The organism is Pseudomonas sp. NPDC087817, from assembly GCF_044742875.1.
GTDB lineage: Bacteria > Pseudomonadota > Gammaproteobacteria > Pseudomonadales > Pseudomonadaceae > Aquipseudomonas.
Genome location: NZ_JBIUVJ010000013.1, coordinates 38,348 through 96,018, shown reverse-complemented (window position 1 = coordinate 96,018; position 57,671 = coordinate 38,348). Strand labels below are relative to the sequence as shown.

At 59.4% G+C, this 57,671-nt stretch carries 41 protein-coding genes and 1 pseudogene (1 of these 42 cut by a window edge); 22 read left to right on the top strand and 20 right to left on the bottom strand.

What is annotated here, in order from left to right:
* A protein-coding gene (locus ACIONG_RS12735; RefSeq protein WP_401299788.1) for an OprD family porin crosses the window boundary here: on the top strand, positions 1-469 show its 3' portion. The gene continues 830 nt to the left of window position 1, outside the view; the window shows 469 of its 1,299 coding nt (coding positions 831-1,299); the start codon falls outside the window, past its left edge; it ends in the stop codon at positions 467-469.
* 233 nt (positions 470-702) lie between these two features.
* Here ACIONG_RS12735 and ACIONG_RS12730 read toward each other — a convergent pair whose 3' ends face one another.
* Both ACIONG_RS12730 and ACIONG_RS12725 read right to left on the bottom strand, forming a co-directional pair.
* Positions 703-1,542 carry a mechanosensitive ion channel family protein gene (locus ACIONG_RS12730; RefSeq protein WP_103303947.1) on the bottom strand — a complete coding sequence of 280 codons (840 nt, stop codon included), beginning with the start codon at positions 1,540-1,542 and terminating at the stop codon, positions 703-705.
* A 120-nt stretch (positions 1,543-1,662) separates the two neighbouring features.
* Complete coding sequence (locus ACIONG_RS12725; RefSeq protein ID WP_008080210.1) at positions 1,663-2,148, bottom strand: YajQ family cyclic di-GMP-binding protein; 486 nt, start codon at positions 2,146-2,148, stop codon at positions 1,663-1,665.
* A 141-nt stretch (positions 2,149-2,289) separates the two neighbouring features.
* Between ACIONG_RS12725 and ACIONG_RS12720 the strand changes: the two genes are divergently transcribed.
* Genes ACIONG_RS12720 through ACIONG_RS12710 form a run of 3 tightly spaced genes read left to right on the top strand, consistent with a single transcriptional unit; the run spans position 2,290 to position 5,877 of the window.
* Entirely contained in the window at positions 2,290-3,207 is a 918-nt protein-coding gene (locus ACIONG_RS12720; RefSeq protein ID WP_401299785.1) for a putative 2-dehydropantoate 2-reductase, read from the top strand.
* A gap of 45 nt (positions 3,208-3,252) precedes the next feature.
* Positions 3,253-5,289, top strand: a complete 2,037-nt coding sequence (locus ACIONG_RS12715) for a HAMP domain-containing sensor histidine kinase (protein ID WP_213026406.1) — start codon at positions 3,253-3,255, stop codon at positions 5,287-5,289.
* A 3-nt stretch (positions 5,290-5,292) separates the two neighbouring features.
* Complete coding sequence (locus tag ACIONG_RS12710) at positions 5,293-5,877, top strand: cob(I)yrinic acid a,c-diamide adenosyltransferase (RefSeq protein WP_401299783.1); 585 nt, start codon at positions 5,293-5,295, stop codon at positions 5,875-5,877.
* A 120-nt stretch (positions 5,878-5,997) separates the two neighbouring features.
* On the opposite strand, the gene ACIONG_RS12705 is transcribed toward ACIONG_RS12710, so the two are convergent.
* The 4 genes from ACIONG_RS12705 to secA form a co-directional block, all read right to left on the bottom strand.
* Positions 5,998-6,945 carry a Nudix family hydrolase gene (locus ACIONG_RS12705; RefSeq protein ID WP_401299781.1) on the bottom strand — a complete coding sequence of 316 codons (948 nt, stop codon included), beginning with the start codon at positions 6,943-6,945 and terminating at the stop codon, positions 5,998-6,000.
* The gene (locus ACIONG_RS12700; protein ID WP_401299779.1) at positions 6,942-7,574 is read right to left on the bottom strand and encodes a glutathione S-transferase family protein; all 633 of its coding nucleotides are present in this window, start codon (positions 7,572-7,574) and stop codon (positions 6,942-6,944) included. The genes ACIONG_RS12705 and ACIONG_RS12700 overlap by 4 nt, the downstream gene beginning before the upstream one ends.
* A 178-nt stretch (positions 7,575-7,752) precedes the next feature.
* Positions 7,753-8,970, bottom strand: a complete 1,218-nt coding sequence (gene argJ, locus ACIONG_RS12695) for a bifunctional glutamate N-acetyltransferase/amino-acid acetyltransferase ArgJ (protein WP_134176729.1) — start codon at positions 8,968-8,970, stop codon at positions 7,753-7,755.
* A 122-nt stretch (positions 8,971-9,092) separates the two neighbouring features.
* Positions 9,093-11,828, bottom strand: a complete 2,736-nt coding sequence (gene secA / locus ACIONG_RS12690; protein WP_103303940.1) for a preprotein translocase subunit SecA — start codon at positions 11,826-11,828, stop codon at positions 9,093-9,095.
* A 308-nt stretch (positions 11,829-12,136) separates the two neighbouring features.
* On the opposite strand from secA, the gene ACIONG_RS12685 reads away from it, so the two are divergent.
* On the top strand, positions 12,137-12,592 hold the full coding sequence (locus ACIONG_RS12685) for a DUF721 domain-containing protein (RefSeq protein WP_100845263.1): 456 nt from the start codon (positions 12,137-12,139) through the stop codon (positions 12,590-12,592).
* Positions 12,593-12,734: 142 nt separating this feature from the next.
* Here the strand turns inward: ACIONG_RS12685 and ACIONG_RS12680 are convergent, their stop codons facing one another.
* Positions 12,735-14,222 (bottom strand): helicase HerA-like domain-containing protein, encoded by a 1,488-nt coding sequence (locus tag ACIONG_RS12680; RefSeq protein ID WP_103304091.1) that lies wholly within the window; start codon positions 14,220-14,222, stop codon positions 12,735-12,737.
* Between the two features lie 189 nt (positions 14,223-14,411).
* Between ACIONG_RS12680 and ACIONG_RS12675 the strand changes: the two are divergent.
* The 5 genes and pseudogenes from ACIONG_RS12675 to ACIONG_RS12655 form a co-directional block, all read left to right on the top strand.
* Positions 14,412-15,443: pseudogene (locus tag ACIONG_RS12675) on the top strand (cache domain-containing protein); the annotation flags it as partial.
* A gap of 93 nt (positions 15,444-15,536) precedes the next feature.
* Entirely contained in the window at positions 15,537-16,301 is a 765-nt protein-coding gene (locus ACIONG_RS12670; protein WP_371043227.1) for a methyl-accepting chemotaxis protein, read from the top strand.
* Positions 16,302-16,557: 256 nt separating this feature from the next.
* On the top strand, positions 16,558-17,670 hold the full coding sequence (locus ACIONG_RS12665) for a glycosyltransferase family 4 protein (RefSeq protein WP_401299774.1): 1,113 nt from the start codon (positions 16,558-16,560) through the stop codon (positions 17,668-17,670).
* Positions 17,663-18,439 (top strand): DUF2334 domain-containing protein, encoded by a 777-nt coding sequence (locus ACIONG_RS12660; RefSeq protein ID WP_401299771.1) that lies wholly within the window; start codon positions 17,663-17,665, stop codon positions 18,437-18,439. Before ACIONG_RS12665 ends, ACIONG_RS12660 begins: the two co-directional genes overlap by 8 nt.
* Positions 18,436-19,431 carry a YbhN family protein gene (locus ACIONG_RS12655; protein WP_401299768.1) on the top strand — a complete coding sequence of 332 codons (996 nt, stop codon included), beginning with the start codon at positions 18,436-18,438 and terminating at the stop codon, positions 19,429-19,431. The genes ACIONG_RS12660 and ACIONG_RS12655 overlap by 4 nt, the downstream gene beginning before the upstream one ends.
* 43 nt (positions 19,432-19,474) lie before the next feature.
* Here ACIONG_RS12655 and ACIONG_RS12650 read toward each other — a convergent pair whose 3' ends face one another.
* Positions 19,475-19,651 carry a hypothetical protein gene (locus tag ACIONG_RS12650; protein WP_401299765.1) on the bottom strand — a complete coding sequence of 59 codons (177 nt, stop codon included), beginning with the start codon at positions 19,649-19,651 and terminating at the stop codon, positions 19,475-19,477.
* Positions 19,652-19,737: 86 nt separating this feature from the next.
* A complete protein-coding gene (gene purU / locus ACIONG_RS12645) occupies positions 19,738-20,586 on the bottom strand; it encodes a formyltetrahydrofolate deformylase (protein WP_007912774.1) in 849 nt (282 codons plus the stop codon).
* A gap of 337 nt (positions 20,587-20,923) precedes the next feature.
* Between purU and mvaT the strand changes: the two genes are divergently transcribed.
* On the top strand, positions 20,924-21,301 hold the full coding sequence (gene mvaT / locus ACIONG_RS12640; RefSeq protein ID WP_103306441.1) for a histone-like nucleoid-structuring protein MvaT: 378 nt from the start codon (positions 20,924-20,926) through the stop codon (positions 21,299-21,301).
* Between the two features lie 96 nt (positions 21,302-21,397).
* Here mvaT and sbcB read toward each other — a convergent pair whose 3' ends face one another.
* Positions 21,398-22,828, bottom strand: a complete 1,431-nt coding sequence (gene sbcB / locus ACIONG_RS12635) for an exodeoxyribonuclease I (protein WP_103306440.1) — start codon at positions 22,826-22,828, stop codon at positions 21,398-21,400.
* A gap of 181 nt (positions 22,829-23,009) precedes the next feature.
* Between sbcB and ACIONG_RS12630 the strand changes: the two genes are divergently transcribed.
* The 6 genes from ACIONG_RS12630 to ACIONG_RS12605 are packed head-to-tail and all read left to right on the top strand — an operon-like array spanning position 23,010 to position 29,779.
* Entirely contained in the window at positions 23,010-23,732 is a 723-nt protein-coding gene (locus ACIONG_RS12630) for an RDD family protein (RefSeq protein WP_103306439.1), read from the top strand.
* Positions 23,729-24,706: a stage II sporulation protein M gene (locus ACIONG_RS12625; RefSeq protein ID WP_401299761.1), complete on the top strand. Its 978-nt coding sequence runs from the start codon at positions 23,729-23,731 to the stop codon at positions 24,704-24,706. The genes ACIONG_RS12630 and ACIONG_RS12625 overlap by 4 nt, the downstream gene beginning before the upstream one ends.
* A complete protein-coding gene (locus tag ACIONG_RS12620) occupies positions 24,693-26,240 on the top strand; it encodes a DUF4129 domain-containing protein (protein ID WP_401299758.1) in 1,548 nt (515 codons plus the stop codon). Before ACIONG_RS12625 ends, ACIONG_RS12620 begins: the two co-directional genes overlap by 14 nt.
* Entirely contained in the window at positions 26,237-27,400 is a 1,164-nt protein-coding gene (locus ACIONG_RS12615) for a DUF4350 domain-containing protein (RefSeq protein ID WP_401299755.1), read from the top strand. The genes ACIONG_RS12620 and ACIONG_RS12615 overlap by 4 nt, the downstream gene beginning before the upstream one ends.
* Positions 27,397-28,398 carry a MoxR family ATPase gene (locus tag ACIONG_RS12610; RefSeq protein WP_103306435.1) on the top strand — a complete coding sequence of 334 codons (1,002 nt, stop codon included), beginning with the start codon at positions 27,397-27,399 and terminating at the stop codon, positions 28,396-28,398. Before ACIONG_RS12615 ends, ACIONG_RS12610 begins: the two co-directional genes overlap by 4 nt.
* A 49-nt stretch (positions 28,399-28,447) precedes the next feature.
* The gene (locus ACIONG_RS12605) at positions 28,448-29,779 is read left to right on the top strand and encodes a DUF58 domain-containing protein (protein ID WP_401299751.1); all 1,332 of its coding nucleotides are present in this window, start codon (positions 28,448-28,450) and stop codon (positions 29,777-29,779) included.
* A gap of 58 nt (positions 29,780-29,837) precedes the next feature.
* Here the strand turns inward: ACIONG_RS12605 and ACIONG_RS12600 are convergent, their stop codons facing one another.
* The 5 genes from ACIONG_RS12600 to ACIONG_RS12580 all read right to left on the bottom strand — a co-directional run bounded on the left by ACIONG_RS12600 (position 29,838) and on the right by ACIONG_RS12580 (position 46,343).
* Entirely contained in the window at positions 29,838-31,550 is a 1,713-nt protein-coding gene (locus ACIONG_RS12600; protein WP_401299748.1) for a hypothetical protein, read from the bottom strand.
* Positions 31,543-35,325 carry a hypothetical protein gene (locus tag ACIONG_RS12595; RefSeq protein ID WP_401299745.1) on the bottom strand — a complete coding sequence of 1,261 codons (3,783 nt, stop codon included), beginning with the start codon at positions 35,323-35,325 and terminating at the stop codon, positions 31,543-31,545. Before ACIONG_RS12595 ends, ACIONG_RS12600 begins: the two co-directional genes overlap by 8 nt.
* Positions 35,318-39,394: a neuraminidase-like domain-containing protein gene (locus tag ACIONG_RS12590; RefSeq protein WP_401299742.1), complete on the bottom strand. Its 4,077-nt coding sequence runs from the start codon at positions 39,392-39,394 to the stop codon at positions 35,318-35,320. The genes ACIONG_RS12595 and ACIONG_RS12590 overlap by 8 nt, the downstream gene beginning before the upstream one ends.
* Positions 39,395-39,464: 70 nt before the next feature.
* Entirely contained in the window at positions 39,465-43,115 is a 3,651-nt protein-coding gene (locus tag ACIONG_RS12585) for a Tc toxin subunit A (RefSeq protein ID WP_401299739.1), read from the bottom strand.
* Between the two features lie 150 nt (positions 43,116-43,265).
* Entirely contained in the window at positions 43,266-46,343 is a 3,078-nt protein-coding gene (locus tag ACIONG_RS12580; RefSeq protein ID WP_401299736.1) for a hypothetical protein, read from the bottom strand.
* Between the two features lie 472 nt (positions 46,344-46,815).
* Here ACIONG_RS12580 and ACIONG_RS12575 point away from each other — a divergent pair, with 472 nt between their 5' ends.
* Positions 46,816-47,190, top strand: coding sequence for a DUF6124 family protein (locus ACIONG_RS12575; protein ID WP_401299733.1), 375 nt, complete (start codon positions 46,816-46,818; stop codon positions 47,188-47,190).
* 269 nt (positions 47,191-47,459) lie between these two features.
* Here the strand turns inward: ACIONG_RS12575 and ACIONG_RS12570 are convergent, their stop codons facing one another.
* Together ACIONG_RS12570 and ACIONG_RS12565 are read right to left on the bottom strand one after the other, a co-directional pair.
* Positions 47,460-47,819: a PilZ domain-containing protein gene (locus ACIONG_RS12570; RefSeq protein ID WP_103306426.1), complete on the bottom strand. Its 360-nt coding sequence runs from the start codon at positions 47,817-47,819 to the stop codon at positions 47,460-47,462.
* Positions 47,820-48,052: 233 nt separating this feature from the next.
* Positions 48,053-48,439 (bottom strand): tol-pal system YbgF family protein, encoded by a 387-nt coding sequence (locus ACIONG_RS12565; RefSeq protein WP_007951249.1) that lies wholly within the window; start codon positions 48,437-48,439, stop codon positions 48,053-48,055.
* A 187-nt stretch (positions 48,440-48,626) separates the two neighbouring features.
* Here ACIONG_RS12565 and pyk point away from each other — a divergent pair, with 187 nt between their 5' ends.
* The 3 genes from pyk to ACIONG_RS12550 all read left to right on the top strand — a co-directional run bounded on the left by pyk (position 48,627) and on the right by ACIONG_RS12550 (position 52,994).
* Positions 48,627-50,078: a pyruvate kinase gene (gene pyk / locus ACIONG_RS12560; RefSeq protein WP_401299728.1), complete on the top strand. Its 1,452-nt coding sequence runs from the start codon at positions 48,627-48,629 to the stop codon at positions 50,076-50,078.
* 229 nt (positions 50,079-50,307) lie between these two features.
* Positions 50,308-51,597, top strand: a complete 1,290-nt coding sequence (locus tag ACIONG_RS12555; protein WP_401299725.1) for a hypothetical protein — start codon at positions 50,308-50,310, stop codon at positions 51,595-51,597.
* A 104-nt stretch (positions 51,598-51,701) separates the two neighbouring features.
* The gene (locus ACIONG_RS12550; protein ID WP_401299722.1) at positions 51,702-52,994 is read left to right on the top strand and encodes a hypothetical protein; all 1,293 of its coding nucleotides are present in this window, start codon (positions 51,702-51,704) and stop codon (positions 52,992-52,994) included.
* A gap of 213 nt (positions 52,995-53,207) precedes the next feature.
* On the opposite strand, the gene ACIONG_RS12545 is transcribed toward ACIONG_RS12550, so the two are convergent.
* The 3 genes from ACIONG_RS12545 to ACIONG_RS12535 form a co-directional block, all read right to left on the bottom strand.
* The gene (locus tag ACIONG_RS12545; RefSeq protein ID WP_401299719.1) at positions 53,208-53,957 is read right to left on the bottom strand and encodes an enoyl-CoA hydratase-related protein; all 750 of its coding nucleotides are present in this window, start codon (positions 53,955-53,957) and stop codon (positions 53,208-53,210) included.
* A gap of 172 nt (positions 53,958-54,129) precedes the next feature.
* A complete protein-coding gene (locus tag ACIONG_RS12540) occupies positions 54,130-55,065 on the bottom strand; it encodes an iron-sulfur-binding ferredoxin reductase (RefSeq protein ID WP_103306421.1) in 936 nt (311 codons plus the stop codon).
* Positions 55,058-56,164: a diguanylate cyclase gene (locus tag ACIONG_RS12535; protein ID WP_213026429.1), complete on the bottom strand. Its 1,107-nt coding sequence runs from the start codon at positions 56,162-56,164 to the stop codon at positions 55,058-55,060. The genes ACIONG_RS12540 and ACIONG_RS12535 overlap by 8 nt, the downstream gene beginning before the upstream one ends.
* A 536-nt stretch (positions 56,165-56,700) precedes the next feature.
* On the opposite strand from ACIONG_RS12535, the gene ACIONG_RS12530 reads away from it, so the two are divergent.
* Positions 56,701-57,671 (top strand): fumarate hydratase (locus ACIONG_RS12530; protein WP_401299714.1); only part of this gene is annotated, 971 nt, incomplete at its 3' end.

Here is a 57,671-nt window from a genome sequence, read left to right as displayed (position 1 = left end):
ACTGGACAACAAACTGTGGAGCCTTGCAGCGGCGTACAGCATCGGTGCACACAAATTCACCATCGCTCACCAGCGTTCCACCGGTGACACCAACTACCTGTACGGCGTGGACGGTAACAGCACGATCTTCGTAGCCAACTCCATCCAGATCTCCGACTTCATCGGTCGCGACGAACGCTCCTGGCAGGCTCGCTACGACCTGAACATGAAGACCTACGGCGTTCCTGGCCTGAGCTTCATGGCGCGTTACGTCAAAGGCGACAACATCAAGACCTCGTCCGATACCGAAGGTAAGGAAAACGAGTTCAACTTCGAAACCAAATACGTACTGCAGGAAGGTCCAGCCAAGGATCTGTCGTTCCGCCTGCGTAGCGCGATCTATCGTGCAAACGGTGCGTACAACGCCGACTACACCGCAGACAACAACGACGTGCGTGTAATCGTTGAGTACCCGCTGCACATCCTGTAATCAGGATGTAAATCGGCGTTACTTCATAGCGTTGCTCTAAAAAGAACCGTCCACCTGTTTCAGGTGGACGGTTTTTTTATGACTATGGCAACTCACCTTTAAACAATAACGTTTAGCCAGCTATCTATTAGTCAGCAAACTTTTACCTGGCCCATAAAAAAACCCAAGAGTGCGAACAACTCTTGGGCTTTTCATTAATTAACTGACCGCTGGGCCAGCTCTCAACGTTGTTTCTATACCGCAGTTTCCTGAACTACCCGAATCACCCGTTGCGGAAACGGGATATCAATGCCGGCAGTCTTTAAACGATCGCGGGACTGTTCGTTAAACATGAACATCACATCCCAATAGTCTGCGGTTTTCACCCACACACGCAGGGAAACCGTGATCGAACTGTCGCCCAAAGTCGAAATGACGGCCTGTGGCGCAGGATCCTGCAACACGCGCTCATCCTTGGCCAAATCCAGTAACACTTGACGGGCCTTTTGCAGATCGGCTTCGTAATCCACACCCACATCGAACACAACCTTGCGGGTCGGCTGACGGTTGGTGTTGGTGATGATGCCGTTGGACAGGTTGCCGTTTGGCACGATGATGGTCTTGTTGTCGCCGGTACGCAGCACCGTGTGGAAAATCTGAATGCTGTCGACGGTACCCGACACACCTTGCGCTTCGATCCAGTCGCCGATACGGAACGGACGGAACAACAGAATCAGCACACCGCCGGCGAAGTTTGCCAGGCTGCCCTGCAAGGCCAGACCGATGGCCAGACCGGCAGCACCGATCGCGGCAACGAACGAAGTGGTTTCGACACCGATCATCGAGGCGACGCTGACGATCAGCAGCACCTTGAGAATGATGTTGGCCAGGCTGCTGATGAAACCTTGCAACGCCAGATCCGCGTTACGCAGGGCCAGCAGACCGCCCAGTTTTTGCGTGACCTTGTTGATCAGCCACCAGCCTATGGCCAGGGTGATTACCGCCAGCAGCACGCGGCTGCCGTATTCCATGATCATCGGGATCCACGCCTGGGACGCCTTGACCAGGTTGTCTACCTCAGCATTCAAATCCATGTTTTAACTCCTGATTTCCGGCCATTCGGCACGCGAGAGATGAACGGCAGAAAACCGCCGGGGTGTACATAAATCCAATGTGGGAGGGGCTTTGCTGTCTCCCACAGGGTAACGAGGTGCTTAGTCGCGGAAGTTGTTGAACTGCAGCGGCATGCCGAATTCCTTGGCACGCAGGGCGGCGATGGCTTCTTGCAGATCGTCACGCTTCTTGCCGGTCACACGTACCTGCTCGCCCTGAATGGCGGCCTGCACTTTGAGCTTGGCGTCCTTGATGTGGCCGACGATCTTCTTCGCCAGCTCTTTGTCGATACCTTCCTTGAGGATGGCGTCCTGCTTCATCAGCTTGCCCGAAGCGTAAGCGTCCTTGACCTCAAGGCACTGCACGTCGATCTTGCGCTTGACCAGCGCCAGCTTGAGGATTTCGATCATCGCTTCCAGCTGGAACCCGGCTTCAGCGGTCAGGCTGACGGTGAGGTCCTTTTCCTTGAACTCGAAACTGCCTTTGCCTTTCAGGTCATAACGACGATCGAGTTCCTTCACGGCGTTCTCGACCGCGTTGGTGAGTTCGTGTTTGTCCAGTTCGGATACCACGTCGAACGACGGCATGTAATCTCTCCAATAAAAAAGGCGCGCTCGATGTGCATGGAGCGCGCTTGGCTTGCGGTTAAAATCGGGCTCATTATAACGGGTCTTTTCCTGTCGACACGGCGAGCCGCACATGCCTGCAACCAATCGAGCAAAAAACTGATGTCTACCCCCTGGCATGTTCTCGGCGCCGGCAGTCTCGGCACACTTTGGGCTACACGACTGGCTCGGGCCGGAGTGCCGGTCAGGCTGATCGTGCGCGACGCGGTGCGCTTGCAAAGCTACAACGCGGCGGGCGGTTTGACGCTCGTGGAACAGGGACAAGCGAATACCTATGCAGTTCCCGGCGAAACCCCGGACAGCCCCGAACCGATCCGTCGCCTGCTGGTGGCCTGCAAGGCCTACGATGCTGAAAGTGCCGTCGCCCTCCTCGCTCCGCGCCTGACAACCGATGCCGAGCTGATCCTGTTGCAAAACGGTCTCGGCAGTCAGGACGCCGTTGCCGCAATAGTGCCGCAGGCGCGCTGCATCAGCGCCTCCAGCACCGAGGGCGCGTTCCGCGACGGTGACTGGCGTGTGGTGTTCGCCGGCCACGGTTTCACCTGGCTCGGCGATGTCGCGCATCCGGTCGCGCCGATCTGGCTGGACGATCTGGAGGCAGCGAAAATCCCCCATGAATGGAGCACCGACATCCTCACGCGGCTGTGGCGCAAACTGGCACTCAACTGCGCGATCAATCCGTTGACCGTGTTGCACGGCTGCCGTAACGGCGGATTGCAGGCCCATCATTGTGAAGTCGCCACGCTGTGCGCCGAGCTGGCCGAATTGCTGGAGCGTTGCGGCCAACCGGCAGCGGCGGACAATCTGCAACAGGAAGTCGAACGGGTAATCCAGGCCACCGCCGCCAATTACTCGTCGATGTATCAGGACGTGGCCAACCAGCGTCGCACCGAAATCAGCTATCTATTGGGCCACGCCTGCAAAGTCGCTGAGCGCCACCAATTGAACCTGCCGCACCTCAATCAATTACAGCAACGCCTGGTGGCGCATCTGCACAGCCTTGGATTGCCCAGCGACTGAGCAGCGGCTACGCTGGCCACTTGTTCCTTTGCTGCGATAACCCTGATGCCATTGCGCCAGCGCCTCGAAAACCTGCCGGTCGGCCAGAAACTGCTGGCTGCCCTGCTGGTGCTGTTGACCACTGTCTTGCTGGTCGCCAACCTGACTTTTATCAGCGCCGCCTATTACATCTCCCAGGAAAGCATGGCCCCGCAGGCCTTGCAGACCATCGGCCGGTTGATTTCCAACCCGAGTCTGGTCAGTGAAGCCCTGCAATCGCCACAAAGTGCCGAACGCCTGCTCAAGGAACTCGACAGCTATTCGCCGCTGCGCGCCGCCGCACTGTATGACGGCAAAGGCGAACGGCTCGCGCAAGTGCAACACGGTGACAAACTCGCTCTGCCGGAACGCTACCGGCACATCGAAGCCTGGCAACTCACCGAGTTTCGCAGCAACCAACTGATCACCCTGCCCCGCCCCGGGACCGCGCCGGGCCATCTGCTGCTGGTGGCCAGCAGTGAGCTGCCGATGGCGTTCTACACTGGCACGCTGACGGCGAGCCTGGGCATCCTGATTTTCAGCGTGCTGTTGTGGCTGGTGATTGCCCGGCAGATCAAACGCCTGATCACCCGGCCGATCCATCAGCTCGAAGAGTTGTCCCGGCAGGTCACGCGCGAAGAGAACTACGCCCTGCGCGCCTCACGCGGCAATCATGACGAAATCGGCAGCCTCGCCGAGGCGTTCAACACCATGCTCTCGCGCATCGAAGCCCGCGAGCAGCAACTCAAACGCGCCCGCGATGACTCACAAGCGGCTTACGATCAGGCCCAAGGGCTTGCCGAAGAAACCCGTCACACCAATCGCAAGCTGGAACTCGAAGTGCAGGTGCGCAGCAAGATCGAGAAGAAACTCACCGGCTTCCAGAACTACCTCAACAGCATCATCGACTCCATGCCGTCCGCGCTGATCGCCCTCGATGAGCAGCTCTACGTCACGCAGTGGAACCAGGAAGCCAGCGCGCTCTCTGGCACGCGGCTGGACGAAGCGCTGAACCAGCCGATCTTTCTTGCCTTCGAACCGCTCAAGCCGTTTCTGCCGCAACTCAAGCAAACCGTTGAACAACACACCGTGGCGAAAGTCGAGCGCGTTACCTGGTTCAAGGATGATGAGCCCAAGCATTACGCCCTGACCTTCTACCCGCTGATGGGCGGTGCCGGCCGTGGTGTGGTGATCCGTATCGACGACATCACCCAGCGCCTGTCGCTGGAAGAAATGATGGTGCAGTCGGAAAAAATGCTTTCGGTCGGCGGCCTCGCCGCCGGCATGGCCCACGAAATCAACAACCCGCTGGGCGCAATCCTGCACAACGTGCAAAACATCCGCCGGCGCTTGTCGACGGAGCTGCCGAAGAACCTCGAAACCGCCGAGCAACTGGGCATTGAACTGGACACGGTCAATCGTTACCTGCAAGGGCGGGAAGTCCCGCAACTGCTCGACGGTATTCAACAGGCTGGGGCACGGGCGGCGAAAATCGTCACGCACATGCTCAGTTTCAGCCGCCGCAGCACTCGGCAAATGGCGCCGTGCGATCTGCCGGCACTGATCGATCAAGCGGTGGAAATCGCCGGCAATGATTTCGATCTGGCCATCGGTTTCGACTTCAAGGGTCAGGCGATCATCCGCCAGTTCGACCCGGCGCTCGGGCCAGTGCCAGGCACGGCCAACGAGCTGGAACAAGTGCTGCTCAATCTGCTGAAAAACGCCGCGCAAGCGATTCACCAGCGCGAAGACGACAGCGAGCCAGGACGGATTATTCTGCGCACCAAGCTTAATCCGCCGTGGGCGGAGATTCAGGTCGAGGACAACGGCATCGGCATGAGCGAGAACGTGCGCAAACGCACGTTCGAGCCGTTCTTCACCACCAAGGAAATCGGCCAGGGCACGGGCCTTGGTTTATCCGTGTCGTATTTCATCATCACCAACAATCACAAAGGGCAGATGGAAGTGCAGTCGGCGCCCGGGCAAGGCACCTGTTTCACCTTGCGCCTGCCGCTGACCCAGCCACTGCCCATCGCTGCCGAAACCAATCAACTGACGAGGTAACCCATGGGCTTTCGCCTGTCGAAGATCTACACCCGCACTGGCGACAAAGGCGAAACCGGCCTGGGCGATGGTCGCCGCGTGCCTAAGGATCACCCGCGCATCGAGGCGATTGGCGAAGTCGATACGCTGAACAGTCAGGTCGGCGTACTGCTTGCCGGATTGATTGCCGAGCGTGACGCGACGCCCGGGTTGAATGAATTGATCGAGGTGCTGGCGCCTTGTCAGCATCGACTGTTCGACCTCGGTGGCGAGTTGGCCATGCCGGAATATCAGGCGCTGAACGCGGCGGAAATCGAGCGTCTGGAAGCGGCGATTGATGTCTGGAATGAAGAGTTGGGGCCGCTGGAGAATTTCATTCTGCCGGGCGGCTCGATGCTGATTGCGCAGGCCCATGTGTGCCGGAGCCTGGCGAGGAGTGCCGAGCGACGCTGTCAGCATTTGAATGCGATTGAGCCGTTGGCCGGGGTTGGCCTGGCGTATATCAATCGGTTGTCGGATTTGTTATTTGTGGCCGCAAGGCTGATTGCACGGCGGCAGGGGGTGGCGGAGATTCTCTGGCAGCCGGCGGCGAAACCCACAGAGATGTAGCGTCTGAACGGACGCCATCGCTGGCAAGCCAGCTCCCACAGGGCTTTGTGTCGTTCACAAATGCTGTGTAAACCCAAAAACCTGTGGGAGCTGGCTTGCCGGCGATGAGGCCAGCCGCCTTTACAAAGAATCAGGCCAGAATGCGCGAATCCCCGCCACACCCTGGGCCCCGCAGTTCCAGGCTTTTTCGCGCTCTGCCGGGCCAACTCCCCCCAACAGGAACACCGGTTTACTGAATCCCTCGATCAACGTCGAAGCCTGCTCCCAACCCAGCGGCTGCGCATCCGGGTGAGTCAGCGTCGGCTGCACCGGCGACAGGGTCACGAAATCCACACCCATCTGCTCGGCCAGCGCCAGTTCTTCGGCATTGTGGCAAGACGCTGCCAACCAGCGCTCCGCCGGCAATGGACGCCCCGCTGCCGCATATTTACGCAACTGCGCGGCGGTGATGTGCCAACCGGCGGACGGGAAATCTCCCAACCATTCGAATGGCCCCTTGATCATCAACTGCGCCTTGCCCGCGCACAGACCCGCCGCGTCCACTGCCAGATCGCGATACTTGGGGTCGTAACCGTTCGGCGCGCGCAGCTGGATCAATTTGATCCCGCCCGCGATTGCCTTCTGGATGCCACGCAGCAAGGCTGGCGTTTCGAGGTCTTCCGGAGTGATCAGGTATTCAGCGGGCAAACGCGCCGCCGCCACAATCGGCTGATTGGCGGCCGGAAACTGGTAATTCGCCAGCTCCTTCGCGGTGACCCAGGCCAACGGTTGACCTTCTGCGCCGTGGGGTTCGCCGCTGAAGCTCGACACTTCCCAGACATCCAGCAATACCTGTTTGTCGGGGTAGTCGTGGCGCACCTTGATCAAGGGTCGGGCAGCACCCACGACAATGCCCAACTCTTCGTGCAGCTCGCGGGCCAGTGCGGTTTCGACCGACTCTTCAGGCTCGACCTTGCCACCGGGAAATTCCCACAGACCACCCTGATGCTGGGTGTCGGCACGACGAGCGATGAGAATTTTGCCAGCCACGTCACGAATGACAGCGGCGGCGACGTGTACACGTTTCACGGATTCAACTCCTCCAGTCCAGCCTTTTGCCAGGCCTTGAAGGCCGGCCATTGGTAGACGGTTTCAACATAGGCTGCGTCGGTGGCCGGCAACGTCACCTGATAGGTGCGCAGACGCACGGCAATCGGGGCGAAGAACGCATCGGCCAGGCTCACACGGCCAAACAGATACGGCCCTTCTTCAGTGGCGACGGCACGGCATTCGGCCCACAGCGCGAGCATGCGTTCGATATCGACCTTCACCTCCGGCGGCACCGGGTTCAGCGGCGCGTCGTGGCTGAGGTTGAACGGCATGTGATTGCGCATGGCGAAGAAGCCGCTGTGCATTTGTGCGCAGGCGGATCGGGCCTGAGCACGGGCGAAGAGATCGGTTGGCCAGAGCTGCTCGGACGGGAACTGCTCGGCGAGGTACTCGGCAATCGCCAAAGAGTCGGCAATGGTGCCGCGGGCGGTTTTCAGCAGTGGCACCTTCGCGGTCGGCGAAAGCTTGAGCAGTTGCTCGCGGGTGTCGGGCTTGCCGAGTTTGATCAGCTCTTCGGTGTAGGGCGCACCGGTCAGTTCAACGGCCAGGGCGGCGCGCAGGGACCAGGAGGAAAGCAGTTTGTCGCCGATGATCAGGTGCAGGGACATGGTTGGGTGCCTTCTCGTCAGGGAAACAATCCAGAATGTCTGGCGTCTGGTCGTCCGTCATCGCGGGCAAGCCCGCTCCCACAGGTAGTTTGGTGTACGCAATATTTGTGAACGACACAAACCCCTGTGGGAGCTGGCTTGCCAGCGATGAGGCCGGAAACCGCTCCCACCTTATGGATCAGGTGCGGTATTCGGCGTTGATCTTCACGTATTCATGCGACAGGTCGGTGGTCCAGATGGTTTCGCTGCAATCGCCACGACCCAATTCGATGCGGATGGTGATTTCTTCCTGCTGCATCACCGCCGAGCCCTGCGCTTCAGTGTAGGTCGCAGCGCGCGCGCCACGGCTGGCAATGCACACGTCGCCGAGGAACACGTCGATCTTGCTCACGTCCAGATCCGGCACGCCGGCACGGCCGACAGCGGCGAGGATACGGCCCCAGTTCGGGTCGGAGGCGAACAACGCAGTCTTGATCAGCGGCGAGTGCGCCACGGTGTAGCCGACGTCCAGGCATTCCTGGTGATTGCCGCCGCCATTGACTTCAACGGTGACGAACTTGGTTGCGCCTTCGCCGTCGCGAACGATGGCCTGGGCCACGTCCATGCACACTTCGAACACCGCTTGTTTCAGTTTGGCGAACAACTCGCCTTCGGCACGGGTGATTTCCGGCAGCGCAGCCTTGCCGGTGGCAATCAGCATGCAGCAGTCGTTGGTCGAGGTGTCGCCGTCAATGGTGATGCGGTTGAACGACTTGTTGGCGCCATCGAGCATCAGGTTGTGCAGCACATCGCGGGAGACTTTCGCGTCGGTGGCGATGTAACCGAGCATGGTGGCCATGTTCGGGCGGATCATGCCTGCGCCTTTGCTGATGCCGGTGACAGTGATGGTCACGCCATCATGTTCGAACTGGCGGCTGGCACCCTTTGGCAGGGTGTCGGTGGTCATGATGCCAGTGGCGGCCGCTTCCCAGTTGTTTTCCGAGAGATCGTCCAGTGCAGCTTGCAGCGCGCCTTCGATCTTCTCGACCGGCAGTGGCTCGCCGATCACCCCGGTGGAGTACGGCAGAATCTGGCTGGCATCGACGCCCGTCAGCTCGGCCAGTTTCGCGGTGGTGCGCTCGGCAGCAGCCAAACCAGGCTCGCCGGTGCCGGCGTTGGCATTGCCAGTGTTGGTCAGCAAATAACGCACGGCGTTGTGTACGCGTTTTTTCGCCAGAATTACCGGCGCCGCACAAAAGGCGTTCAAGGTGAACACGCCCGCCACGGTGGAGCCTTCGGCGCAGCGCATCACCACGACATCCTTGCGCCCTGGGCGCTTGATGCCGGCCGAGGCGATACCGAGTTCAAAACCGGCAACCGGGTGCAACGTTGGCAAAGGACCAAGACCAACAGCCATGAATGCGCTCCTTACTCAATGATGTCAGCACCGCCACTTGCAGCGACGGTGGTTTAAATGGCAAAACGCCGCGACGGCAGAAGCCGGTCGCGGCGCGGGTATTTCAGCGATTGAAACGGGTTTTACTGGATCTGCCCGTGGCAATGCTTGAATTTCTTGCCCGAACCGCAGTAGCACAGTTCGTTTCGGCCCAGCTTCTGCTCGTTGCGGACCGGGGCAGTGGCGAGGGCCACATCGACCTCCTCACCCAAGGCTTCCGGTTGATCCAGACCAGGCGCTTCGGCGTGTTCGAACTGCATGCGGGCGGCCAGCGCTTCGGCTTCCTGACGCAGGCGTTGCTCTTCGGCTTCCGGATCTTCGCGGCGAACCTGAACGTGCGACAGCACACGGATCGAGTCGCGCTTGATCGAATCCAGCAGCTCGGAGAACAGCGTGAACGACTCGCGCTTGTATTCCTGCTTCGGGTTCTTCTGCGCATAACCACGCAGGTGGATGCCGTGACGCAGGTGGTCCATGGTCGACAGGTGGTCTTTCCACAGATCGTCGAGTACGCGCAGAACGATTTGTTTCTCGAAGGAGCGCAGTGCGTCGGCACCGGCCTGGTCTTCTTTCTCGTTGTACGCCGCCATCAGCTCGGTCATGAGCTTCTCGCGCAGGGTTTCTTCGTACAGGTGATCGTCTTCGTCGAGCCATTGCTGGATCGGCAGTTTCACGCCGAAGTCGCTGGCAATCGACGCTTCCAGACCCGCTACGTCCCACTGCTCAGGCAGCGATTGCGGCGGAATGTGCGCGCTGACGGTGGCGTTGAGCACGTCCTGACGGAAATCGGCGATGGTTTCGCCGATGTTATCAGCGGCCAGCAACGTGTTACGCATGTGATAAATCACTTTACGCTGTTCGTTGTTGACGTCGTCGAACTCGAGCAGTTGCTTGCGGATGTCGAAGTTGCGGCCTTCAACCTTGCGTTGCGCCTTCTCGATCGCGTTGGTCACCATGCGGTGCTCGATCGCTTCGCCCGGCTGCATGCCCAGAGCTTTCATGAAGTTCTTCACCCGGTCAGAGGCAAAGATGCGCATCAGGCTGTCTTCCAGCGACAGGTAAAAGCGGCTCGAACCGGCGTCACCCTGACGGCCGGCACGGCCACGCAGCTGGTTGTCGATACGACGGGATTCGTGACGCTCGGAAGCAATCACCTGCAGACCGCCGGACTCCAGCACTTGCTGGTGACGCTTCTGCCAGTCGGCCTTGATCTGGGCGATCTGCTCAGGGGTGGGGTCTTCCAGCGAAGCCACTTCCACTTCCCAGTTACCGCCCAGCAGGATGTCGGTACCACGACCGGCCATGTTGGTGGCGATGGTCAGCGCGCCCGGACGACCGGCCTGCGCGATGATCTCGGCTTCTTTTTCGTGGAACTTGGCGTTCAGAACCTTGTGTTCGATGCCTTCCTTCACGAGCAGGCTGGACATGTGCTCGGAGGTTTCGATGGTCGCAGTACCCACCAGCACCGGACGACCAGCGGCCATGCTTTCCTTGATGTCCGCCACGATGGCCGCGTACTTCTCTTCGGCCGTGAGGAACACCAGGTCGTTGAAGTCTTTACGCGCCAACGGTTTGTTCGGCGGAATGACCATGACTTCCAGACCATAGATCTGGTGGAATTCGAACGCTTCGGTGTCAGCGGTACCGGTCATGCCGGACAGCTTGGTGTACAGGCGGAAGTAGTTCTGGAACGTGGTCGAAGCCAGCGTCTGGCTCTCGGCCTGGATGTTCAGACCTTCTTTCGCTTCGATGGCCTGGTGCAGGCCTTCGGACAAACGACGGCCCGGCATGGTACGACCGGTGTGTTCGTCAACCAGCACGACCTGGCCATCCTGCACAATGTATTCGATGTTGCGGTTGAACAGCTTGTGCGCACGCAGACCGGCGTAAACGTGGGTCAGCAGGCCCAGGTTGTGCGCCGAGTACAGGCTCTCGCCTTCAGCCAGCAGGCCGACGCGGGTGAGCATGTCTTCGATGTATTGGTGACCGGCTTCGTTGAGTTCGACCTGACGGGTTTTCTCGTCAACGGTGTAGTGGCCAGCCTTGGTGACTTCGCCTTCGACTTCTTCGACGTGCAGTTCCAACTGCGGGATCAGTTTATTGATCTCCATGTACAGCTTGGAGCTGTCCTCGGCCTGACCGGAAATGATCAGCGGAGTACGCGCTTCGTCGATGAGGATGGAGTCGACTTCGTCGATCACGGCAAAATTGAGTTCGCGCTGGAATTTTTCTTCCATGCTGAACGCCATGTTGTCGCGCAGGTAGTCGAAACCGAATTCGTTGTTGGTGCCGTAGGTGATGTCGGCGGCGTACGCCTGGCGCTTCTCTTCCGGCGGCTGGAACGGCGTCACGACGCCGACGGTCAGGCCGAGGAATTCATACAGCGGGCGCATCCAGTTGGCGTCACGGCGGGCCAGGTAGTCGTTCACCGTCACAACGTGCACGCCCTTGCCGGACAGTGCGTTGAGGTAAACGCCCAGGGTAGCCACGAGGGTTTTACCCTCACCGGTACGCATCTCGGCGATCTTGCCTTCGTGCAAGGTCATGCCACCGACGAGCTGCACGTCGAAGTGGCGCATACCCATGATGCGCTTGCCGGCTTCGCGGGCGACCGCAAAGGCTTCTGGCAGCAGCTTGTCGAGGGTTTCCCCTTTGGCGATGCGGGCCTTGAACTCATTGGTCTTGGCGCGCAATTGATCGTCCGAAAGGGCCACCATTTGCTCTTCGAAGGCATTGACGAGCTGCACCGTCTTGAGCATGCGTTTGACTTCACGCTCGTTCTTGCTTCCAAAAAGTTTCTTTAACAAAGGCGCAAACATATCGGCAGGATCTTCCACACTAAAGGGATGGAGGGCGGCCCCGTGAGCGTCGCCCGTGCAGCCCTCATGGCCGCATGCGAACGAGCATTCTACCCGGAAACGGAAGTGAGGAAAGTGGCGATGTTCCACGATGCTGGCACTGCGCTTTGACGGGGCTCACTTAAAATAGGGGCGTTTTGCTCAACTTCAAGTCATGAAAGGCAGAAGTTAGTCGTTGATTTAATGGGTAAAGCGGGGGCAAAAGCAATGGGCGAGTGATTTCGGCCTTTCTGCTACCATGGCGTTTCTGTTACTTCAGGTGTTCGATCATGGCATTTCGCCCTCTCACGGCCAGAGCACCCGCCGTTCTCCTGCGCGAAGCCAAGCCGCTCAAAGCCATCCTCGGCCATGCCCAACGGCTGGGGCATTTGCAACGCCTGCTCGAAAGCCAACTGCAACCCGCCGCCCGCGAACATTGCCATGTGGCGTCGTGGCGTGAAGGCAGTCTGTTGCTGATTGTCACCGATGGTCATTGGGCGACACGTCTGCGCTATCAGCAGAAGCGTCTGCAACGTCAGTTGCAGATGTTTGACGAGTTCGCCAGCCTGACGCGAATTCTGTTCAAGGTACAGCCGCCGACGGTGCAGCGCGGGGTTGTCGGCAATACGATGGATTTGTCGACGGATGCCGCGGCAACGATCCAGGCGACGGCAGACGGGATCAGTGATCCGGGGTTGCGCGCGGCGCTAGAGCGGTTGGCGGCGCACGCCAAAGACAAATCCTGAGATCTATCTAAATGTGCGCGCCGGCCCAATGTGGGAGCGGGCTTGCTCGCGAAAACGGTGTGTCATTCAACGAATATGGCGTCTGACACGGCGCCTTCGCGAGCAAGCCCGCTCCCACAATTGGATCTCCTGCAACATGGGATCAGCGGCGTTTGCTGCCGCCGAGTAACGAACCCATCAGGCCGCGCACCAGTTGTTTACCGAGGTTATTGGCAGCCTGGCGCATCGCCGACTTCAGCGCCTGACCTGCTGCCGTACCGAGGAATTCCCCTGCCCTGTCGGCGAGACTTGGCTCTTCGGCCGCCGGCTTGCCTGCGGGCGTCTCAGCTTCCGGCGCCAGATCTTTGCGCCCCATCAGGATTTCATACGCCGACTCGCGATCAATCGGCTTGTCATAGCGCCCCTTGAACGGCGAGCCGGCAATCAGCACGGTGCGCTCGGTTTCGGTCAACGGCCCGATCCGCGATTGCGGCGGTGCGACCAGCACGCGCTGTACCATTTCCGGCGTGCCTTTTTCCGCCAGGGTGCCGACCAGCGCCTCGCCAATCCCCAACTCCGTCAGCACCGACAGGCTGTCGAACGCCGGATTCGGCCGGAACCCGTCCGCCACGGCGCGTAGGGATTTCTGCTCCTTGGCGGTAAACGCGCGCAAGCCGTGCTGGACACGCAACCCGAGTTGCGCCAGCACATCGTCCGGCAAATCGGTCGGCGACTGGGTGACGAAATACACACCCACGCCTTTCGAACGGATCAGCCGCACCACCTGCTCCAACCGCTCCTGCAAGGCCTTCGGCGTATCGCCGAACAACAAATGCGCCTCATCGAAAAATAGCGCCAGCAGCGGTTTGTCGGCATCGCCACGCTCCGGCAACTGCTCGAACAACTCGGCCAGCAGCCACAGCAGGAACGTCGCGTAGACCTTAGGTGCCTCGTGTACCAGACGACTGGCATCGAGCAGATGAATGCGCCCACGGCCGTCAGCCGCCGGTTGCAGGATGTCTTCGAGTTGCAATGCCGGCTCGCCAAACAAGGCTTCGGCGCCCTGCTGCTCCAGCGTCGCCAGACGCCGCAACAGTGCCTGACTGGAACCGGTGGTCATCAGCGCCGCGTCTTCACCCAACAGTTGCGGATTGTCCTTGAGGTGATTGAGCAGCGCTTTCAGATCTTTCAGATCCAATAACAACAGCCCTTCGCGGTCGGCAACTTTGAACGCGGCGTATAGCGCCGACTGCTGGCTGTCAGTGAGTTCGAGCAGACTGCCGATCAGCAGCGGGCCCATTTCACTCAGCGTGGTCCGCAACGGATGACCGGACTGACCGTGAATGTCCCACAAGGTCACTGGATACGCCTGCGGCTGGTAGTTGAGCCACGGCATGCCGGCGATGCGCTCGGCGACCTTGCCCTGCGGATTGCCGGCGGCACCGAGACCGCACAGGTCGCCCTTGATGTCGGCGGCGAACACCGCGACACCAGCGTCGCTGAAGGCTTCGGCCAGACGCTGCAAGGTCACGGTTTTGCCGGTGCCGGTCGCGCCGGCGATGAGTCCGTGGCGGTTGGCCAGGCGCATGGCCTGGGCGATCGGTTGCCCCGCGAGATCGGCGCCGATTACGAGTTGCGATGAGTCAGGCATTTTGTCACCCAATGGTTAATCTTTATTTCGCGATGGCCGATAAATAGAGGCGAGAACCTGACTGAAAAGTCGGGTCGGACATTTCCCTAAGGAGAGACGGAAATATCAGCTTGTATTCACCCTTGCCCATATTGCGCGTCTTTATAAAAGCACGCCCAGGACATTAAGACCTTAGCGGAACCCCAAGCCATGAACAAAAATCTGCGCTTCAGCCATAAAATTTTGCTTGCCGCCGCCCTCATCGTCATCGCCGCTTTCGCCTCGTTTACGCTGTACAACGACTGGCTCCAGCGCAACGCGATTCGCGATGACCTGAACAACTATCTCAACGAGATGGGCGAGGTCACTGCCGGCAATATCCAGACCTGGCTCAGCGGCCGCATTCTGCTGGTCGAGAACGCCGCTCAGAACATTGCCATCAATCCCGAACCCGCCAACGTCGCCAGCCTGCTGGAGCAGAAAACCCTGACCTCGACGTTCATGGCCACCTACCTGGGCGATGCCACCGGCCACTTCACCATCCGCCCGGACGTGAAGATGCCGGACGGTTTCGATCCACGGGTACGGCCTTGGTATAAAGGCGCCGAAACCAGCAGCACCTCGACCCTGACCGAACCGTACATCGACGCGGCCACCGGGCAGTTGATCATCTCCATCGCCACAGCCTCGAAAAAGGCCGGTCAGAGCGTTGGCGTGGTCGGCGGCGACCTGAGCCTGCAATCGTTGGTCGACACCCTCGCCGCCCGGGATTTCGACGGCATGGGTTATGTGTTCCTGGTCAGCGCCGACGGCAAGATCCTCGTGCACCCGGACAAAGCGCTGGTGATGAAATCGCTTAAAGAAGCGTATCCGCAGGACACCCCGCGCATCAGCAGCGACTTCAGTGAAGTCACCGTCGATGGCAAGACCCGCATCGTCACCTTCGCCCCGATCAAGGGCCTGCCGTCGGTGAACTGGTACATCGGCCTGTCGGTGGACAAGGATCAGGCCTTCGCGATGCTCAGCCAGTTCCGCACCTCGGCGGTGATCGCGACGGTGATTGCCGTGGCAATCATCATTGCCCTGCTCGGTATGCTGATCCGCATCCTGATCCAGCCGCTGCACGTCATGACCCGCGCCATGGAAGACATCGCCGATGGCGAAGGTGACCTGACCAAACGTCTGAACATCGTCAATAACGATGAATTCGGTGTTCTCGGTACGGCGTTCAACCGCTTCGTCGAGCGTATTCACGGTTCGATCCGCGAAGTGTCCTCGGCCACCGGGCAGGTCAACGAAGTCGCCCTGCGCGTGGTCGCGGCGTCGAACTCGTCGATGTACAACTCTGATCAGCAGGCTTCGCGCACCAGCAGTGTTGCCGCCGCGATCAACCAGCTCGGCGCCGCTGCTCAGGAAATCGCCCGCAACGCCGCGCAAGCCTCGAACCAGGCCAGCGACGCTCGCGGTCTTGCCGAAGATGGCCAGCAGGTGGTGGATCGCAGTATCAAGGCGATGAATCAGTTGTCGAGCATGCTCAGCGCGTCGAGCAGCAACATCGAGTCGCTGAACAGCAAAACCGTGAACATCGGCCAGATTCTCGAAGTGATCACCAGCATTTCCCAGCAAACCAACCTGCTGGCGCTCAACGCGGCCATTGAAGCGGCGCGTGCCGGTGAGGCCGGCCGTGGGTTTGCCGTGGTGGCAGATGAAGTGCGTAATCTGGCGCACCGCACCCAGGAATCGGCGCAGCAAGTGCAGACCATGATCGAGGAGCTGCAAGTCGGCGCCCGCGAATCGGTGAGCACCATGAGCGACAGCCAGCGCCACAGCCAGGACAGCGTGGAAATCGCCAACCTGGCCGGTGAACGCTTGAACAGCGTGACCCAACGCATTGGCGAGATCGACGGGATGAACCAGTCGGTGGCGACGGCGACCGAAGAGCAGACGGCCGTGGTCGAATCGATCAACGTCGATATCACCGAGATCAATACGCTGAACCAGGAAGGCGTGGAGAACTTGCAGGCAACGTTGCGCGCTTGTTCGGATCTGGAGCAGCAGGCTTCGCGCCTGAAGCAGTTGGTGGGCAGTTTCCGCATCTAAAGATCAAAAGCATACCCCCTCAACCCAACCCTCTCCCCCAAAGGGGGCGAGGGGGAAAGGGAGCCGATCTTCGAGCCTTTCAAAACTGAGTTCGGCTCGGTATTTCAGGTCGGCGTAACTCGAAAAAACAACTCGATCAGTCCCCTCTCCCCCGGGAGAGGGTTAGGGTGAGGGGCCCACCGCGTAATCCCGACCGAACATCTATTCTGGATAAAGGTCAACCAAGGGAGAACAACGCAGCGGAGGGACGATCACCGTGCACATCGCCGACATCACCATGTTCTACGCCCCGGCCAGCGGTGGCGTACGCACTTACCTGGATGCCAAGCACCGACGGCTGGGGGTCGAGGCAGGGATCCGCCACAGCCTGCTGATCCCTGGTGCGCATTTCGGTGAACACGATGGCATTTACACGGTTCCCGCTCCCGCCCTGCCCTTCGGCAAGGGTTACCGCTTCCCCGTCCGACTGGCCCCTTGGCGCAACGTCCTGCAGGATTTGCAGCCGGATCTGATCGAAGTCGGCGACCCTTACCTCACGGCTTGGGCGGCACTGGATGCCCGGCGGCAGCTGGATGTGCCGGTGATCGGTTTTTATCACTCGGACTTGCCGCTGCTGGTCAGTAACCGTATGGGCCATTGGCTTACGCCGAACGTCGAGGCCTATGTCACCAAGCTCTACGGCAACTTCGACCGGGTACTGGCGCCCAGCCAGGTGATGGCCGACAAACTCACCGGTCTCGGCGTGCGTAATGTTTTCGTGCAGCCGCTGGGCGTTGACTTGCAAACCTTCCACCCCGACGCCCGCGATCCGGGGCTGCGCGCCGAATTGGGTATTGGTGACGACACACGCCTGCTGATCTTCGCCGGACGCGGCTCAAAAGAGAAAAACCTGCCAGTCCTGCTCAAGTGCATGCAACGCCTTGGCCCGCGCTATCACCTGCTGTTGGTCGGCTCGGCGATGCCCGCCGTGGTGCCGGACAACGTCAGCGTCATTGATGAGTTCTGCAAGGCTCCGACCGTCGCTCGTTTGATGGCCAGCGCCGATGCGCTGGTACATGCCGGCGATCAGGAAACCTTCGGGCTGGTGATCCTCGAAGCCATGGCCTGCGGTATTCCCGTGGTCGCGGTGGCGGCTGGCGCGTTCACCGAAATCGTCAACGACAGCTGCGGCCTGCTCTGCACGCCGAACAATCCGCAAGCGATGGCCAATGCCGTGCGTGAGCTGTTCAGTCGCGGCAGCCACGTCCTCGGCCAACAGGCGCGCCAGTATGTCGAGCGCCATTACGCCTGGGACGCAGTGGTCGACAGCCTGCTCGGTCACTATCACGCGGTACTCGGCAATTCGACTCCGAAGGTGGCCAATGGCTGAAGCCTGCGAGCGTCCCGCGATCCTGCTGGTCCTGCACGATGTGGCGCCCTCGACGTGGGCGGATTATCGCCCCTTTGTCGAAGCCGTCGATGCGCTGGGCAGTATCCCCATGACCTGGCTGGTGGTACCGGACTTTCATGGGCACGACGCCCTCGACGCCCATCCCGTGTTTTGCCGGATGCTCAGCGAGCGAGTCGCCCGTGACGATGAACTGGCTTTGCACGGCTATTTTCACAGTGATGACGGGCCGCCACCGACCTCGCCCCGGGACTGGTTCATGCGCCGGATTTACACCCATGAAGGTGAGTTTTATAAGTTGCCCCATAGCGCCGCCCTCGCGCGCCTGCGTTCCGGCATCGAAGTGTTTCAGCGCTACGACTGGCCGCTGCACGGTTTCGTCGCCCCGGCGTGGCTGATGAGCGATGGCACCCGCCAGGCGCTGCGCGAACTGCCGCTGCACTACACCAGCGATCCGCAACATCTTTATCGTTTGCCGGATTTTAGCCCGGTCGAGGCCCCAGGGCTGGTCTGGAGCGCCCGCAGCGCCTGGCGTCGAGGCCTGTCGAAAATCCTCAGCGAGCAGCGTCAACAGCGCTGGCGCCAGGCGCCGGTGATTCGGCTAGGCTTGCACCCGGTGGACATGCGCCACAACTTCTCCCGCGATTACTGGTTTAACACCCTGCAAAGGCTACTGAATGAAGGACGCGTACCGATGACCAAAACAAACTGGCTCGCTCAACAGCGCGGTCAACCGGGACGCGCCGCATGAGTCGCGGCATCGTCTTGCTGGTCGGCCTGCTCGCCGCCGTACTGATCCCGCTGCTGCTCGGTGGTAGCGATATCTGGGCGCGTCTGCAAAGCTTTCCGCTGCCCTGGCTACTGATCATGTTCGGCATGATTCTGTTGTGCTGGGGCATCAATACCCTGCGCTTGCGGTTACTGCTGGGCGAACAACGGGATCAAGTCACCCCGCTAAAAAGCCTCGGCGTAGTGATGGCCGCCGAGTTCGCCTACTGCGCGACACCCGGCGGCAGTGGCGGCCCGCTGACGATCATGGCGCTGCTGGCCCGAAGCGGCGTGCGCCCGGCCCGGGGCAGCGCGGTGTTTGCCATGGATCAGCTCAGTGATTTGCTGTTCTTTCTCTGCGCCCTCAGCGGGATTCTGATTTACGCGCTGTTCCAGCACCTCAGCGACCGTATGGAAGGGTTGCTGATTGTCAGCGCCGTTTCGCTGTTCGGCGGCTTGTGCAGTTGCGTGCTGCTGGCGCGCTATCACCGCCAACTGATTCGCCTCAGCGGACGCTTGCTGATCCGCCTCAACGTGCGGGCCAGTACCCGCCGCCGCTGGGCGCGCAAGCTGCTGCACTTTCTCGCAGCGTTCATCGATACGCTGAAGCTGCCATGGCAGACGCTGAGCAAAGTCTTCGCCCTGACCTGCGTGCACTGGTTGCTGCGCTACAGCGTGCTGTATCTGGCGCTACGCGGATTGGGGGCGGATTTGCAGTGGGCGTGGAGCTTTCTGGTGCAGATGGTCTCGCTGGGCGCCGGGCAGTTCAGTCTGTTGCCCGGTGGCGCAGGTGCGGCGGAACTGACTTCGGCGGCACTGCTGGCGCCGATGGTCGGCAAATCCACCGCCGCAGCGGCGATTCTGATTTGGCGGGTGGTGACGTTCTACTTCTATCTGGTGGTGGGTGGGCCGGTGTTTTTGATGATGCTCGGGCGGCCGTTGCTGAGGAAATTGATGAAGGTGCGTCAAGCCTGAAAGATCGCAGCCTTCGGCAGCGCCTACATTGAACGGCGGTCTTTCAATTCGACTCGGTACTTTCGTCGGACTCCGGTTTCACCTGCTCCCACAACTCGGCAGCACCCGGAAACTCCGTGCCGTCCTCAGGGCTCATGTCTTCGGGGTCATAACGACTCAAACAGCCTTCACCCAAGGTGGCGGGTGCTTTGGATGTGGCTTTGTTCAGTGGATCGCTCATGAGCTTTTCCTCAGGTCTGAAACGGCGAAGGGCCTGGAGCGATTGAACGCCCAGGCCCTTCGATTTTCAAGCACGCGAGGGTTCGATCAGAACACCACGGTCTTGTTGCCGTGCACCAGCACGCGATCTTCGAGGTGATAACGCAGGCCACGCGCCAGCACCATTTTCTCGACGTCACGCCCGAAACGCACCATGTCTTCGATGCTGTCGCTGTGGCTGACACGAACCACGTCCTGCTCGATGATCGGGCCGGCATCCAGCTCTTCGGTCACGTAGTGGCAGGTCGCGCCGATCAGCTTCACGCCTCGCAGGGACGCCTGATGGTACGGCTTGGCGCCGACGAACGACGGCAGGAAGCTGTGGTGAATGTTGATGACTTTGTGCGCGTATTCGCGGCACATGTCCGGCGGCAGGATTTGCATGTAACGCGCCAGCACCACCACTTCGGCGTCGTGCTGTTTGACCAGGCGCGACACTTCATCGAAGGCCGGTTGCTTGTCCTGCGGATTGACCGGGACATGGTAATAAGGAATGCCGTGCCACTCGACCATGCTGCGCAGGTCGTCGTGGTTGGAAATCACGCAGGAGATCTCGCAATCCAGCTCATCGCTATGCCAGCGATGCAGCAGGTCGGCCAGGCAATGGGACTCGCGGCTGGCCATCAGCACTACGCGTTTTTTCTGCTCGGTGTCAGTGATGCGCCAGTCCATCGAGAACTCTTCGGCAATCGGCGCAAACTTCTCACGCAGAACTTCGATACCGAATGGCAGCGAGTCGGCACGAATTTCGTGACGCATGAAGAACCAGCCAACCTGATTATCCGAGTGGTGGCTCGCTTCGGTGATCCAGCCATTGTGGGCTGCCAGAAAATTACTGACTTTGGCAACGATGCCAACGCGGTCCGGGCAAGAAATCACCAGCCGAAAAGTGCGCATGAGGGGGAAACTCCAGAACTTCGCAAAGGCCGCCATTCTAGCGACTGCGCAACAAAACTGCAGTATTGATCAACGTCGGCGTGGACATCGCCCCGGCCGCAGGCTTTTTGACGGACTGAAACGTCAACGTGATGGCGGTGCAGTGGCAGTGCCTGATCAGATCACTGTGAATATCTGTGATGACTGCATCACACTATTTAACTGAACATTCAATTGGCTGCTAATTCTCGTAACTAATTTAAATAAAAAGTCCGCTTAAATGTTTACTTGATGAAACAGCCTGACTATTATTGCGGCACTGTCCCCTGCCATCCAGCACTCTACTAAGGTAGTAATCATGTCCTTGATCAACGAATATCGCGCCACCGAAGAAGCTATCAAAGAGCTGCAAGCCCGTTTGAAGAACCTGTCGCAAGACGACAAACTGCAAACCGAGCTGGAATTCGAAGGCAAACTGCGCACCCTGATGGGCGAATACTCCAAGTCCCTGCGTGACATCATCGCGCTGCTGGACCCGGAATCGAAAACCAAAGCTCCACGCGGCGGTGTAGCAAAAACTACCGGCACCAAGCGTGCTCGCAAAGTTAAACAATACAAAAACCCGCACAACGGCGAAGTCATCGAAACCAAAGGTGGCAACCACAAGACTCTGAAAGAGTGGAAAGCCAAGTGGGGCGGTGACGTGGTTGAAGGCTGGGCTACCCTGCTGGGCTAAGCCGTAACGTCTTCGCAGAGCAATCCGCGAAAAAAGAAACGCCAGCGAATGCTGGCGTTTTTTTATGCCTGGGATTTAGTCCCGGCATGTTCGATTTCAAAGATTCAAACGTTTGCGTAATGCCTGGACATAATTCTGCCATTCATTAAGCACGGTTTTCTGCATCGGTGTCGCACTAAGCGCCCATTGCTCTGCGGCTTCTGTAAAAGATTGCAAGGTATTCGGTGCGCCCCATTCAGGCGCGGATAAACGCTGCTGACAAAATATTCGCCAGCGTTCCTGCTCTTCAAAACTCAACGTATCGGCAAAGTTACGCGCTCGATATCGAAAGAGTAATTCAGGCAAACGTTCGTCATCGAAAGGCCATTGCTCTTGCGCCAATTGCGCAGGATCGGCGTTTCTCACTTGCTCACATAGACGCCGGTCGCGGTCACCGATAAATCCGTCGTACAACTGTTGCTCCGGATCCTCGCTCGGGGTGAAATCTTCGCTGGCATAAATGGCCGCAACTTTATCTTTCCAAACTTGTTGTGCGTCAGTTAGTCGCAGTGTTCGCTCCTGATAAAGCGCCATGTCCAGCCCCAGTCTCTGCTGATCCGGTGCACGCAATACCGACAATGGCGCCACCACCGGGCAGCGGTTGATATGAATCAGCTTGAGCGGCACTGGCAACTCACCTTCGAGCAAGTCGTCGCGACGGGTGTAGAGGCGCTGGCGCAGCGTTTGTGCATCCAGATCAAGCAGGCCCTGCGGATCCAGGTGCAGGTCGCAGACGATCAAGGCGTTACGGTTTTTCGGGTGCCAGGCCAATGGCAACACCACGCCGACATAACTGCGTGCCGCCGAAAAGCGCCCGGAAATATGCACCAGCGGTTGCAACAGGCGAATCTGGTCCATGACCTTTTGCTTGCTGCGCAACTGGAACAGCCAGTCATACAGCTTTGGCTGCTTCTCGCGGATCAACCGTGCCAGTGCGATGGTCGCACGCACATCCGACAACGCTTCGTGAGCATGCCCGTGATCGATGTTGTTGGCGGCGGTCAGGCGTTCGAGCTTGAGCGTTACCCGCCCTTCGTCATCGGTCGGCCAGACCAGACCGTCCGGGCGCAATGCATAGGCGGCACGCACCACGTCGATCAGATCCCAGCGACTGTTACCGCCCTGCCATTCGCGGGCATACGGGTCGAAGAAGTTGCGATACAAGCTGTAACGCGTCATCTCGTCATCGAAACGCAAGGTGTTGTAACCCGCACCGCAAGTGCCGGGCGCGGCCAGTTGCGCGTGGACGCGGGTCATGAAATCGGCTTCGCTCAAGCCCTTTTCAGCGAGCTGGCCCGGCGTGATACCCGTGATGGCGCAAGCGGCCGGATGCGGCAGGATGTCTTCGCTGGGCTGGCAATAGAGATTGACCGGCTCATCGATTTCGTTGAGGTCGTGGTCGGTGCGAATCCCTGCAACCTGCAGCGGGCGGTCGCTGCGGGGATTGATGCCAGTGGTTTCGTAGTCGTACCAGAAGATGGAAGTCACGGGCGGTTCCTGAACTGAAGATCGGCGAAGTCTAGGCGTTCAACCGCAGTCGCGGCCAGCCTCGCGTCATTCAAACACCTGGCGCCACATGCTGTGCAATACATAGTTATGTCGTTTTCCCCCGAGAGGCTGCTAGCATCGACCCCACTTGCACCCCGAACAGGCGAACATCAGGTAGCCCATGCTCGAGCCCACAGCGCCAAGGAAAGCACCGCTGGCCCCGCCGCTGGATACGCGGCATCAGGTCGAAACGCCGGAAGGCATCGACTTGCCGTTGCGCCCGGCCGGGCTGATGGTACGAGCCGTGGCCTTCACGATCGATCTGGGTCTGCGCGGCCTGATCATGGGTGCGCTGTTCATTGTGCTGGCGTTCCTCGGCAAGCTCGGCATGGGCCTCGGCTCGTTACTGCTGTTTGCGATCAGTTGGTGGTACATGGTGCTGTTCGAAGTGCTGCGCCAGGGACGCTCGCCGGGCAAACAATGGATGGGCCTGCGCGTGGTGCACGATGACGGCACGCCCATCGGCTGGTCGGCGTCGTTGCTGCGCAACCTGCTGCGCTTTGTCGATCTGCTGCCGTTCGGCTACTTTCTCGGCGCCATCAGTTGCCTGCAACACCCGACTTTCAAACGGCTGGGCGATATCGCCGCCGGTACGCTGGTGGTCTACAGCGAACAGCCAGTCAGCCGCCCGCAATTACCCGCCGCGGAACCCCGACGCGCACCGATTGCCCTCACCCTCAGTGAACAACGCGCCCTGCTCGGCTTTGCCGAACGTCAGGCCGAACTGACGCCGGCACGGGTTAACGAGCTGGCAGCGCTGCTGGCCCAGCCACTGCATATTTCCGCGCCCAAGGCCGTTGCTGAACTCAACGGTATCGCCCGCGGCCTGCTGGGGCCAACATGAAGCAAAGCCTTTTCGAAAATCGTCACAAGGCCGAATGGGAGCGTTTTGCACTGGCCCTTGAACGCCTCGAACGGGGCAAGGAAACCTCGCAAGTGGCCGGTTTCCCCAAAGCCTATCGACGCCTCTGCCAGCATCTGGCACTGGCGCAGGAGCGCGGCTACAGCAGTTTCCTCATCGATTCCCTGCAACAGCAGGTCTTGCGCGGCCATCAGCAGCTTTACCGGCATCGCAGTCGATTGGGCGCCAACCTGCTCAGCTTCATCCTCGCCGACTTCCCGCGACTGGTGCGCGCCGAATGGCCTTTTGTGCTGGTGGCGTGCCTGCTGTTTTTCGGCAGCCTGATTGGCGTCGGTGTGCTGGTGTATGTGTTTCCCGAGCTGGTCTACAACCTGATCCCTGCCGATCAGGTGCGTGAAATGCAAGGCATGTACGACCCGGTGGCCGGCCACCTCGGGCGCCCCGCCGATCGCGCCGCCAGTGAAGACTGGGTGATGTTCGGTTACTACGTGATGCACAACATCGGCATTGCCTTCCAGACCTTTGCCAGCGGTTTGCTGATGGGCGTGGGCAGTGCGTTTTTCCTGTTCTATAACGGTCTGGTCATCGGTGCGGTGGCCGGGCACCTGACAGAAATCGGCTTCGGTCAGACCTTCTGGTCATTCGTGATTGCCCACGGCGCCTTCGAACTGACGGCCATTGCGCTGGCCGGCGCGGCAGGCCTGGAACTGGGCTGGGCATTGATCGCGCCGGGACGCCTGAACCGCGCCGAAGCCTTGAAACGCGCCGCGCGCAAAAGCGTACTGCTGATTTGCGGGGTCATGCTGTTCCTGTTGATCGCCGCGTTTATCGAAGCTTATTGGTCATCGAAAACCAGCGTCGCCCCACTCACCAAATACCTGGTCGGCGCCACGCTGTGGGCGTTGGTGGCGAGCTATTTGCTGTTCGCCGGGAGGTCCCGTCATGCGCCTGAGTGACGCAACGGTGGTGATCCGTCCGCGCACCGCCTGGGAAGCCATGGATCTGGGCGTGCTGATGAGCCAGCAACACCGGCGCTTGTTGATGACCAGTTGGGCGATCGTCACCCTGCCGCTGTTCGTCTTGCTCAGCCTGTTGCTCTGGGATTCGCCGTCACTGGCGTTGTTTATCTTCTGGTGGCTGAAACCGGCGTACGAACGCCTGCCGCTGTACATCCTGTCCAAAGCCCTGTTCGGTGAAACGCCGACACTCAGGCAAGCCCTGCGCGAGTGGCCACGCCTGCTAAAACCGCAACTGCTGGCCAGCCTGACCTGGCGCCGGCTGAGTCTGAGCCGCAGTTTCCTGATGCCTGTGGTGCAACTTGAAGGCCTGGATGGCAGTGCACGGCAGCAGCGACTGCACGTGCTGTTGCAACGCAATGCCGGCGCCGCGCAATGGCTGACCATCATTGGCATGCACCTGGAAACTGCGTTGTGGATCGGCCTGATGGTGCTGTTCTACCTGCTGTTGCCGCAACAGATCGAAACGGACTGGGACTGGCAATCGTTGATCCTCGCGGCAGACCAGGACTGGCGTTGGCTGGAACACCTGACTAACGCGTTCTATGCGCTGGTGCTGGTGGTGTGGGAACCGATTTACGTGGCCTGTGGTTTCAGCCTCTATCTGAACCGGCGCACGCAACTGGAGGCATGGGACATCGAACTGGTGTTCCGCCGCTTGCGGCAACGGCTGAACAGCAGCGTACTCGGCGTGCTGCTGGCGGTGTGCCTGCTGCTGCCCAATGTGCCCTCGGTGTGGGCCGCTGAAGCTGACAGCAGCCCGGATACGCCGCGCTTGTTGAATCAGCCGCTGACCAGCCAGGCCTCGCACGACAGTATCAAGGCTTTGCTCGAACAACCGCCGTTCAAAAACAAGGAGTCCGTCACTCGCTATCGCTTTGGCGAAGATCCGGCAACTTCGGCCAAATCCGACAAGGAAGGTGATGCCCCACAATGGCTGAAAACCCTGCTCGGCTGGCTCGAAGGCCGACAATTCAACACCTTGGCCACCGTCATCGAAGTGGTGCTGTGGGGCGCAGTGATTGCCGCCGTCGGCTGGTTGATCTGGCGCTATCGCGAGTTTCTGCAAGCGTTCGTCAGCCGCCGTCCGGCGCTGCCTGCGCGAGCGAAAAGACCAGTGCCGCAACAGGCCTTTGGTCTCGACCTTAACCGCGAAACCCTGCCCGAGGACATCGCCGCCCACGCCGAACAACTCTGGCAGAGTCAGCCACGCGCCGCGCTGAGCCTGCTCTATCGAGGACTGCTCAGCCATTTGCTCCACGACTTCGATCTGACGCTCAAGGACGCCGACACGGAAAACCAGGTACTGGCGCGGGTCGAACAACTTCAACGACCGGAACTGCTCGCCTTCAGCCGCATCCTGACCACTCACTGGCAGAACATGGCCTATGGGCATCGCGTACCGGCGGCGCATCTGCAACAGGAACTGTGCGATGGCTGGCGCGCCCTGTTCGGTCACGGAGTCTCGCGTTGAATCGGCGCAGCCTGTGGTGGCTCGGCGGATTGCTCTTCGCCCTGCTGGCGGCGTTGAGCGTGTATCTGTTCATGGCCGCCAAGCCTTATCAGGAGGAAGTCGATCACGGCCCCTCACCCGCCGCGCAGGCCAACCCCTACCTGGCGGCAGAAATATTTCTGCGTGAGCGCGGCATCCACGTTGACCATGCCGAAAGCCTCGCGGTGCTGCCGGATATCGATCCGCGCGGGCACACACTGTTGCTGTTCAACGACCGATCGCGGATGCCCCCGCGTCAGGTCGATCAAGTGTTGAACTGGACCCGCGCCGGTGGGCGGCTGGTGTTCGTCGCCGAAGCACTGTGGGACCCGCAGACCAGACAAAGCAACGATCTGCTGCTTGATCGAGTGCAACTGCATCAGGCCCTGACCAAGGATCTGAAGGACCCGCCCGAAGGCCTGCCCCATGAACCGTATCCCGCCCTGACCAAACTGTACCTGGAAGACGAAGACGCGCCGGCCTACGCCGGCTTCGATACCGACTTTCACCTCGACGACCCGAAGAATCTTGCGCATGCCTGGGCCAACAGCGCCAAGGCCACGCACATGATGCAACTGCCCTACAGCCTCGGCTCGATCACCGTGGTCACCGACGCCGAACTGTGGAAAACCACGGCGATTGCCCAGTACGACAACGCCTGGCTGCTCTGGTATCTGAGCGCCGACACCGACGTCACGCTGATCTACAACACCGAGCACGATGGCCTGCTGACGCTGCTCTGGCGCTACTTCCCGCAAGCCATCGTCGCCCTGCTCGCGTTGATCGGCCTGTGGTTGTGGCAGGCCAGTGTGCGCCATGGCCCGCTTCAGGCGCCCGCGCCGAGTGGTCGTCGCCAGTTGCAGGAGCACCTGCGCGCCAGTGCCGATTTCATGCTGCGCCACAACGGTCAGCAATCGCTGTTGCAAGCTCTGCAACAAGACGTGTTGCGCCGCGCCCGACGCCGACATCCCGGCTTCGATCAATTGAACGTTGCCGAACAATGGCTGGCGTTGTCGCGCCTGACCCGGCAACCGACCCGTGCCATCAGCCAGGCCTTGAGCCCGGTGCCGAAGCGGCGGATGTCCAATGCCGATTTCTGCCGCCAGGTCGCCCACCTGCAAACCTTGAGGAACACGCTATGACTGAACAGATCGAGCCCGGCAGCGCCAGCCACGCCGCCCAGCAGCGCCAGCGTGCCAGTCAACTGGCGCAGGCCGTGCGCAATGAATTACACAAGGCTGTGATCGGCCAGGACGCAGTCATCGACGACGTGCTGACTGCGCTGATCGCCGGCGGCCATGTGTTGCTGGAGGGTGTTCCGGGACTGGGCAAAACCCTGCTGGTGCGCGCCTTGGCACGTTGCTTCGGCGGCGAGTTCGCACGTATTCAGTTCACCCCGGACCTGATGCCCAGCGACGTCACCGGCCACGCCGTGTACGACCTGCACACCGAGCAGTTCAAGCTGCGCAAAGGGCCGCTGTTTACCAACCTGCTGCTGGCTGACGAAATCAACCGCGCCCCGGCAAAAACCCAGGCCGCGTTGCTCGAAGCGATGCAGGAACGTCAGGTCACGCTGGAAGGCCGCGCCTTGCCGATTGCGCAGCCGTTCATGGTCCTCGCCACGCAAAACCCGATCGAGCAGGAAGGCACGTATCCACTGCCGGAAGCCGAACTCGATCGCTTCATGCTCAAGGTGCGCATGGATTATCCCGATGCCGATCAGGAGCTGAACATGGTGCGCCAGGTCAGCCGTTCGACCCGCGCCGACATGCTCGACGTGCAACCGTTACGCACCGTGTTGCAAGCCAAGGACGTGCAGGCGTTGCAGCGTATCGCCAGTGATTTGCCGCTGGACGATCAGGTGCTCGATTACGCCGTGCGCCTGGCGCGCAGCACCCGCACCTGGCCGGGCCTGACCTTGGGCGCTGGGCCTCGGGCCTCGATTGCGCTGGTGCGCTGCGCCCGCGCCCGGGCCTTGCTGCGCGGCGGTGAATTCGTGATTCCCGATGACATCAAGGGCTGCGCGCTGGCGGTGTTGCGCCATCGTGTGCGCATTGCGCCGGAACTGGATATTGAGGGCCTGCAAGTCGATCAAGTGCTGCAGCAGTTGCTTGATCAGATTCCGGTGCCGCGCCTGTGAACGCAAAAGATCGCAGCCTTCGGCAGCGCTTGCAGGGGATTGCGTTGCCATGAAACCTTCGCGTCTGCTGCTGATCTGGCTGATCATCCTGCTCGGCATCGGCCTCGTGCTGGGCACCTTGCAGGCATTGGCAATCGATGTCCCGGAGAGCCTGCTGTCAATCAACTGGGGATTGCTGCTGGCACTGTTGGCGCTGGCGACGCTCGATGCGTTGCGCCTCAAGCGACTGCCGACGGTGCGGATCAAACGGCAGATGCCCGGCAGCCTCGCGCTTGGCCGCTGGGGTGAGGTGCAGCTAACCGTTGAACACGACTTCAGCGCGCCACTGAACCTGCAGATTTTCGACCATGTGCCGGAGGGCCTCAGCTTTGAAAACCTGCCACTGAACGTCGAATTGCAGCCCGGCCAGATCAGCCTGATCAGCTACCGCGTGCGCCCGCTCAAACGCGGCCACTTCAGCTTCGAACACTGCGAAGTGAACCTGCCGAGCCCGCTGGGTTTATGGTCAGGTAAACGCGTGCTCAACGTGATCGACAGCACCCGCGTCTACCCGGATTTCGCCCGTCTCTACGGCGGTGAACTGCTGGCGGTGGACAACTGGCTCAGCCAACTCGGCGTGCGCCAGCGGCAACGGCGCGGGCAAGGGTTGGAGTTTCATCAGCTGCGCGAATTTCGTGAAGGCGACAGCCTGCGCCAGATCGACTGGAAAGCCACCGCCCGCCAACGCACGCCGATTGCCCGCGAGTATCAGGACGAGCGCGATCAACAGATCATCTTCTTGCTCGACTGCGGCCGACGCATGCGCAGTCAGGACGATGAGCTGTCGCACTTCGACCATGCGCTCAATGCCTGCCTGCTGCTCAGCTACGTTGCGCTACGCCAGGGCGATGCCGTTGGACTGAGTACCTTCGCCAGTGATCAACCGCGCCACCTCGCCCCGGTCAAGGGCAGCGGCCAACTGAACGTGCTGCTCAACGCGGTATACGACCTCGACAGCACTCAGCGCCCCGCCGACTATCAGGCCGCTATCAACCAGTTACTGGCCCGGCAAAAACGCCGGGCGCTGGTGGTGTTGGTGACCAATTTGCGTGATGAGGACGATGATGAACTGCTCGGTGCCGTCAAACGTCTGAGCCAGCAACACCGGGTGCTGGTGGCGAGCCTGCGCGAAACAACACTCGACACCTTGCGCCAAGTGCCGGTGCAGACCTTGCCGGAAGCGCTGGCCTATTGCGGGACAGTCAACTACCTCAATGAACGCACGGAACTGCATGAGCGAATTGTCGCCCACGGTGTTCCGGTGATGGATGTTCGGCCCGCAGAATTGGGGGCCGAACTGGTGACGCGGTATCTGGCGCTGAAGAAGGGTGGAGGTTTGTGACTGACAAAAAACGCCTCGTTCAAGGAGGCGTTATTGATAAACCAGAGCCAAACGATGGCTAGACGTAACTTCTGTCGTATCGATTCAAAATACCAACTCCGTCAATAGTGCCGTCCGTGGAGAGTACCTCTACTTCGCCCTTATCTGATGTGGATTGATACACGGGTACGTCACCGGCTCTCTTAACAGTGACCTCAACAAGGGGGGCCGGCTGTTTCAAGTAGCTGGAAGTCGCACGAATTCCGAAGTAAGTCCATATAGCCCCCCACCCCATTTCGATTGTCCTTTGCCAGCGCTCAGTCGTTACCAGGTTATGCCCCAACGACATGGCTAGCGGCAAAGTGACCCCTTGATGCTCGCCGGTACTCAGCTTCAATGAAAACTCTGAGTTTTTGGTGCTTCGTTTAAAATCCAGCTCCCAAGTCAGCCATTCCCCATCAAGTGTCTGCTCCAACTCCAGCGCGGGGGTCACCACCACGCCGAGATCCTCGGCGCTTTCACCCTCCCATTCCAAAATCACGCGCCTGCCTGATAGTGGGCTGTCCGGCTTTAGCCGCACAGATACTTTATGGACCGCACCGTGACAGGGATAGGCATCGCGCCCAAAGTTCAAGGAAAACGCGTCGAACATAAGCTCTAGCTCTTGCTGTAGATATATTTTTCTCCCCGGCAAAGAGGGTGACTTCAGCATCGTGGCAAATTCAGGCAGAGCAAACTGCAATTCAAATGAACCGCTTTGCCCCTGCTCGCTGGCAATCGTCCAACTCAAGGAGCTTGTTCCTTCAGCCATTTCACACGCTGTCCCCAATGGCGGATCAAACACCAGTCCCTGCCCTTCTGCGCCCGGTGTGTATTCAAGTGCAGGAAAACCAGCCGGATTACCAATCAGCCAATTGTCTTTAAAGTCGAGCGCCAGCTTGATGGTCTCTCCCGCCATTAAGTCGAGCTTGAGGTCAGTCCACTCGACTTGCTTTCCGTTCACGAGCGGTGAGAACCCTTCCAGCCAGCTGTCAATCAATCTTCCTGGCAATGACGGAGACTTCGGTACATCAGCTAACTTTGGCAGCGCAAACTGCAGTTCAAAAGGACCCCTTCTCGCCTGCTCGCTGGTGATCGTCCAGCTCAAGGAAGTTGTTCCTTCTGCCATTTCACACGCCCCCCCCAATGGCGGATCAAACACCAGCCCCTGCCCCTCTGCACCCGGCATGTAATCAAGCGCTAGAAAACCGGCCGGATCACCAATCAGAGAGCTGCCTTCATAGCTCAGCGCCAACGTGCAAGTCTCTCCCTGCATCAACTCCAGCTTCACATCGGACCAGCTGACTCGCTGCCCGTTAACCCAGGGAACGAAGCCCTCCGACCAATTTTCAATAACTCGCCCCGACACAGGCGGCGATTCCGATATTTGAGGGTCCCGTGGAAGGGTAAATACCAGTTCAATGGCTCCGCCAGGGCCTTCTACGGCAGTAATAGTCCAGCTCAAGGAAAGGCTTCCCTCAGCCATTTCACACTCCACCCCCAACGGTGGATCAGAAACCAGTCTCTGCTCCTCATCGCCCGGCTTGTAATCCAGAACCAGAAACCCGTCCTGCTCGCCGATGTAGTAGCTGTATTCATACTCCAACGCCAGCGTGCACTTTTCTCCCTTCATCAACACCACGCTCAGGTCATCCCAGCGCACTGGCTTGCCATTGATTTGGGGTCTGAATTCCTTCTTCCAGGTCAGAGAATCAGGCGTGGACGAATCATCCGTTTCAATTGATTTATTCATTTACTGGCACCAATTCAAATTCAAGAAATTGAACATCCCAACCCGCATACCCACCGCGCACGGCTGCTTGCAGCCAGGCACGTCTGATACCGGCCAATCGAAACCTCACCCCGGCGATACCGTTCTCGTCGGTGTAGGTCGAATCAAGTATTCGGTCCGGGTATTCCCATTCCACCTCGACACCCTGCAATGGCTCACCCGTCAGGGCCGACACCACGTTAACGGTCGCTGAGACCCACGCGCCCTCTGGTCCACCTGGCTGCGGGCTGGTCAGTGAATCGATTTTCCGAGGTTCATTGAGGAAAAACGGCAACGACACCGAGGCTGAATGCAGCTCTCCCCCCACCGACGCCGTCAGTTCAAGCGGCCCGGGTGTCGTCGGCACAAAAGCAATCTTCGCTACCCCATAAAAATTGCTGGTCGATTGCTTCACGCCAAGATCCGGGCTGCGCCAGGTCACGGTCACCCCGACCATCGGTCGGCCGCTGATCGCCGAGATCACAGTGATCTGCTCCGACACCTCTGTGCCCCAGAGCAACGTCTGATGGGCTCGCTGGCGTTCGGCGATCTTTAAGGCCTGTTCACCCTGGCCCAGCGACATCGCATTCACCGGGGACAAACTGGCCAGCCGGGCGGACGAGAAGCGCAACTCAAAGCTTGCGTCCTTCAAATCGCCGGTCTTGAAGGAATAGGTCTGTCCGGCTTGAGGAAATAATCTGGGCTCCCCAAGCCTCGGCTCTTCAAAGCGAATGCCCAGCTCCGCGGGACCGGTCCCGGTCATGCCCAATGTCAGTTCCTTGTCAAACAGAACACTGCCGGCCGGCGCAGTCACATCCAGCCAGTGCTGCGTATTGCGCCGCGGGAAGAACGTCTGCGTGCCCAAGGGCTGGGGCGACTGTCTGTCGAAGCGGACCAGCACCCCCTCCCACGGATCACTTGCCAGTGCTTTAACCATCATCGGCCGAGTATCCGGGTAATCGTCATAGCGACTGATGACAGTCGCTGTGACCCGCTGCTCACCCGCGGTTTTCGGCGCTAAGTCGAAACCGCTCCAGCCATCGACAGTGGTTTGGATATCGCGTGGGCCGGTGTCGCCGGTCCAGGTCACCGGCGCCTGATCCACGGGACGTTGGGTGTAATGCGAATACACCTGAACCCACATCCAGGCAGGCGCCTGGCCAATGACCGGATCGACCGCCGCTCCCCGCCATGTCTCGATCCTGACCCGGTTATGGGCCAGCGTCATCGGCTTGGCGATCGCCTCGAATGTCAGCTGCGGTAACGCCAGGCTCAGGGCAAACTCGCCAGGCGCCGTACTGGCGGTAAAGTCCAGCGTCCAATTCGCGCCACCGTCGCTCAGCACCTGTGGGCGATCCAGCGTGGGCTCAACCGTCGCCCCCAATGAGTCGGCCGGAGCGCCCGACCATTTCAGTGATGCGTCCAGCCCCACCAGCGGGCTCAATGCATTGGGTAAAACCTTGAAACGGTGAACAGCCCCCAGGCACGGATACAGGTTTCGGGCATCCAGCGACGCGCGAATCTGATCGAGCATCAGCGCCACTTCTTCCGTCAAATCCTCGGACAGCAGGCGTCCCGACAGTTCTCGCACGCTGGCCAGGCCGGCCAGACGCAGCTCCAGTTCAAACAGACCGCTACTGCCGTCGTCTTTGTTCGAGACGAGTTTCCACTCCACCCCGCCCGCCAGCAGAGCTTTCGGCGTTGTCAGGTCTTCGGGCGTTAATCCAATGGCCGGATCGTTTCCGCGCCAATGCAGGCTGATGTTGCGTCCGATCCAGGCACTGCCAGCCTTCGGCACGACTGTTAGCGTATGGGTCTGCCCACGTCGACAGAGCATCCCCAGCGGACTCTCCACCTTTACTGCGTCCAAGCGGATTTCGACTTCATCTTTCCATGGGCTCGTGGCAACGGGTTTGACCGTAAAATCCTGTTGCACAGCTGTATCGTCCGGGTGCGCCTTGAGATAGGCCGTGACGGTCTTGTCCCCTGTGCTTTTGGGCGTATACAGCAAACTGGTCCAACCGCCCGCACCCGTCACGTCATACACAGCGTCACCGTCGGGGGTCACCCATTCGACCAGCGCATTGCTGACGGGATCACCATCGCCTGCGGTCAGATAATGGACCGCCTGCACCCGCAGCAGCACGCTTTCCTCTTCATCGACTATCGGAAATTTGTTGGCCTCACGGACCTCACCCACCCGGAGCCGATTGCGCGCCAGCGACATGGGTTTGCCCGGTGATGGCAGCAACAGTTTCGAGCACTGCAGGGTCAGTTCGAAACGACCGTCGAGCCGATCCTCGCTGGTCAGCGTCCAGAGCACATCGCCCCCGTCGAATGGCAGCGGGTCCTCGAGCGGCGGATTGACCGTGACCCCCAGCTGCTCATGCCCGACACCGCTCCAGTGCAGCGAAAACTCCGTTCCCCGCAAGGGACTATCGGCCGGCAAGCGCACGATGACGGGATGGTTGCTGCCCCGATTGGGGTAGCCAGTCGCCTCCCATGCTGTTTCTTGCGTTCCGACAACGGCCCGCAGAGCCTTCCACGGATCGGTCGCCAACACCTTCACGGCAAAATCGCACGTCACTTTGCCTGAAGCGTAATAAGGGCTGTCGACCGAAGCCGTGATGACAACATCACCCGCCGTCTTCGGCTCGAAATCAAAGAAAACCCAGCCTTGCTCATCAGTGACACCCGCGCCAATCACACCTTGCCCGGCACTCCTCCAGTTCACCGCCCGGCCATCCAGCGCCTGTCTGGTGTAATGGGAAACGACCTGCACACCCAGCCGCACACTCTGCGCATATTCAAGAACGGGGTAAAAGGTCGCTTTCTGCTCGTCGCCAAACGCCAGACGGTGATGCCCCAACGACACGTCAATCGGATAAGGCTCAGCGTCATACTGGTTGAACAGGATGATCGAGAACTCGTAGGTCTTGTCTTCCGCCATCCACGGGCAGTCGAGCGACCATGGCAATGTCAGCGCCTGATCGACGCCCCAATCTGGCGCGGCCTTGACCGCTTCCATCGGATTGCCGGGACTGGTCAACGCCATCTTTGTCCCCTGCCAGGCATTGCCATCGCCCGGTTCAAACGACAGATAGTGCTGCATGTCGAGCGGGTCATCCATCCCGTTGCCCAGGGTTGCGCCCAGACACAGGTACAACGTGCGATCCGGCGCCAGGTCTTGCTCATCCAGGCGCATAGTCTGGAGTTTCAGTGGCTCCAGTTTCAGTTGCAGGTCGATCCGGGTGATAAGCACGGACGAGCGCCTGTCTGATGGATTATTCGGTACCCCGCGAACTTCGAAAGTCAGTGTGTCGTCACTATCGAAGCCCAGTTGATCCAATGACTCCCGATAGCGGATCGGTTTGAACTCCAGCGGCTGCCCTGCCGCCAGGCGAGCTTGATCTTGCTCAAGGCTGCGTGAATCGCCGGCCTTGAGCTCAATGCTCATCAACACTTCGCTACCGCCAAGAATGCACAACCAGCCTGAATCGCCCGACCACTCAACCCCAGGGCGCAGCTCGCAGAGAAACGTCAATTCGTAACTGGCGCTCGCGTCGGCTTTTTTAGGGACGATTACATCCTGTTTAGCCGAGGCGCCGACGCCGACATTCATAAAAGGGATTAAAAAATTCTCATACAACTCCTTCTGTATTCCCACGGTCCCTTTGCGAATCCAGTGGTTAAGCAGATCGTTGAAATCACCATTGCGCAGCAGGCTTTCTTTCGCCTGGATGACCGGCTCACTCATGACTGCCCACTCCTTCGACCTGCTGGTTCAGCCTGGCGTTTTCAGCCTGAGTGACCAGGTCTTCAACCTTTTGCACAAACGGCGGTTCGCCAGCCTTGGCGGTATAGCGGATGCGCAGGATGCAGTCGGTCATCGATTCAAGCAGCGCGGTTTGCTGCGGCTTTTTGAACCACGGGAAAGACAATTTCCAACTGGAGATCGCGCCGGTGTTTTCGAACGGGTTGAGCAGGCCTTCATCGGGTTTCATGGCCGTCAGGCCGTTGTCGGCCAGCCCGATCGACAATGCAATCTGCTGAGCGGCGCGCAGGTTGATCACCACATCCGAAGGCGCCCCGAGCCCGGGATTGTGCAGGTACTCGACCGATTGTGTGGTGGGCCGGGTCGCCGTCATGCTGCTGATCTGGAGCAAGGTCGCCCGTACATTCTCGAACGGCCCGGTCAAAACCGGCAGATCGACCTCCACCGAACTGATCTGCCGGCAGAAATGCCCCGGATGATCACGATCAAACAGCAGTTGGGTCAGTTTGAATTCCAGCGTGCCGGTCTTTTGCAACTGATCCAGTGCATCGGCCCAACTATCGATACCGACCTGACCTTCAACCTTGTCGTCGAACAACTGCCGCAGGGAGATGGTTTTCACCAATTCCAGCCGGCGTTCGTGGCGTTGCAGGTATTCACGTTCCAGCCGTAGCAGATGCCCACGTAATTGATCACCGGCGGTCAGGCCATGACGGTGGTCGAGCCAGACCTGCGGCAACGCGATCTGCGCATCGTAATCACCGGTTTCGGCGGCCAGCGAAGCCTGGGCACTGAGGCACAGGCTGATCACCGCATCGTAGGCCTGATAGTGCAATGCCTTGAGCTGGCCGAGCATCCAGCCGAACAACTCGGCATTGCTCGCACGTTTTTTCAGGTAGTTGTAAACCGTCAGCGCCTGAGTATTGGCCCTGAGGGTTTGCGCCAGATTGGACCGGGCAGCGGTGACCGCGTGATTCTGCGCAGCAATCTGCGCATCCATGGCCCGCACCTCGGCCAGCGCCTGATCACGTTGCAACGCCCAGTCACTGCGGCGACGACGGTAACCTTCCGTAGTGCTCTGTCGGTCGGCATCGATTTGCTGCAGTGACGAGGCGATTTCCAGACCGAATATCACCGCGTCCGCCAGTTTCTCGAGCCGATGCCCGCCGTTGGAAAAGCCCAAAATATTCGGCAACGAGGCCAGCACCGCGCCCGCCGGTTTGATCGACCTGGCCACCAGGGAGAACACCTTGGACTGATGCAGGCTGTCCATGACCTGATATTCAATCGTCGAAACGTTTTCGTCATAGCGTTTTGCGTAAGCATCGGCGCGTTCCTGCGCCACCAAACGGCTTTGCCGCAACGCCGTCACACTCGCCTCCAACTGAGCGATGGACTGCTCCTGCACCGTCTCGGCGTAGCTGCCCAGTTCCACCATATGGTTTTGCTGCAACTCTTCCTGCTCGGCACGATCGCGCCGTTCAAGCAGGCTCAGCACCTGAGTGCCGTTATCCTGCAACGCTTGCACCGCGCGCAACGCGACCTCGAACATCACTCGCCAGCGGAAAGCATTGATCACCAGCCGCCCGCCCATCGGCCTCGGCCCGGCCACGCCACCGGAAGCCAGGTCACGCAGCAATTGATTGGGGTCCGTAGGCGGGCTGAACAGCGGAATGTCCAGCGGTTTGCCGTCGAGGGTGAGATTGTTGCGCAGGTTATGCAGGCGTTGATCCGGCGCTGCAAACAAGTCGAGCAACGACTGATTGATCGGAATTTCAAACGGCCCGCACGCCAGCAGCCCCAGCATTGGTGCGGCGTCGGAGGCGACCGGGAAATCCGCCAGGCTGAACTTCAGGTTTTTTTCAAACTGCTCGAGCCTCGGCCGGGTGCTGCTTTTTTCCAGAAGGTCTTGAACCTTCTCGGGTTGCCAGCGAGTACCGGTATTGGCCGTAGGTGCCTTGCCCATCAAAAACCCGGCCTGGACGTAGCACAGCTTGGCGGCCACCAGGCTGTCACGGGTCAGCTGTCGGTAATACCAGTCGCCCCACGCCATCAGGTTTTTCACGTAGTCGGTGAACACCAGGATCTGGAAGTGCGCGGGCGCCGCGTAACCGATGGCATCCGGGTCCGTGGGGTTCTGCGTTTCACAACCAGGGTCGCCCGTTTCCTTGACGATATTCAGGGGCCGGCAGCGCCAGTACTTCGGCTTGGGATTGGGCAGAGGCGGGGTGGGTGGATCAGCAGGTGCCTGCGGATCGAACAGGTAATGCAGCCAGTTCTGTGCCTCCGGGAAGCGCTCTTCGTCGCGCAGGCGTGTGGCCATCAAATGTGGCAGGTGGAAAAAGATCTCCCAGAAGAACAGACCGTTGGCACCGTTGAAGGCACCACTGGGCTCATTGATCACTTGGCCGGTCGGCGGCGGCTCCGGGATGAACTGAGTGTCCCAGTCCAGCACACTCGCCACGGAATAGTTCGAGCGCTGCACCAGCTCGGGGCCAAACAACGAATTGAGCCGGGTGTATTTCAACGCCAGTCCAGTCTGGTTGAAAGACAGAAACTGTGCGGCATCAACGGTGTTTTTCACCAGGCTGGGCGGGACGAAATCCGTAAGGTTGACAATCGTCAGGTCAAACAGACTTCTTTGCGTCACCGGTGAGGTTATTACGGGGCCCAGTGAGAATATAGTCGGATTGGGCCATGAGCCTTTATCTCGCTCGCCTACCCAAGGTCCGATGTTCCAGTCACCCGCGAGAGACAGGTTTTTGGCCTCAACCACGTTTTCATCGTCAAAAGCCAATCCCAGACGTATGTCTGCGGTACCGCGATGTCCCGTGGGCCAGCAATAACCTTTGACCGTCAGCTTATCCTTGTCCCCTACCCGCAACGCCGTGACGTCCAGTTCCAGATACGGCGCTATTACCCCCTCTGCTGGATGGGGAACAACCGTCACCTCAGGGAGCAATGGATGTTGAACCGTTTCATTGCTGACAAACCGGTCGAGTGCTGCATCCAGCCAGAACCCGGAATCGCGCTGTACGGGGCGCATCAGCACGTCGTAGACCGCATGTACCCTCAATGGGTCTCCAACCGTAGCCTTGCCCGACACCAAAATACCCAGCTTGCCCTTGGGGTGAAGAGTGTCGACTTGCACGCTCGCGATCAACCGGGTGCCCGGCGGAAGCTCATGCTCAAGGTCCTTGATAGACACCGTCAACGGTGCCAGCCACTGGCCGTTTTGCATCATGAGCGCCAGCTTGACGGTCAGTTTGTTGGGGATGTACTCACCCGTCTCCTGGCCGGCAACCTTGTCTTGCCATTCAGTCCAGACCAGACACAAGCGGCCATTCCAGACCACCGGGCGGATGTTCGGCACCTTGTCAGCGATGGGAACTTCAATGGCTTGCCATTCGCTCCACGCAGCCGGATTGACCGCCACACTGTCAGGGCCGAGTTCAATATCCGCCGAGCGCCAGAAGTACTGAAAAGGCTGCACCCGTTGACGCCCGACAAAATAGTATTTGGCGTTGGCAGGCGTCGTGCCGTCCATGTAGCAACTGATCACCTCAAGGTCGCAGGTCTGCTCGAAGGCTTGCAGATACTCTTGCAGCGCGGTCTGCACGGAATCGTTGTTCAGACGCGCCTGATTGAGGTTGTTTTCCAGGTTCTTGAACAGGCTGGTCTTGCGTTGACGCACAAAAGGGTTGATGAAGTTTTCCGGGTAGCACGAAATCAGCTGCACCGCGGCCCAATCGGGGTAGTTGCTGTAGAGCGCCCACGCGGCAAGATCGTCCGGGTCGAACTCGTGCGAATCAAGGCCCGGCTCAAGCTTGCGATACGCCGCATGAATGAATTGCTGCGTACAGCTGATCGCTTCGGCCACCCGGGAACTCTGCACCTGATAGCTGTCCAGCGGATCCATGCGCAGCAGTTCGAACAGATCGGCCGGTGTTTTCAGAAAAGTGTATTTCTCACTGCCTGCTTTGCCGATGCAGTATTCCAGCAGCGCCGAACGACGCTTTTCCAGCAGCCCGCCAATATTATTCAATGCCATGATCCTGCTCCTTGGGGTAGGCCCCGGGGACACGCGTTCGCCAAGAGATACCGTTGACCGCGATATCTGCTCATTCGAAGGTGATGGGCTCGACGAAGACGGTTTCACTTTCGCCAGACTGGGTTCTGACGCTGAAAACAAAGGTGCCCCCCGTTTCGCTCGACACAAAGACCCGGGTCAGCCCCTGCTTGTCGGTGAACCCCTGCCTTGGCCGGATAGTCGCGCTGGTGAATATCCCGGGCTCGTAGGACTCGAATTCCCATTCCACGAGCGAGTTTTTCCCAAGGTTGCCGTAGGCGTCCTCAAGCAGCGCATAGAGCTCGACTTCCTGGCCTTTTGGCACAATCCCCAACGGCGTTGGCGACAATTCTGCCGGTGGAAAATTCAGGGTACTGGACTCGGCGACGATATCGATGGACGGCGCGTACTCAGGCTCAAACAGATCCAGCCAGTACACGGGCGTGTCCGTGCCCATGATCGCTCCCGGAGTGAACGTGGCCAGCAGCGTACCGTTCACCTCAGTAGCGCCCGTTTCGATGTTGCCCAAGGCCGCTTGCCAGTAAACGTTGACGCCGCTCAACGGCCTCCCCTCGGCATCGATGAGCGTCACCTTAAAGGTGACTTTTTCTCCACGCTTTCTGGCCACCACCGTGGAAGAACCCTCTACGGTGCACGTGGTCTTGACCAGCGCCTTGAGATCACCCGGCACGTGCACCATCGGTGCGCGTGAACGTTGCTCACCCAGCAGGACGAGTTCGGCGGCATCGGCATAGGCTCTTTTGTCGCCGCTCTCGGGCAAACTGCCGACCAGAAAAATCGTCAACGCGTCCATGCCGGTTTCAGCCGATAGCACACGAACGCGCATCAACAGATCGAGTTGACTGAGGTTCTTCAATATCTTGAGGTCGGTGGTGTCGATGCGGCTGACGCACTCGCGCACTTCCTGCACACTCCAGCCAAAAAAATCGGCCAGTTTGATGGCGGCGGCCTGTTGCGCCAGCCTCCGCGCATCACCCGTGACAGTGGGCAATGCATTGACCTGACGCAGATAATCCAACAGCTTTTGCGCCGGTTGCTCGCTTAAGTCGAATGCCCGGGTCAACGTTGTCAGGTAATACAGTGTGCGCACCGACAACTCATGTTTGTCGGCCTGATCAAACCAGGCCAAGTGGCCATACTCCAGATAGTCCAGCAACAGCGTGGCGCTCAAGTCCAGCGTCACTACGACCTCGCTGCGCCGTCGTACTTCAGCCAGCAGATCAAGCAGGGGGCTTGCGTTGCGGCTGGCTGGTCGGCGCGATGCCTCGGCGCTCACGTCGTAATGCTCAAGCACTTCTTGCAACAGGTAATGGACCGTGGCATCGGCCCAACTCAGAACGGGTATGGCCAGTTCCACAGCGATACCGGCATAAACGGCCAGCGTCTCTTTGACCAGCGACGCCTGAGCGTCCCGCACCTGCAAAACCACACCTGACATGGTTTCGATGATGGACTGGCGCAATGGCACATCGATCGCCCCCAAGCCGGCTTCGACGGCCCAAGTGACTTTTTCACGAACAACAGCCGAGTAATGCTCCGCTGTCCCGTCAAAGGGTAAAAGCAGGCCATCGGCATCGACAATCGGACCCAGACCGTCCGCGCCGGTCGCCAGGAAATCGAGCCAGTCAGCGGCGCCGGCCGGCGGCACACCCGCCATCAGAAAAGTGCTGTTGGATAACAGCGCGGTCGGCAGCAAGTTGCGAATCTGTTCAAAAAACTGCAGATCCTGCTCGGACGGCTCCAGTGCCGGTTGCGCTGCGACCACGTGTTGCAACGTCCACAAAATCGACGGATTGTTTTGCGTCGACCACTGTTCACCGCTGCGCATGGCTTCGATCAGTTCCAGCACATCCGGAGCGCTGCCCGGCACGGTGTGGATAAGTGGAATGCCTGCCAGGCCGTTGACCCATGCATCCCCGCCGAGTACCGACAGCATCAACACACCTTCAACCGGTGTGATGCTGAGCAACCGCGGCAGTCTGACCAAACGGTAAAAACTTGAGATGATCGCCGGACTGCGCCTCAGCGTGTCGGTCAATCCATGAGCCTTGGCCACCGTGGTTGCCAGATAGAAATACGTCTGCAGGTCGATCGCCAGACCGCTGCACAGTTGGCTGATCGTCAAATCGACCTGGCCCGGCGCCGGTAACAGCGGAAACGGACCATTGTCGAGCACCAGCGGTTGAAGATAACCGTTCTGACCGTTGAAGATCTGGTCGAACTGCGAGAGCGCTTCGCCGCGACCGTACAGTGACAGTTCACCGATAAACACGGCAAAGTCAGCGGCGGTGCAGCCATAGCGCTCGTTCAGGGTCTGAAACAGTCCGAAGGCGTGAACTACGCCGTCCGAGATAATCATCTCGCTCCCATCGGGAGGTGCATTGCCACGCTCTACAGCCCTGATGGCCGCCACCAGCAACGCATCGACCTGGTCGTAAGGCAATCCCGTCCAGTTGGCCAGACGCACCATCCGGTTCATCCGGTCGTAGTGATTGAAACCGGAGACTGTGTCGGGGTTTGCCGTCAGTCGATGGCGGTCCTGGCCATCGTCGTAAATACCCAACGCCGGTGCGGTGTTGTTGTTGATGTAGACCGAGCCCGAACGCTCGCTTTCACGCGCATCTGGCTCCTCCGGAATGTTGCCGGGGTAGGTTTGCACATTGGGCGAGCGCACCGGAGCAAAATCGCGAATCGACAACAAGGCTTCGATTTGTGTGCTGCCCAACTTTGTGCGTTCGCCGAAAAAAGCGACCTGATTCAGATTGCCGTATTTATTGTTGGCATCATCCGTGCCGAAGTTACGGGCGTAAAAACCTTCGCGACCTTCTTCATAATCCACCCGTTCCTCAGTCAGCAATTGCCGCTGATAAGGGCCGAGCCTTGAAGCCTTGGCGAAGCCGCGACCGGTATTGGCGCCCCGGGCATTGGCTTGCAGAAAATAGGGGTACGCCAGGTCAACTTTGTGCTCGAAGTCCCCGACCGAAAGACCGTGCAACTGCACAACGCCGTCAATCGTGACCCAGTGCTGGTAATACGGCAGGCCATTGGGATAGCGGGCTTCGATCAAGCCATCCTCGATCGACGTCTCTTGCAGGTTCCTGGTGATGAACGCCTCCAGCACCGCAATGATGATGTCCACCGACGATATCGACTGATACACCGCGTTGAAGTCGACCTGCAGGGGTAGCAGATCCATACGGCGCTCATGCAGTTCGTATTTTTTCTCGCGCCCTGGAATAGACTCGATGCGGTCGCGAATCCAGCGCAACAGTTCGATCAGGTAGGCCACCGGCGACAAGATCGACTCCAGCGCATCCACCGGGCACAACGCGGCAAAATCAGTGCCGATCAGATTGTGATAATCGGGACCTTCAACCATCGACAACAAGCCGCTCGAAGGGCGTGCTGCGACCGTTTTGTCGCCCGTCAGGGTCTGCTCGATAAACTGGCGACGCACATACGTGGCCATGCTGTTGGCCCTGCGCAAAAACCGCTTTGCGTCATCCGGGCGCAATTCAAGCTCCCTGATCAGGCCCTGAACGCCCTTCTCCACCAGAGGAAAAATCGACCCCTCCTGCTCAAGGTAGGACTGCAGGTTTTTCAGCCCGGTGTCTTGTACGTGTTGGCCCTCACCAAACAACTGAGCGAACAGTTGCAGGGCGGGACGACGCGAATCAGCCATGATCAGGTTCCTTGAGTCGACAACTGGCCCGAACAGCCTGGCGTCTTCGCCAGGCTGTGCTTTCAGTGAGTACGATTTGGCGCTTGGACGCGGTCCGCGTCTACTGTCAGATCTGACAGGTTTTAAGACCGTTCGTCGGGAAACGCAGACTCAGGTATCTACCGAAGGCGGCCGCGCGGGCTCGACTTCAAAGCGTTGGCTGTCGACCCAATCGGAAACCGTCGCGCCGTCCGCACCGTCAGTTATGTCCTGCTGGAATCGGTACCAGTTGCCCGCGCCCGGCAAGGACTGCGTCGACTCACCGGACCATTTGTCACTGGCGATGGGCACCTCCGGCACCCACTTCACATCCGGGTTGTACCAGCTCACCACCTTGCCCCTGCCCTTACGGCCGCGGCCGGCAAACTGCAGCGGATGACTGACCCAGCGACCCGCCGCCGGCTCGTCGAGGGTGGGCAGATAAGTCCCCAGCACGACGGGGCGCGTAGCGGCGAGCGAGGCAAACTCACCCAGCGATGCCACCGCTTCAAGGGTCCGCCGCCCACCCACGAGTGAGCTGAAATCCCGCGTCACCGACCAGGTGCGATCCTCCAGCACGCGTGTATTGGCCTGTATCGAACGCCCGCCGGCGGCCACTGTCACCGTGACACTGTCGCCCGGCACACCGAAGCCTGACACCACCGTCGACCGCCCGATGTGGCCGTCCGCGACCGGCGTCTCGATAAACGGCGCGGCCGGGACGACGTCATAGTTCAACAACGCGGTAATGTCCGATTCCCGCAACTTGCCACCTTCATCCATAAACGTTTGCCGCGCCCAGATGGTTTTGCTGCCCACTGGCAACGTGACGTCGACTTCCCACTCGCCGTTCCCGTCCACCGCGATGTCCGTGAGCCAAGGCCCGGGGCGCCCCTCCAGAAAGACCTCGACGCGCCCGTTCACCATGCCCTTCCCCATAAGCGTCGCCGTACGCGGCAGCTTGCCTTCGGGGGTTGGCTGGGTAATTTCCGGGGGTAACAGCACCACTTCAAAACTGTGCCGGTCACTGGGCTCCGAAGGCCGGCCCTTGAGGGTTTGCCGGGCATCGATGGTGTAGATCGCAAAATCCAGTTGGCTCAGGTCAATCGACCAGACGCCGTCCTGACTCAGTACTTTGGGCGCACCGAGAGGACGGTCGAAACGGACATCTCGCAACTGCAGCGTCGCGCCCGCCATTCCGTTTTCGCCCCCGACAGTGACCACACGACCGACTTTCGAATCGGCATCCGGCTTGGTGATTGTCGGTTTGAGCATGGCCACGAGAACCGTGAAGGTCTTGCTCGCTTTTTCTGATGTTTGCTTGCCAACGACCTGAAAGACCTCGACGGTATGCAATACATCCGGAGCGAATTCCTTGGCTCGCTGGAAAGCCCAGTTGCCGTTCGAGACGGTTGCCAGATGCTCTTCGGGGCTGTCGCTGAATTTGACCTTCACCACCGCTCCCGGCCAGCACGTGCCGCTGAGCCTGGGTGAAAGGCCATCCTCGACCGGGTCGTTCAGGCCGGGGGCCAAGGGGGGGATAGTGACGGTGTGATTAATGCCCTTGGTGGTCTGTGCATCCTTTGATTGCCTGATCAGAAGGACGCGCTCAAACGTCGGGCCCCATTCCGTCGGCGCCGTGCTTGTCCATAGGGTATTCCTCACAACAACGTCGGGCAGGTCTGTGATGCTCCCATCACTGTTCAACAGCTTGACCGTGGCTCCGTCCATGCCTGTGCCGCTGATGGTTGGTTTATAGCTGGAGGTGGAGATCACATTGCTGACTTCAGGCAGAACTTTACTGAAGCCGGGTCTTATGGGTGCCGAAGGGATCCAGCCGCTTGCGCCGTCGTCAACCTTTTGAATGATGCTGAGCGAGTAAATGCCGAAAGGCCAGTTGGGCACCGTGACCTCCCACTTGCCATCCACCACTGGAACAGAAGGTATCGCAGGTGCATCAGGCCCACTGACACGAGTGATCTCGACTGTTGCCCCCGAATATCCGCTCCCCGCAAATTTTATCGAGCCGTCAAGGGGGGTGTTTATTGAGACATTCGAGACCGGCGCGGGGCGGACTTTGAATGCTCGCGCATCAGTTCTGCCGGAGTGCTCGTCGACGCCAGCAACAAACTGTTCTGCCTTCAGACTCAGAGGACCCGGCGTCATGTCCGGGACAGTGACACGCCATCCTTCTGTGCCCCCTATAACCGGGCCGGTGGCAACAACACTGTGCCCCTGCGTATCGCGCAGAATCTCGACAGTAGCCCCACGCATGCCTTTTGAACCTTCAATTGTGAAGGTTGTATCCACCACTGCGCCTGCAGCAGGGTAAAGAATCAAGGGGGGATGGATGACATTAAGCCATATCGCATCGGACTCAACTTCAATGCCCCCCATTTGCGCTTTGACAAGCAGCCGAACCCGACCTTCTGGCAAATAATCATTTGGCGGTCTGTACCAATTACCATTGCTAACGTTAGCTTGGCCGTATTGCTTGGTTCCGCCCGGTTCAGTACTGAAAAGAGTGACGCTTGAACCGTCCAGACCATTACCCCGAAATAACGGCGTTTTTCCCACAATCGCTTCGTTAGCGGGAAGTTCGATCTGCGGGGTCAAAACCTGCACCGTTACAGTTTCCGAAACAGCACTACTCACGTCCTGATGCCAAAAAACGAAGAGGCTCAGAGTTCTCGGTTGTCCTGAAGTCGAGATCTGAATTGAAAATCTGCCGGCGCCATCAGCGGTCCCTTCACCAATAGGTTGATGATCCTGGCGCTCACACACCACCTTCGAATGAGGTGCACAACCACTCCCCGTGAGCTGGAATGTGCGCCCGACGACCTGGTTGGCATGCTTCGGGTCGATGACGGGGGCCGAGGTGTTATAAACCGTCCACACTGCGGTATACATATAAGAGCCCGGATACATCTCCCATTGCAGAACCCGAAATTGGTTTCTCCCGGGGGGCAGGGGATTTCTGAACGTCAGTTCAAATAGCCCATCTCCGCCCATTTGCCGCTCATCACCCAAGTCTGTTTCTGCGTAGGCCCCGATAATTTTTACGTTGCGTCTCGCATGACCACCACCAGTGACCTTGACGGGGTTTCTCACGCCCGCACCGAAGGAGGGTGTAAGGATGTAAGGCGGTGAGTCGAGGGTTTCGGCATCATCGGATGCGCCTTTTACAGGCTCTTCCTCAAAGGTCGCCATGGTCAGTTCCTTCTGGTGGGTGGGGGCGGGATGGCTTGCCGGAAGCCATTAAATACGCCCCCGCCCCTGCGCTACGCACCTGTAAAATCTGACAGTCCCGACGAACGGTCGCGTACGAAAAAAGCCGTTTTGCCCCCACCGGCAACGTCCTCATCCGCAGGCTACGCCGGGTTGCGCCTTTGCCTACACATCCCTCAGAATCCGCCGGCTTGTGCGCTTTGCCGATGCCCCGTAACTTGATCCGTGCCGCTGCCAATCAGTGGTCGGGTTTAGTCGCCCGGTGGTTGAAATGATGTGTATAAGCGTCATCCAGTCGGGTATTCCCTATCCCCGCACTCGATGGTGGCTGTACGCAGGGCGCCTTCGGGTGCGCCGGGATTCATTTCTCCACCGGTCGACTAACCTGCGTCCAGCCGCCACCCTCATTCGTTTAGTCGCGAACCGGAGGCGGCCCATTACCGGAGAAATGACTATGTGCAAAGAGACGCCGAATCCCCCCGAAACCGACGACTCGGTTTCCCCCTACAAATCAACCCAATCGAAAAAACTCCACGAGGCCGCCGAAAAAGCCCTCGACCACTACCTCAAACCCACCGTCTCATCCTCACGCAATTCCGTGGATCGCGGCATGCAGATGTTCATGATCGCCCCCGACCTCAACCGCGAAGCCGTGGCCATTCAGACCTACGAAACGTTTTCTTCGGTGAGCATTCTGCTGCTGGATCTGGCGGACAGCCTGGACGACAAGCCGCGACATCTGGCGATGGCGATTTATCAATTGAGCGAGATGGGTTTGTTGCTGGCGGAGCAGGCGCTGGATAACGAGCGGGCGATTGCCGTGACCTGATCGTCAACCCGGCGGCGCCAGAACTGACGCCATCGCGGGCAAGCCCGCTCCCACAGGTTCTGCGAGCGGACACAGCATCAGTGAACGACGCAAAACCCTGTGGGAGCTGGCTTGCCAGCGATGCCGTGACCTGACTGTCAACCTTGCGGCGCCGGAACTGACGCCATCGCGGGCAAGCCCGCTCCCACAGGTTCACAGCATCAGTGAACGACGCAAAACCTGTGGGAGCTGGCTTGCCAGCGATAGCAATGGTGAAGGCGCCGCAGCACTCAGGCCGAAGCCGGCAACGGCTGAAAACTGAAGTATTGCTTCAATGCCCCGACCAGTTGCCCGTACTCCGGCGGCGGTCGTTGCAGGCTGAAGCCAGCATCGTAATGCAGGGGTGTGGCGTCTTCATGGCACCACAGGCAACACGCGGTGAGGTCGATCACCTGCTGGCAGCCGTCGTCGCATGGGATTTTCAGACGCAGATTGAAATCCGCCCCGATCATCATTGGCAACTGGCTGATCAACATCAGCCCGTCCTCGGACACATTGCCGAGAAAGCCGATGGGTTTGTCGGTGACGCTGTTGAATACCCTGAGGAAATACGGCAGCTGATGCCGTTCGATTCGGCGGTCGGTAAACATGCGCAGTTCGCCATGCAAGGCTCCATCACAGAGCCGCACCTTTGCTTCGGAACGCGCCTGTGTGGCTGACGCGCTCTCCCCGCTTCCGGTGTGACGGTCGCTAAATCGCCGTCACCTGACAACTCGCCAGTCGCAGGTGTTGCACGGGCACATTAGAGACTCGGCTCTAAACCCGATTGATTCGACTATAGCTCAGGCTGTACAACCGGCCAGCTTTTGTATGACAACTGCCATCAAAAGCGCGTCGGACGCACCACGGCAGCGGCGCTGCGCGTCGGGTAATGACCCAGGCTCTGCAGGGTTTCCAGACGGGCGCGGGCGCGGTAGGCGTATTCGCTATTGGGGTACGAGGCGATGATGAATTGATAAGTCTGCGCCGCATCGACAAACATCTTTTGCCGTTCCAGGCACTGGCCGCGCATCATCGACACTTCCGGCCACACGTACGGGCGGGCACGGCTGGCGCGTTCGACCTTGGACAGTTCGAGCATCACCTGCTCGCAATTGCCGCGATCGTAGGCGCTGTAGGCATTGTTCAAATGATGGTTCATCGACCAACGGGTGCAGCCCGTCACGGCGAGGACGCTGAGGGCAAGGGCGGCAATGGGTACGAATCGCATGAGGGTTCTCCTGTCTTGTGCTCTGTATCGACCCATCGTCGGAAATCTTCAGAACCGTTTGCGCCGATTGTCGCGTTGGTGCGGTAGTCGCGTTCAATAAAGAAAACGATAAGTAGTGCAAACGAACAATGACTACACCCTTCGAGCATAGTAGCCTTCGCTAGCGCTTGAACTCAGGAGTCTTTGCATGTCCGTCCGTCGTACCAAAATCGTCGCTACCCTTGGCCCGGCCAGTAACTCGCCGGAAGTTCTCGAACAGCTGATTCTGGCTGGTCTGGACGTTGCCCGTCTGAACTTCTCCCACGGCACCCCCGACGAGCACAAGGCTCGCGCGAAACTGGTGCGTGACCTGGCAGCCAAGCACGGCCGCTTCGTCGCCCTGCTCGGTGACCTGCAAGGCCCGAAAATCCGTATCGCCAAATTCGCCAACAAGAAGATCGAGCTGAAGATCGGTGACAAGTTCACCTTCTCCACCAGCCATCCGTTGACCGAAGGCAACCAGCAAGTGGTCGGCATCGACTACCCGGACCTGGTGAAAGACTGCGGCGTGGGCGACGAGCTGCTGCTCGACGACGGCCGCGTGGTAATGCGCGTTGAAACCGCCACCGCCACAGAATTGCATTGCGTGGTGACCATCGGCGGCCCGTTGTCCGATCACAAAGGCATCAACCGTCGCGGTGGCGGCCTGACCGCGCCGGCCCTGACTGAAAAAGACAAGGCCGATATCAAGCTCGCCGCAGAAATGGAAGTCGACTACCTCGCGGTGTCCTGCCCGCGTGACGCCGCCGACATGAACTACGCCCGTCAACTGCGCGACGAGGCCGGCGGCACTGCCTGGCTGGTGGCGAAGATCGAACGCGCCGAAGCCGTGGCCGACGACGAAACCCTCGACGGTCTGATCCAGGCTTCCGATGCAGTGATGGTTGCCCGTGGTGACCTCGGTGTAGAAATCGGCGACGCCGAGCTGGTAGGCATTCAGAAGAAAATCATTCTGCACGCACGCCGCCACAACAAGGCTGTGATCGTTGCGACCCAGATGATGGAGTCGATGATCCAGAACCCGATGCCGACCCGCGCCGAAGTGTCCGACGTGGCCAACGCCGTGCTCGACTACACCGACGCCGTGATGCTCTCGGCTGAATCCGCCGCTGGCCTGTACCCGCTGGAAGCTGTGCAAGCGATGGCGCGTATCTGCGTCGGCGCTGAAAAGCACCCGACCGGCAAGACCTCCAGCCACCGCATCGGCAAGGAATTCACCCGCTGCGACGAAAGCATCGCGCTGGCGACCATGTACACCGCCAACCACTTCCCGGGTGTCAAAGCGATCATCGCCCTGACCGAAAGTGGCTACACCCCGCTGATCATGTCGCGCATCCGTTCCTCGGTGCCGATCTACGCCTACTCGCCACACCGCGAGACTCAGGCGCGCGCCGCGATGTTCCGTGGCGTGTACACCATCCCGTTCGATCCGGCTTCGCTGGAACCGCACGAAGTCAGCCAGAAAGCGATCGACGAACTGGTCAAACGCGGCGTTGTGGAAAAAGGCGACTGGGTCATCCTGACCAAGGGCGACAGCTACCACACCACCGGCGGCACCAACGGCATGAAGATCCTGCACGTGGGCGACCCGCAGGTCTGACGCGGGCAAGCCCGCGCCCACAGGTTTTGCGTGGGACCGAGTGATCGGTGGTTCGAAAAACGAAAGCCCCGGCATGTGAATGCCGGGGCTTTTGTTTTTCTCAGGCAGACGCTGGCGAAGGCTGCGATCGCTTTGGGTGAAAGGGTTTGTCAACTGTCAGTTCTGACAGTTGACCAGAGTCGGTATCAGGTAGCTACTCGAGTAAACCCGTTCACTGAAGGAGTGCCACATGGACAGTACATCTCTACCAACCCGCCAGGCCGGCACCTTCGATGAGAGCTTCGCCGACGGCGGCGTCTTTCTTTTGAATACCCAAGAGGCGGGACTGAACCGCATCATGGGTGTAATGGCGACATCCAGTCATCTGTACTTCTGTGGCTCCAGCACGTTGAATCCGCTCAATAGTCGCTACCTGCTAGGTCGAATGTGGCCAGATGGATCGTTGGACGACACCTTCGGGGCGAACGGCATTGTCCGAGCTTCTTTTGGCGGCACACAAGAGTCCACCAGTCGATCCATTGCAATTTGCAGTGACGGGAAATTGCTCCTGACTGGCTCGGTTGCCTACAGAAGTCCTGCACTGGCGCGTTACTACCCTGACGGCAGGCTGGATCGCAGTTTTGGCACCGCAGGGCACGTCATCCTGCCACTGCCGGAAGAGATTGATGAGCAGGTGGCACTCGACATCCAAGGCGAGAGTCAAGACTCTGCTTGCACGGTGACACCACTGGCAGACGGAAAAATCCTGGTAGTACGCAACTATGTCATCACTCATGGAGCAGATACACGCGCCTTCGTTTTTCTGCTCAACAGCGATGGTTCGCTCGATACAACCTTCAATCAAAAAGGCTATGTGCAAGTCCTTTATCCCGGTGCAACGCCAGCGGACGTGGGACTTGCCAGCGGGTCGACTGACTCGAACGGGCGCATCATGGTGTGTGGCCGATTGATGCTCAGCGATGAGTCAACCTATACGCCCTTGTTGGCCCGATACACCCGCGATGGTCGCCTTGATACCAGCTTCGGCGAGAAAGGCTTTGTCGTTTATTCTGATGCGCCGCGGTTAAAGGCAGGCCTGGTGGCGGTTATCGGGCAACCGAACAATCGATTGCTGGGGATCGGCATCACCGAAGATGGCGAACAAGGCGTACTGGTCAGCCTCGAACCGGATGGCAGCGCGAATATTCAGTTCAATCGTGGCCAACCACTGCTCACTCGCCTGGATAACACCACTACCCGCTGGAAAGGTGGGGTTATGCAGGCCGATGGCAAGATCGTATTGGCGGGCCAGATCAAGCACCCGGATCAACGTTCCGAAGCCGTGGTGGTGCGCTTGCTCAGCGATGGATTGTTGGATTCGACGTTCAATAACGTCGGATGGGCCAGCACACCGGTGCTCAAGACGCCCCTCACCCACGCAGTAGTCCTGCAGGCAGATGGAAAAATAGTCGTTGCAGGCGAGACGGGCACCACTAGAAATACGCAGGGGTTCCTGCTCCGTTTCCATGCCAGCAATTAGTGCGGCTCTGCCCCTCATTACCCTTCCAGGCGATATCTGAACCCACCCTCCAATTGTTTGGTACGAGTTTGGACGCGCCTGGATATTTCATGAAGGCAATAGACATGAACATGACTGTTAATACAGTACTGGTCGATGGTCAATTTGATCCGTCTTTTGGCGAGGCCGGGACTGTACGCCTGGATAAAGTGGACCCGAACGGTGTTTTACTGAACCCCGAAACATGCATTACTGACCCAATGGGGCGAATTTATATTGCGGGATCACTCGGTGACGGGCCAAATTATAATAATTACTTTTGTCTGCGACTGACCTCAGAGGGTATCGTCGACACTGCCTTTGGTATTGCGGGATATGCCAGTGGAAGTTTTTATAACGGCGGCAACCACGATAAAAATTTGGCGGCTACCAAGATAGACATACTCGCAGATGGCAAAATATTGCTGACTGCTGCTCTTTATAATCCGCCGACGCTTCGAGGTCTGGTACGTCTGAATCTGGATGGCAGCCTGGATCTCGGGTTTGGCGAAGACGGCAAAGTTGTTATCGACTTTACCGACAACGATTCAACAAATGCCCCCTCTCCTCGCTCATCGCAAGATCAACAGCACAGCGGTACCTTGGCCCTTCCTGACGGAAAGATAATGCTGTGGAAAGACATCTGGAGTCGCGAAGAAATCTATACGGTTGTCGCGCGGCTCCACGAAAATGGAGCTATTGATACCGGCTTTAACCGAACCGGCTTCGTAAAAATACCGGGTATCGCCGGTTTTAAAGAAACATACGTGCAGTCAATATTGCTGGAAAACGACGGGACGTATACGGTGAGTGGTTTCTGCCACACAGTACATGATCAGATGTTATCGATGGTCACCAGACTGATGCCTGATGGGAAAACAGACCTTTCTTTTGCCGACAACGGCTATTTAATTATCAGTTCGCAAGATTATAGGCTGAGCACTGCTGGAGCTATTCGACAGACCAATAATCGACTTTTGGCTTTTGGCGGTGCAACTCAACACCCTGAGTCGTCAGGATTATTAATCAGTCGAGAAGTCGACGGCAGCGAAAATATCCAATTCAACCGTGGCTTACCCTTGATAACCCATTTGGCTGACCGAAGATTGGCATGGAGAGGCGCCCTGATTCAAAGCGACGGCAAGATTCTTGTCCATGGATATTCAGAAGCTGAACATCACGTTACAACAACCGTTGTCGCTCGATTTACGGATGCCGGTGAACTTGATCCAGACTTTGGCGCTGGCACTGGCGGGTTGATGTTCGAGCTTCGCTCCTCATCGCTGGCATGGCTTAAAGATAATAAAGTTTTGATTCTCGGGTTTGAACCCGACGGAATCGTCATTCGTCATTTCATTGCGCGGGGCCTGATTGGATAACGGAACTTCAAGGTCTGGTTTGCATTTTCAGGGGCGTAGCTGACTTAAAACCGGTTGCCCTGCAATGTGGTTGACAGGGCTTTTTTGATACTGCCCCACAAGATGTGGTGTTTGATCGGACCTGTTGGCGAGCAAGCCTCCTCCCACAGTTGAAATCCGTTCTGCTGTGGGAGGGCGCTTGCTCCCGAAGAGGCCGGCACAGTCAGCGAAGATTCAATGCCGTTTGATAAACCCGGTCAACGCCGCCAATGCCTCCGGCGAACGCAGTCGCTGAGTGAACAACGCACCCTCCTCCTCGATCACTTTACGGATCAACTCGCGGTCCGGTGCTTTCATCAATTGCTTGCTGATGCGGACAGCTTCCGGCGGCAGCTCATCAAAACGCAACGCCATCTCCCGTGCCTTGGCCAATGCAGCTTCGCCGCTGCCCAACGCCTCTGTGGCGATGCCCCACTGGGCGGCCTGTTCGCCGCTGAAACCTTCGCCGAGCAGCAACAACTCTGCCGCTTTGGCCTGCCCTAGCAAGCGCGGCAAGATCAGGCTGGAAGCGAACTCCGGGCACAACCCGAGGTTGACGAACGGCATGCGCAAGCGCGCATCGCGGCTGACGTAAACCAGATCGCAATGCAGCAACATTGTCGTACCAATCCCCACCGCCGCCCCAGCCACGGCGGCGATCACCGGTTTGCGGCATTCGAGCAGATTGAGCATGAAGTGGAACACCGGGCTGTCGAGATCACTCGGCGGTTGCTGGATGAAATCGGCAATATCGTTGCCAGCGGTGAAGCATTCGCTGCTGCCAGTGATCAGCACGGCGTTTATTTGCGGATCGCTGTCAGCCTGTTTCAACGCCTCGGCGAGATGGCTGTACATGGCCCGGGTCAGGGCGTTTTTCTTGTCCGGGCGGTTGAGACGCAGGGTCAACAAACCGCGTTCGCGTTCCAGCAAAATGGCTTCGGTCATGACATTTCTCGACAGTTCAGGCCAGCGAAGATCACTGTGGTGAGGGGATTTATCCCCGATGGGCTGCGCAGCGGCCCCAGACTATTGTGAGTGCTGCAGACTCAATCGGGGCGGTGCGACGTTTCGCTAAATCCCCTCGCCACAGGATCTCTCGAACCAATGAATTCAGCGTTCAACCACGGGACAAGAACACATCGGCCAGCAGTTGATTGCGCGGCAGTCCAGCCAGGTACAGGCGTCGGGCGAAGGCGTCGACACTGGCCGTCGAGCCGCAGACTAAGGCCAGGGTTTGCCGGGAAACAAGGCGCAGTTGCGCCAAAGCGGCGGCTGACTCGGCCGCTGTCCACAGCTCGACGCTGAGGTTTTCGCGCTGCGCAGCCAATGCCGCGAGGGGTTTGGCCAGATAGTGCCCTTCGGCATCATGGGCCAGGTGAATGACGCGGATGGCGCCTTGGTGATCCTGACGCAAGGCTTCGCGCAGCACGCCGAACAATGGGCCCAGGCCCGTACCGGCAGCCAGCAGCCACAGCGGTCGGGTGTGCCAGTCAGCGTCGTAATGCAGCGCGCCGCCGCGCAGTTCGCCGAGACGGATCGAGTCGCCGATCTGCAAGCGCCGCGCCGCATCGCTGAATTCCCCAGGCTGGCGACAGTCGAGGTGGAACTCCAGAAAGCGGTCTTCTTCCGGCAGGCTGGCCAGCGAATACGGCCGGGCAATGTGATCGATCCATAACACCAGATGTTGCCCGGCGCTGTAGCGCAGCGGCCGTTGCGGGGTCAGGCGCAGGCGCAGAACACTGTCGCTGAGCCAGTCCAGTGCTTCGACCACCGCCGGGCGACCGTCGGCGAGCGGGTCGAAGGTGTGCACCTGCAAGTCTTCGATCACCTGACACTGGCAGGCCAGCCGCCAACCCTGCTGGCGCTGCTCGGCGCTCAAGGCATCCGGGCGATTGTCGGCAGGCAGGCCTTGTACGCACTGAACCAGACACGCATGGCAACTGCCGGCACGACAGCTATAAGGCACAGCCACACCGTTCTGATTGAGGGCGTCGAGCAGATTGCTGCCCGCCGCCACCGACCATTGCCGTTCTGCGACACGAAGTTCAGGCATCGACGTTCTCCCACGCGGCCGCACAGCGATTGCGTCCGTCACGCTTGGCCCGATAGAGCGCCTGATCGGCACGCTGCAAGGCGTCATCCAGATCATCGCCCAACGCCAACAGGGTCATGCCGGCCGACAGGCTGAGGTTGCGTACATTCAGGCCGATCAGTTCGACATCGGTGAAGGCGATCCGCAGACGCTCGCAGCAAGCGGTCAGCCGTTCGGCATTGCAGTCGGGCAGCAACACGACGAATTCTTCACCACCATAACGTGCCAGCACATCGCCGTCGCGCAGGCAGGCCTGAGCGACGCCGGCAAACGCCTGCAACACCTGATCGCCGGCGGCGTGGCCGTGCAAGTCGTTGATGCGTTTGAAATGGTCGAGGTCGATCAGTGCCAGGCCGTGCACGACGTCGCTGTCCATCGCATTCAGCTCGCGCGAGGCCAGGCGCAGAAAATGCCGGCGGTTGAACAGGCCGGTCAGTTCGTCGGTGGCCACCAGATCTTCAAGCTGGCGCATCATCCCGCGCAACGTGTCTTGGTGCGCTTGCAAGGCAAAGCGGCGCTGGCGCATGCGTTGGCGCGACACCTGGACGAAACGCGCATAAATCACCAGCCATGCCAGCACCATGGCGAGGATGCACACCTGCAAGGCGGCGAGTGCCGGCTCACGCAAGCGGTAGTGATAAGCGTCCCACAGGGTGATTGCGCAGAAGCTGAAGAACACCAGCAGCGCACAGCGGATAAACGCCCGCCGGCTCAGATGGAACAGACCGAACAGCAGAATCAGCACATAGAACACCAGGAAGGCACTGCGCGCTTCATCCAGATGGGCGATCAGCCAGGTCTGCCAGCCGAGTCCGAGCAAGACTTGCCCCTCGGTCAGGCTGGGGTCGGCGAAGCGCAGGTTGCGCCCACTCCAGAACAGCACGAACAGGACGGCCTGACTGATCACCACCAGCGCGCTGCCGATGGCGATAGCACTCAGGGACTGCTCGTAATGACCGGTGAAAAACGCCAGCCACAGCAGCAGCAAAGCCAATCCATAGGTGGCTGCAGCGAGGGCAAAGCGTTTGAGCAAAAGACGTTGAATGGCGTTATGGGTCAATCGTTGACTCACCGTGCGATTGGAGGCTGACCGAGTGTCCTACTCTACAGACCGGCTGCCACTTTAGTGGCGTAGTCGATAAATGACCACCGATTTTCGGGCTCGAAATTTGACGTCAAAAAAGCCCCTTTAAAAGCCCCTCACCCTAGCCCTCTCCCGGAGGTAGAGGGAACTGACCGAGTTGTTTATCCGAGGTATACCGACCTGAAACATCGCGGCGAACTCAGGTTTTGAATAGCACGAAGATCGGCTCCCTTTCCCCCTCGCCCCCTTGGGGGCGGTCCGACGTTTCGGGAGGGCTGGGGTGAGGGGGTAGCTCTTGAAGTGCAAACCCCATGTCCGATATTCGCCCAGCCATGCGACCAACGAATGACTGCCGGCGCGTGTATGCCCCTTTGATGCGCGGTATACTGCCGCGCCTTTTTAGCGTCGCGCCAGCAGCCCCGGCGTGCCTTGAAAGGTGCTTGCGACCGACCGATGCACCCAAGCCGCAGGCACCTTATTGAATGTTCCCGTCTTTTAGAGGAGCGCGACTCATGACCGTGATCAAGCAAGACGACCTGATTCAGAGCGTTGCCGACGCCCTGCAGTTCATTTCCTATTACCACCCCGTGGATTTCATCCAGGCGATGCACGAAGCCTACCTGCGCGAAGAATCGCCAGCGGCGCGTGACTCGATGGCGCAGATCCTGATCAACTCGCGCATGTGCGCAACCGGCCACCGCCCGATCTGCCAGGACACCGGTATCGTTACCGTGTTCGTGCGTGTCGGCATGGACGTGCGCTGGGATGGCGCCACCATGGGCCTGGACGACATGATCAACGAAGGCGTGCGTCGCGCCTACAACCTGCCGGAAAACGTCCTGCGTGCCTCGATCCTCGCCGACCCGGCGGGCGCTCGCAAAAACACCAAGGACAACACCCCTGCCGTGATTCACTACTCCATCGTCCCGGGCAACACCGTGGAAGTGGACGTGGCGGCCAAGGGCGGCGGTTCCGAGAACAAGTCGAAAATGGCCATGCTCAACCCGTCCGACTCGATCGTTGACTGGGTGCTGAAGACCGTTCCGACTATGGGCGCCGGCTGGTGCCCACCGGGCATGCTCGGCATCGGCATCGGCGGCACCGCCGAGAAAGCCGCGGTCATGGCCAAGGAAGTGTTGATGGAATCGATCGACATCCACGAACTGAAGGCCCGTGGCCCGCAGAACCGCATCGAAGAAATGCGTCTGGAGCTGTTCGAGAAGGTCAACCAGTTGGGCATCGGCGCCCAGGGCCTCGGTGGCCTGACCACCGTGCTCGACGTGAAGATCATGGACTACCCGACCCACGCCGCCTCGCTGCCGGTGTGCATGATCCCGAACTGCGCCGCCACCCGTCACGCGCACTTTGTGCTCGACGGTTCCGGCCCGGCCTCGCTGGAAGCGCCACCACTGGACGCCTACCCGGAAATCGTCTGGGAAGCCGGCCCGTCGGCCCGTCGCGTCAACCTCGACACCCTGACCCC

What these genes read in the sequence shown, in the direction of transcription:
- ACIONG_RS12730 (WP_103303947.1), bottom strand. Translation starts at nt 1,542, where the DNA reads ATGGATTTGAATGCTGAGGTAGACAACCTGGTCAAGGCGTCCCAGGCG.
- ACIONG_RS12725 (WP_008080210.1), bottom strand. Translation starts at nt 2,148, where the DNA reads ATGCCGTCGTTCGACGTGGTATCCGAACTGGACAAACACGAACTCACC.
- ACIONG_RS12720 (WP_401299785.1), top strand. Translation starts at nt 2,290, where the DNA reads ATGTCTACCCCCTGGCATGTTCTCGGCGCCGGCAGTCTCGGCACACTT.
- ACIONG_RS12715 (WP_213026406.1), top strand. Translation starts at nt 3,253, where the DNA reads ATGCCATTGCGCCAGCGCCTCGAAAACCTGCCGGTCGGCCAGAAACTG.
- ACIONG_RS12710 (WP_401299783.1), top strand. Translation starts at nt 5,293, where the DNA reads ATGGGCTTTCGCCTGTCGAAGATCTACACCCGCACTGGCGACAAAGGC.
- ACIONG_RS12700 (WP_401299779.1), bottom strand. Translation starts at nt 7,574, where the DNA reads ATGTCCCTGCACCTGATCATCGGCGACAAACTGCTTTCCTCCTGGTCC.
- argJ (WP_134176729.1), bottom strand. Translation starts at nt 8,970, where the DNA reads ATGGCTGTTGGTCTTGGTCCTTTGCCAACGTTGCACCCGGTTGCCGGT.
- secA (WP_103303940.1), bottom strand. Translation starts at nt 11,828, where the DNA reads ATGTTTGCGCCTTTGTTAAAGAAACTTTTTGGAAGCAAGAACGAGCGT.
- ACIONG_RS12685 (WP_100845263.1), top strand. Translation starts at nt 12,137, where the DNA reads ATGGCATTTCGCCCTCTCACGGCCAGAGCACCCGCCGTTCTCCTGCGC.
- ACIONG_RS12680 (WP_103304091.1), bottom strand. Translation starts at nt 14,222, where the DNA reads ATGCCTGACTCATCGCAACTCGTAATCGGCGCCGATCTCGCGGGGCAA.
- ACIONG_RS12670 (WP_371043227.1), top strand. Translation starts at nt 15,537, where the DNA reads ATGTACAACTCTGATCAGCAGGCTTCGCGCACCAGCAGTGTTGCCGCC.
- ACIONG_RS12660 (WP_401299771.1), top strand. Translation starts at nt 17,663, where the DNA reads ATGGCTGAAGCCTGCGAGCGTCCCGCGATCCTGCTGGTCCTGCACGAT.
- ACIONG_RS12655 (WP_401299768.1), top strand. Translation starts at nt 18,436, where the DNA reads ATGAGTCGCGGCATCGTCTTGCTGGTCGGCCTGCTCGCCGCCGTACTG.
- ACIONG_RS12650 (WP_401299765.1), bottom strand. Translation starts at nt 19,651, where the DNA reads ATGAGCGATCCACTGAACAAAGCCACATCCAAAGCACCCGCCACCTTG.
- purU (WP_007912774.1), bottom strand. Translation starts at nt 20,586, where the DNA reads ATGCGCACTTTTCGGCTGGTGATTTCTTGCCCGGACCGCGTTGGCATC.
- mvaT (WP_103306441.1), top strand. Translation starts at nt 20,924, where the DNA reads ATGTCCTTGATCAACGAATATCGCGCCACCGAAGAAGCTATCAAAGAG.
- ACIONG_RS12630 (WP_103306439.1), top strand. Translation starts at nt 23,010, where the DNA reads ATGCTCGAGCCCACAGCGCCAAGGAAAGCACCGCTGGCCCCGCCGCTG.
- ACIONG_RS12625 (WP_401299761.1), top strand. Translation starts at nt 23,729, where the DNA reads ATGAAGCAAAGCCTTTTCGAAAATCGTCACAAGGCCGAATGGGAGCGT.
- ACIONG_RS12620 (WP_401299758.1), top strand. Translation starts at nt 24,693, where the DNA reads ATGCGCCTGAGTGACGCAACGGTGGTGATCCGTCCGCGCACCGCCTGG.
- ACIONG_RS12610 (WP_103306435.1), top strand. Translation starts at nt 27,397, where the DNA reads ATGACTGAACAGATCGAGCCCGGCAGCGCCAGCCACGCCGCCCAGCAG.
- ACIONG_RS12605 (WP_401299751.1), top strand. Translation starts at nt 28,448, where the DNA reads ATGAAACCTTCGCGTCTGCTGCTGATCTGGCTGATCATCCTGCTCGGC.
- ACIONG_RS12600 (WP_401299748.1), bottom strand. Translation starts at nt 31,550, where the DNA reads ATGAATAAATCAATTGAAACGGATGATTCGTCCACGCCTGATTCTCTG.
- ACIONG_RS12595 (WP_401299745.1), bottom strand. Translation starts at nt 35,325, where the DNA reads ATGAGTGAGCCGGTCATCCAGGCGAAAGAAAGCCTGCTGCGCAATGGT.
- ACIONG_RS12590 (WP_401299742.1), bottom strand. Translation starts at nt 39,394, where the DNA reads ATGGCATTGAATAATATTGGCGGGCTGCTGGAAAAGCGTCGTTCGGCG.
- ACIONG_RS12585 (WP_401299739.1), bottom strand. Translation starts at nt 43,115, where the DNA reads ATGGCTGATTCGCGTCGTCCCGCCCTGCAACTGTTCGCTCAGTTGTTT.
- ACIONG_RS12580 (WP_401299736.1), bottom strand. Translation starts at nt 46,343, where the DNA reads ATGGCGACCTTTGAGGAAGAGCCTGTAAAAGGCGCATCCGATGATGCC.
- ACIONG_RS12575 (WP_401299733.1), top strand. Translation starts at nt 46,816, where the DNA reads ATGTGCAAAGAGACGCCGAATCCCCCCGAAACCGACGACTCGGTTTCC.
- ACIONG_RS12570 (WP_103306426.1), bottom strand. Translation starts at nt 47,819, where the DNA reads ATGTTTACCGACCGCCGAATCGAACGGCATCAGCTGCCGTATTTCCTC.
- ACIONG_RS12565 (WP_007951249.1), bottom strand. Translation starts at nt 48,439, where the DNA reads ATGCGATTCGTACCCATTGCCGCCCTTGCCCTCAGCGTCCTCGCCGTG.
- pyk (WP_401299728.1), top strand. Translation starts at nt 48,627, where the DNA reads ATGTCCGTCCGTCGTACCAAAATCGTCGCTACCCTTGGCCCGGCCAGT.
- ACIONG_RS12555 (WP_401299725.1), top strand. Translation starts at nt 50,308, where the DNA reads ATGGACAGTACATCTCTACCAACCCGCCAGGCCGGCACCTTCGATGAG.
- ACIONG_RS12550 (WP_401299722.1), top strand. Translation starts at nt 51,702, where the DNA reads ATGAACATGACTGTTAATACAGTACTGGTCGATGGTCAATTTGATCCG.
- ACIONG_RS12545 (WP_401299719.1), bottom strand. Translation starts at nt 53,957, where the DNA reads ATGACCGAAGCCATTTTGCTGGAACGCGAACGCGGTTTGTTGACCCTG.
- ACIONG_RS12540 (WP_103306421.1), bottom strand. Translation starts at nt 55,065, where the DNA reads ATGCCTGAACTTCGTGTCGCAGAACGGCAATGGTCGGTGGCGGCGGGC.